At 70.9% G+C, this 57,671-nt stretch carries 51 protein-coding genes, 1 tRNA gene, 1 other RNA gene and 2 pseudogenes; 43 read left to right on the forward strand and 12 right to left on the reverse strand.

Translation table 11 applies throughout. The features are described from left to right. Positions 1–370 precede the first annotated feature (370 nt). The 6 genes from ACFYPM_RS04445 to ACFYPM_RS04470 all read left to right on the forward strand — a co-directional run bounded on the left by ACFYPM_RS04445 (position 371) and on the right by ACFYPM_RS04470 (position 5,714). Positions 371–1,036 (forward strand): response regulator transcription factor, encoded by a 666-nt coding sequence (locus ACFYPM_RS04445; protein WP_387191145.1) that lies wholly within the window; start codon positions 371–373, stop codon positions 1,034–1,036. Further along, positions 1,033–2,097: a sensor histidine kinase gene (locus ACFYPM_RS04450; RefSeq protein ID WP_387191147.1), complete on the forward strand. Its 1,065-nt coding sequence runs from the start codon at positions 1,033–1,035 to the stop codon at positions 2,095–2,097. The genes ACFYPM_RS04445 and ACFYPM_RS04450 overlap by 4 nt, the downstream gene beginning before the upstream one ends. A 70-nt stretch (positions 2,098–2,167) precedes the next feature. Next, positions 2,168–3,181 (forward strand): threonine/serine dehydratase, encoded by a 1,014-nt coding sequence (locus ACFYPM_RS04455; RefSeq protein ID WP_387191149.1) that lies wholly within the window; start codon positions 2,168–2,170, stop codon positions 3,179–3,181. Further along, positions 3,178–4,308 (forward strand): D-alanine--D-alanine ligase family protein, encoded by a 1,131-nt coding sequence (locus ACFYPM_RS04460; protein WP_387191151.1) that lies wholly within the window; start codon positions 3,178–3,180, stop codon positions 4,306–4,308. The genes ACFYPM_RS04455 and ACFYPM_RS04460 overlap by 4 nt, the downstream gene beginning before the upstream one ends. Next, a complete protein-coding gene (locus tag ACFYPM_RS04465) occupies positions 4,305–4,982 on the forward strand; it encodes a M15 family metallopeptidase (protein ID WP_387191153.1) in 678 nt (225 codons plus the stop codon). The genes ACFYPM_RS04460 and ACFYPM_RS04465 overlap by 4 nt, the downstream gene beginning before the upstream one ends. A gap of 57 nt (positions 4,983–5,039) precedes the next feature. Next, positions 5,040–5,714 (forward strand): hypothetical protein, encoded by a 675-nt coding sequence (locus ACFYPM_RS04470; RefSeq protein ID WP_387191155.1) that lies wholly within the window; start codon positions 5,040–5,042, stop codon positions 5,712–5,714. Between the two features lie 71 nt (positions 5,715–5,785). Here ACFYPM_RS04470 and ACFYPM_RS04475 read toward each other — a convergent pair whose 3' ends face one another. After that, positions 5,786–6,493, reverse strand: a complete 708-nt coding sequence (locus ACFYPM_RS04475; RefSeq protein ID WP_387191157.1) for a DUF899 family protein — start codon at positions 6,491–6,493, stop codon at positions 5,786–5,788. A gap of 137 nt (positions 6,494–6,630) precedes the next feature. Here ACFYPM_RS04475 and ACFYPM_RS04480 point away from each other — a divergent pair, with 137 nt between their 5' ends. Beyond that, positions 6,631–7,551 (forward strand): RNA polymerase subunit sigma-70, encoded by a 921-nt coding sequence (locus ACFYPM_RS04480; protein ID WP_387191159.1) that lies wholly within the window; start codon positions 6,631–6,633, stop codon positions 7,549–7,551. Between the two features lie 11 nt (positions 7,552–7,562). On the opposite strand, the gene ACFYPM_RS04485 is transcribed toward ACFYPM_RS04480, so the two are convergent. Continuing rightward, positions 7,563–8,804, reverse strand: coding sequence for an SUKH-3 domain-containing protein (locus tag ACFYPM_RS04485; RefSeq protein ID WP_387191160.1), 1,242 nt, complete (start codon positions 8,802–8,804; stop codon positions 7,563–7,565). 79 nt (positions 8,805–8,883) lie between these two features. On the opposite strand from ACFYPM_RS04485, the gene ACFYPM_RS04490 reads away from it, so the two are divergent. The 13 genes and pseudogenes from ACFYPM_RS04490 (at position 8,884) to ahcY (ending at position 23,979) form a co-directional block, all read left to right on the forward strand. Next, entirely contained in the window at positions 8,884–9,306 is a 423-nt protein-coding gene (locus tag ACFYPM_RS04490; protein WP_387191162.1) for a YbaB/EbfC family nucleoid-associated protein, read from the forward strand. Further along, entirely contained in the window at positions 9,303–9,635 is a 333-nt protein-coding gene (locus ACFYPM_RS04495) for a hypothetical protein (protein WP_387191164.1), read from the forward strand. Before ACFYPM_RS04490 ends, ACFYPM_RS04495 begins: the two co-directional genes overlap by 4 nt. A 15-nt stretch (positions 9,636–9,650) precedes the next feature. After that, entirely contained in the window at positions 9,651–14,060 is a 4,410-nt protein-coding gene (locus ACFYPM_RS04500; RefSeq protein WP_387191166.1) for a toxin glutamine deamidase domain-containing protein, read from the forward strand. Further along, complete coding sequence (locus tag ACFYPM_RS04505; protein WP_387191168.1) at positions 14,057–14,521, forward strand: hypothetical protein; 465 nt, start codon at positions 14,057–14,059, stop codon at positions 14,519–14,521. Before ACFYPM_RS04500 ends, ACFYPM_RS04505 begins: the two co-directional genes overlap by 4 nt. 70 nt (positions 14,522–14,591) lie before the next feature. Then, on the forward strand, positions 14,592–14,840 hold the full coding sequence (locus ACFYPM_RS04510) for a hypothetical protein (protein ID WP_387191170.1): 249 nt from the start codon (positions 14,592–14,594) through the stop codon (positions 14,838–14,840). Positions 14,841–15,109: 269 nt separating this feature from the next. Continuing rightward, a pseudogene (locus ACFYPM_RS04515) lies at positions 15,110–15,735 on the forward strand (endonuclease V). A 162-nt stretch (positions 15,736–15,897) separates the two neighbouring features. Then, positions 15,898–17,010 carry a hypothetical protein gene (locus ACFYPM_RS04520; protein ID WP_387191480.1) on the forward strand — a complete coding sequence of 371 codons (1,113 nt, stop codon included), beginning with the start codon at positions 15,898–15,900 and terminating at the stop codon, positions 17,008–17,010. A gap of 69 nt (positions 17,011–17,079) precedes the next feature. Continuing rightward, positions 17,080–18,465, forward strand: a complete 1,386-nt coding sequence (locus tag ACFYPM_RS04525) for a phosphomannomutase/phosphoglucomutase (protein WP_387191172.1) — start codon at positions 17,080–17,082, stop codon at positions 18,463–18,465. A gap of 94 nt (positions 18,466–18,559) precedes the next feature. Then, positions 18,560–18,745, forward strand: a complete 186-nt coding sequence (locus tag ACFYPM_RS04530; protein WP_091394023.1) for a Trm112 family protein — start codon at positions 18,560–18,562, stop codon at positions 18,743–18,745. Then, complete coding sequence (locus tag ACFYPM_RS04535) at positions 18,742–19,938, forward strand: SIS domain-containing protein (protein ID WP_387191174.1); 1,197 nt, start codon at positions 18,742–18,744, stop codon at positions 19,936–19,938. The genes ACFYPM_RS04530 and ACFYPM_RS04535 overlap by 4 nt, the downstream gene beginning before the upstream one ends. Before the next feature lie 67 nt (positions 19,939–20,005). Continuing rightward, on the forward strand, positions 20,006–21,007 hold the full coding sequence (locus tag ACFYPM_RS04540) for a cation diffusion facilitator family transporter (protein ID WP_387191176.1): 1,002 nt from the start codon (positions 20,006–20,008) through the stop codon (positions 21,005–21,007). 3 nt (positions 21,008–21,010) lie between these two features. Continuing rightward, a complete protein-coding gene (gene manA / locus ACFYPM_RS04545; protein ID WP_387191178.1) occupies positions 21,011–22,174 on the forward strand; it encodes a mannose-6-phosphate isomerase, class I in 1,164 nt (387 codons plus the stop codon). A gap of 278 nt (positions 22,175–22,452) precedes the next feature. Next, the gene (gene ahcY / locus ACFYPM_RS04550) at positions 22,453–23,979 is read left to right on the forward strand and encodes an adenosylhomocysteinase (RefSeq protein ID WP_387191180.1); all 1,527 of its coding nucleotides are present in this window, start codon (positions 22,453–22,455) and stop codon (positions 23,977–23,979) included. Between the two features lie 73 nt (positions 23,980–24,052). Here ahcY and ACFYPM_RS04555 read toward each other — a convergent pair whose 3' ends face one another. Further along, positions 24,053–24,211: a hypothetical protein gene (locus ACFYPM_RS04555; RefSeq protein ID WP_357376384.1), complete on the reverse strand. Its 159-nt coding sequence runs from the start codon at positions 24,209–24,211 to the stop codon at positions 24,053–24,055. Positions 24,212–24,381: 170 nt separating this feature from the next. Here ACFYPM_RS04555 and efeU point away from each other — a divergent pair, with 170 nt between their 5' ends. From efeU to hpf, 8 genes are all read left to right on the forward strand, one after another. After that, positions 24,382–25,284 (forward strand): iron uptake transporter permease EfeU, encoded by a 903-nt coding sequence (gene efeU / locus ACFYPM_RS04560; protein ID WP_387191182.1) that lies wholly within the window; start codon positions 24,382–24,384, stop codon positions 25,282–25,284. 23 nt (positions 25,285–25,307) lie between these two features. Further along, on the forward strand, positions 25,308–26,441 hold the full coding sequence (efeO, locus tag ACFYPM_RS04565) for an iron uptake system protein EfeO (RefSeq protein WP_387191184.1): 1,134 nt from the start codon (positions 25,308–25,310) through the stop codon (positions 26,439–26,441). A 25-nt stretch (positions 26,442–26,466) separates the two neighbouring features. Then, on the forward strand, positions 26,467–27,744 hold the full coding sequence (efeB, locus tag ACFYPM_RS04570; RefSeq protein ID WP_387191185.1) for an iron uptake transporter deferrochelatase/peroxidase subunit: 1,278 nt from the start codon (positions 26,467–26,469) through the stop codon (positions 27,742–27,744). A gap of 228 nt (positions 27,745–27,972) precedes the next feature. Continuing rightward, positions 27,973–28,662: an MtrAB system response regulator MtrA gene (mtrA, locus tag ACFYPM_RS04575; protein WP_387191187.1), complete on the forward strand. Its 690-nt coding sequence runs from the start codon at positions 27,973–27,975 to the stop codon at positions 28,660–28,662. Between the two features lie 12 nt (positions 28,663–28,674). Beyond that, entirely contained in the window at positions 28,675–30,432 is a 1,758-nt protein-coding gene (mtrB, locus tag ACFYPM_RS04580; protein WP_387191189.1) for an MtrAB system histidine kinase MtrB, read from the forward strand. Continuing rightward, positions 30,429–32,243, forward strand: coding sequence for an LpqB family beta-propeller domain-containing protein (locus ACFYPM_RS04585; RefSeq protein ID WP_387191191.1), 1,815 nt, complete (start codon positions 30,429–30,431; stop codon positions 32,241–32,243). The genes mtrB and ACFYPM_RS04585 overlap by 4 nt, the downstream gene beginning before the upstream one ends. Before the next feature lie 9 nt (positions 32,244–32,252). Next, entirely contained in the window at positions 32,253–32,957 is a 705-nt protein-coding gene (locus tag ACFYPM_RS04590) for a ComF family protein (protein ID WP_387191193.1), read from the forward strand. 242 nt (positions 32,958–33,199) lie between these two features. Beyond that, on the forward strand, positions 33,200–33,835 hold the full coding sequence (gene hpf / locus ACFYPM_RS04595) for a ribosome hibernation-promoting factor, HPF/YfiA family (RefSeq protein WP_387191195.1): 636 nt from the start codon (positions 33,200–33,202) through the stop codon (positions 33,833–33,835). 70 nt (positions 33,836–33,905) lie between these two features. Here hpf and ACFYPM_RS04600 read toward each other — a convergent pair whose 3' ends face one another. Both ACFYPM_RS04600 and ACFYPM_RS04605 read right to left on the reverse strand, forming a co-directional pair. Beyond that, positions 33,906–35,018: a GNAT family N-acetyltransferase gene (locus ACFYPM_RS04600; RefSeq protein WP_387191197.1), complete on the reverse strand. Its 1,113-nt coding sequence runs from the start codon at positions 35,016–35,018 to the stop codon at positions 33,906–33,908. Further along, positions 35,018–36,169, reverse strand: a complete 1,152-nt coding sequence (locus ACFYPM_RS04605; protein WP_387191199.1) for a GNAT family N-acetyltransferase — start codon at positions 36,167–36,169, stop codon at positions 35,018–35,020. The genes ACFYPM_RS04600 and ACFYPM_RS04605 overlap by 1 nt, the downstream gene beginning before the upstream one ends. A gap of 168 nt (positions 36,170–36,337) precedes the next feature. Here ACFYPM_RS04605 and secA point away from each other — a divergent pair, with 168 nt between their 5' ends. Further along, complete coding sequence (secA, locus tag ACFYPM_RS04610; RefSeq protein ID WP_387191201.1) at positions 36,338–39,265, forward strand: preprotein translocase subunit SecA; 2,928 nt, start codon at positions 36,338–36,340, stop codon at positions 39,263–39,265. 251 nt (positions 39,266–39,516) lie between these two features. Here secA and ACFYPM_RS04615 read toward each other — a convergent pair whose 3' ends face one another. Together ACFYPM_RS04615 and ACFYPM_RS04620 are read right to left on the reverse strand one after the other, a co-directional pair. Next, positions 39,517–40,140 carry an Rv3235 family protein gene (locus ACFYPM_RS04615; protein ID WP_387191202.1) on the reverse strand — a complete coding sequence of 208 codons (624 nt, stop codon included), beginning with the start codon at positions 40,138–40,140 and terminating at the stop codon, positions 39,517–39,519. Between the two features lie 230 nt (positions 40,141–40,370). Next, entirely contained in the window at positions 40,371–40,598 is a 228-nt protein-coding gene (locus ACFYPM_RS04620) for a helix-turn-helix domain-containing protein (RefSeq protein WP_387191203.1), read from the reverse strand. 378 nt (positions 40,599–40,976) lie between these two features. Here ACFYPM_RS04620 and ACFYPM_RS04625 point away from each other — a divergent pair, with 378 nt between their 5' ends. Beyond that, a complete protein-coding gene (locus tag ACFYPM_RS04625) occupies positions 40,977–41,486 on the forward strand; it encodes a DUF6912 family protein (RefSeq protein WP_387191205.1) in 510 nt (169 codons plus the stop codon). 128 nt (positions 41,487–41,614) lie between these two features. Here ACFYPM_RS04625 and ACFYPM_RS04630 read toward each other — a convergent pair whose 3' ends face one another. Further along, positions 41,615–42,712: a hypothetical protein gene (locus ACFYPM_RS04630; RefSeq protein WP_387191207.1), complete on the reverse strand. Its 1,098-nt coding sequence runs from the start codon at positions 42,710–42,712 to the stop codon at positions 41,615–41,617. A gap of 386 nt (positions 42,713–43,098) precedes the next feature. Between ACFYPM_RS04630 and pruA the strand changes: the two genes are divergently transcribed. The 10 genes from pruA to ACFYPM_RS04680 all read left to right on the forward strand — a co-directional run bounded on the left by pruA (position 43,099) and on the right by ACFYPM_RS04680 (position 51,439). Further along, positions 43,099–44,727 carry an L-glutamate gamma-semialdehyde dehydrogenase gene (gene pruA / locus ACFYPM_RS04635; protein WP_387191209.1) on the forward strand — a complete coding sequence of 543 codons (1,629 nt, stop codon included), beginning with the start codon at positions 43,099–43,101 and terminating at the stop codon, positions 44,725–44,727. A gap of 177 nt (positions 44,728–44,904) precedes the next feature. Beyond that, a complete protein-coding gene (locus ACFYPM_RS04640; protein WP_091393967.1) occupies positions 44,905–45,420 on the forward strand; it encodes a PadR family transcriptional regulator in 516 nt (171 codons plus the stop codon). Between the two features lie 121 nt (positions 45,421–45,541). Continuing rightward, positions 45,542–46,663, forward strand: a complete 1,122-nt coding sequence (gene prfB / locus ACFYPM_RS04645) for a peptide chain release factor 2 (protein WP_387191211.1) — start codon at positions 45,542–45,544, stop codon at positions 46,661–46,663. A gap of 118 nt (positions 46,664–46,781) precedes the next feature. Continuing rightward, on the forward strand, positions 46,782–47,462 hold the full coding sequence (ftsE, locus tag ACFYPM_RS04650) for a cell division ATP-binding protein FtsE (RefSeq protein ID WP_030331491.1): 681 nt from the start codon (positions 46,782–46,784) through the stop codon (positions 47,460–47,462). 67 nt (positions 47,463–47,529) lie between these two features. Then, on the forward strand, positions 47,530–48,405 hold the full coding sequence (gene ftsX, locus ACFYPM_RS04655) for a permease-like cell division protein FtsX (RefSeq protein WP_357242054.1): 876 nt from the start codon (positions 47,530–47,532) through the stop codon (positions 48,403–48,405). 140 nt (positions 48,406–48,545) lie between these two features. Beyond that, the gene (gene smpB / locus ACFYPM_RS04660; RefSeq protein ID WP_357242057.1) at positions 48,546–49,025 is read left to right on the forward strand and encodes an SsrA-binding protein SmpB; all 480 of its coding nucleotides are present in this window, start codon (positions 48,546–48,548) and stop codon (positions 49,023–49,025) included. 104 nt (positions 49,026–49,129) lie between these two features. After that, positions 49,130–49,505, forward strand: a transfer-messenger RNA (tmRNA) gene (gene ssrA, locus ACFYPM_RS04665). Positions 49,506–49,577: 72 nt separating this feature from the next. Then, complete coding sequence (locus ACFYPM_RS04670; RefSeq protein WP_387191213.1) at positions 49,578–50,258, forward strand: hypothetical protein; 681 nt, start codon at positions 49,578–49,580, stop codon at positions 50,256–50,258. Between the two features lie 31 nt (positions 50,259–50,289). Continuing rightward, complete coding sequence (locus ACFYPM_RS04675) at positions 50,290–50,439, forward strand: hypothetical protein (protein WP_387191215.1); 150 nt, start codon at positions 50,290–50,292, stop codon at positions 50,437–50,439. 46 nt (positions 50,440–50,485) lie between these two features. Further along, entirely contained in the window at positions 50,486–51,439 is a 954-nt protein-coding gene (locus tag ACFYPM_RS04680; RefSeq protein ID WP_387191217.1) for a hypothetical protein, read from the forward strand. 27 nt (positions 51,440–51,466) lie between these two features. On the opposite strand, the gene mdlC is transcribed toward ACFYPM_RS04680, so the two are convergent. Beyond that, entirely contained in the window at positions 51,467–53,062 is a 1,596-nt protein-coding gene (mdlC, locus tag ACFYPM_RS04685) for a benzoylformate decarboxylase (RefSeq protein ID WP_387191219.1), read from the reverse strand. Positions 53,063–53,383: 321 nt separating this feature from the next. Between mdlC and ACFYPM_RS04690 the strand changes: the two genes are divergently transcribed. The 3 genes from ACFYPM_RS04690 to ACFYPM_RS04700 all read left to right on the forward strand — a co-directional run bounded on the left by ACFYPM_RS04690 (position 53,384) and on the right by ACFYPM_RS04700 (position 54,653). Then, positions 53,384–53,974 (forward strand): YqgE/AlgH family protein, encoded by a 591-nt coding sequence (locus tag ACFYPM_RS04690; protein WP_357098712.1) that lies wholly within the window; start codon positions 53,384–53,386, stop codon positions 53,972–53,974. An 89-nt stretch (positions 53,975–54,063) separates the two neighbouring features. After that, positions 54,064–54,136: transfer RNA gene (locus ACFYPM_RS04695), tRNA-Ala, on the forward strand. Positions 54,137–54,254: 118 nt separating this feature from the next. Then, the gene (locus tag ACFYPM_RS04700) at positions 54,255–54,653 is read left to right on the forward strand and encodes a hypothetical protein (RefSeq protein ID WP_387191221.1); all 399 of its coding nucleotides are present in this window, start codon (positions 54,255–54,257) and stop codon (positions 54,651–54,653) included. Positions 54,654–54,710: 57 nt separating this feature from the next. On the opposite strand, the pseudogene ACFYPM_RS04705 reads toward ACFYPM_RS04700, so the two are convergent. From ACFYPM_RS04705 to ACFYPM_RS04715, 3 genes and pseudogenes are all read right to left on the reverse strand, one after another. Beyond that, positions 54,711–55,651, reverse strand: a pseudogene (locus ACFYPM_RS04705) (recombinase family protein); the annotation flags it as partial. Between the two features lie 183 nt (positions 55,652–55,834). Further along, positions 55,835–56,083 (reverse strand): hypothetical protein, encoded by a 249-nt coding sequence (locus ACFYPM_RS04710; RefSeq protein WP_387191223.1) that lies wholly within the window; start codon positions 56,081–56,083, stop codon positions 55,835–55,837. 406 nt (positions 56,084–56,489) lie between these two features. Beyond that, complete coding sequence (locus tag ACFYPM_RS04715; protein WP_387191225.1) at positions 56,490–57,365, reverse strand: replication-relaxation family protein; 876 nt, start codon at positions 57,363–57,365, stop codon at positions 56,490–56,492. Between the last annotated feature and the right edge of the window lie 306 nt (positions 57,366–57,671).

Consider the following 57,671-nt stretch of genomic DNA (forward strand, 5'->3'; position numbering starts at 1 on the left):
GCGCCGATCTTTCACTTTCTGCCCTCGCAAATCGCCACAAGTAGCACATTTAGGCGACAGAAAGTGCAAGATCGGCGGGTTCAAAGGGTCAGGGGTGAGGGTGAGGGGGTGAGGGGGTGAGGGGTGGGTCGGTGGGGGCTTGGGTGGTGGGAGTTGGGGTGACGGGGGTCACCGGTCTTGGTGGCGGCGTGGTTGTTGGGGACGGACGGTGTGAACGACGTGAGTGGGGACGAAACCGGCAAGGGCTGGCTTGCGACGGTTTGCCCGCTGGACGCTCGCGTGGAGGATGGCAGCGGCGGGTGCTTACAGAACCCTTAACCCGGGCCTGCGACGGTATGCCGGGGCAGGCCGAACTCGGGGGAGCGGAAACGTGCGGGTGCTGGTGGCGGACGACGAGCGGTTGTTGGCGGACACGGTGGCCGAAGGGCTGCGCCGCCTGTCGATGGCCGTCGACGTCTGCTACGACGGCGACGGCGCGCTGGAGCGGATCGGGGTCAACCGGTACGACGTCGCGGTGCTGGACCGGGACATGCCCGGGCACACCGGCGACGAGGTGTGCCGCAGCATCGCCGACTCACAGGTCGGCACCCGCGTGCTGCTGCTCACCGCGGCGGCCGGCATCCGGGACCGGGTGGAGGGGCTCGGGCTCGGTGCGGACGACTACCTGACCAAGCCGTTCGCCTTCGCCGAACTGGTGGCCCGGGTGCAGGCCCTCGGTCGACGGTCCACCCCGGCGCTGCCACCGGTGCTCAGCCAGGACGGCCTGACGCTGGATGTGGGCCGGCACGTGGCCACCCGCGACGGCCGGCCGCTCGCCCTGAGCCCGAAGGAGTTCGCCGTGCTGCACGTGCTGCTGCGGGCCGAAGGTCAGGTGGTCAGCGCCGAAGAGTTGCTGGAGCAGGCCTGGGACGAGTTCGCCGACCCGTTCACGAACGCGGTACGGGTCACCGTGATGACTCTCCGGAAGAAGCTCGGCGATCCGACGATCATTCACACGGTTCCGAAGGCCGGCTACCGGATCGGCGGCACGGCGTGAGCTGGACGCCGCGACGTCGGGTGCTGCTCGTGGGCCTGTTGGCACTGCTGACGGGGCCGGTGCTCCCGACGATGGGAAAATGGCTGGCCGGGGTGACGTGGGACTGGGGGCAGCAGTTCTGCGACGTTCCCCTGCCCGGGCTCAACACGGTGTGCGCCGAGGTGCGGCCGGGGGCGTTCGTGCTGCCCCTGGTGGCCGTACTGCTGGTGAGCGTTTCGGTCCTGGCGGCGCTCTGGTTCGGCGCCATGTGGTGCCTGCGTCCGGTCCGCGACCTGGCCGGGCCGATCGGGCACGTCGGCCCGCAGAATCTCGGTCACCGGATCCGGCCTCGGGGGCGCGACGAGCTGGCCCGGCTGTCCCGGGCGATCGACGAGATGATGGAACGCATCTCCGCGGGGTACGAGGGCCAGCGGCGGTTCGCCGCGAACGCCTCGCACGAGCTGCGTACCCCGCTGGCGGTGCAGCGGACGCTCATCGAGGTCGGCATGGCCCAGGCGCTCTCCGGTGAGCAGTTGGAGCTGCTGACCGCCCAACTGCTGGAGACCAACGAGCGAAACGAACGGCTGATCGAGGGTCTGCTGGCGCTCAGCGAGAGTGACCAGGGCCTGCGGTCGCGGATACCGCAGCGGCTCGACGCGATCGTCGAGGCGGTGCTCGCCGGCTACCAGGACCGTGCCCGGGAAGCTGCGGTCACCATCGACACCCATCTCGCGCCCCGGATCGTGGTGGGCGAACGGGTGCTGTTGGAACGCCTGGTCAGCAACCTGGTGGAGAACGGGATCAAGTACAACCGGCGGGGCGGCTCGCTGACCGTCGCGGTGAGCGGGGTGCCCGCGCTGTCCGTGGTCAACACCGGTCAGCCCGTGCCGGCCGAGGCGGTGGCCAGCCTCTTCGAGCCGTTCCGCCGGTTGACCCGGGACCGCACCGCGCAGGGCGGAGGCGCCGGTCTCGGCCTGGCCATCGCCCGCTCGATCACCCAGGCGCACGACGGGATCATCGCGGCCCGCCCCGCCGAGCACGGCGGCCTACGGGTCGACGTCCAACTACCCAATGTGACCTAGCGCTCCACACCCTCGCTCCGGGTCCGCGTACGGCGGATCCGACCCGTGGTGTGCCCGAGAGGAGAAACCGATGTCACGCACCGTTGCCCAGACCTGGGTCGATGTGGAGGAGGCCGCCCGTTGGCTCGCCGGCCGCGTGGTCCGGACACCCGTGCTGCGGTCCCCGGTGATCGACAGCTTGGCCGGGGCGCGCGTCCTGCTCAAGGCGGAAAACCTCCAGGACGGCGGCTCGTACAAGATGCGGGGCGCGTTGCGGGCGGTCGGCCGGCTCGCCGCAGCCGGCCACCGAGGGGTGATCGCGCAGAGCACCGGCAACCACGCGGTGGCGGTGGCGGTGGCGGCCCGGCAGCACGGGATCGCGGCGACCGTGGTGCTGCCGGTCGACGCGGCACCGACGAAGGTCGATCGGGCCCGCGCGGCGGGGGCGCGCGTGGTGTTCGCCGGCACCGGCGTCGAGGAGCGGGTGGCGGTGGCCAACGGGCTCAACGACGAGAGCGGTCACCCCGTCGTCGATGCGTACGACCACCCGGACGTCATCGCCGGGCAGGGTACCGCCAGCCTCGAACTGATCGAGGAGGCCGAGCGCGTCGGCACACCGCTGGACACGCTCGTCGTACCGGTGGGTGGTGGTGGCGGGGTCGCGGGCGCCTGCCTGGCCGCGGCCGGCCGGGGCATCGAGGTGTACGGCGTGGAACCGGTGGGCTGTGACTCGCTCGCCCGTAGCCTGGCGGCCGGTGAGCGTGTTCCAGTCGCGCCGGTGCCCACGATCGCGGACGGGCTGCGGCCGTCCTGTGTGGGTGAGTTGCCGTTCGCGATCGTGCGCAACGAGCTGCGCGGGGTCGTCCGGGTCGACGACGACGAGATCGGGGCGGCGTTCCGGCTGATCCTGACGGAGCTGAAGGTGCTCGCCGAGCCGTCCGGGGCGGCCGGTCTGGCCGGCGCGCTTCGGCTCACCTGCGAAGCTGGTCGGCAGCGGACCATCGGGGTGGTGCTGACCGGCGGGAACGTGGAGCCGGCGTTGGTGGCCCGGTTGCTGGTTCCGCCGCCCGCCGAGCTGCCGAGCAGGGAAGCGGTGGCGGCGTGAGCGCGCCGACGCGGATCGGAATCCTGTTCGGTGGACCGTCGGCGGAGCACGAGGTGTCGTGCGCGTCCGCGCTCGGGGTGGCTCGGGCGCTCGGCGGCGGCGGGTACCGTACGCTCGCCATCGGCATCACCCGCGGCGGCGGTTTCCGGCTGGTGCCCGACGCGCTGCTGGCGCAGTTGCGGGACCGGCCGGCCGGCGAGCGGGCCATCGACGACCGCCTACAGGTGACCGGTCCGGCCGTCGAGTTGCGGGCCGGTCCGCGTCCAGGCGTCGTGCAGGTGTCCGCGGGCAACGCCCCCGGCGCGGTCCACGCCGAGCTGGACGTGGTCTTTCCGGTGCTGCACGGCCCGTTCGGCGAGGACGGTGTGGTGCAGGGGCTGTTGGAGTCCCTCAACGTGCCGTACGTCGGGTGCGGCATCCTCGCCTCCGCAGTGGGGATGAACAAGGTGGCGATGAAGCGGGCGCTGCGCGCCGAGGACATCCCCGTCACCCCGTACGTCGCGTTCGACGGGCACACCTTCCGGGCGGCCGACGACCCGGAGAAGCTGGTCCTCGGGCTGCGCCGGCCGCTCTTCGTGAAGCCGGCGAACATGGGTTCCTCGATCGGCATCTCCCGGGTCGGCGAGGGCGACGACCTGGCCGCCGCCGTGGAGGAGGCGCTGCGCCACGACCAGCTCGTCCTGGTCGAGCAGGGGGTCACCGGCCGTGAGTTGGAGTGTGCGGTGCTCGGTGGCTGGCGTCCGGAGGCGTCGGCGGTGGGCGAGGTCCGGGTGGCCGGCGGGTGGTTCGACTACCAGCAGAAGTACTTCGGCGACGCCGACCCGATGATCGTCCCGGCCGTGTTGCCGGACGAGGTGACCGCGCGGGTCCGCGAGCTGTCGCTGCGCGCGTTCGCCGCGATCGGCGGCTGGGGTCTGGCCCGGGTCGACTTCTTCTACGACGAGAGGAGCGGTGAGCTGTACGTCAACGAACTGAACACCATGCCCGGGTTCACGGCGCACTCGATGTATCCGAAGGTGTGGGCGGCCGCCGGTGTCGGGTACCGGGAGCTGGTGGACCGACTCGTCGAGTTGGCCCGTACCCGGCACGCGGAACGGACCGTCAACACCGGGGGGAGCGTCCGATGATCCTGCTCTCCGACCCCCGCGTGGCCGCGGTGCCCAGCACCGACGACGGCGACCCCCTGCTGGACCTGCGTGAGCTGCCGGACCTACGGCTCGACGGCCGCGCGGCCGACCCGGTCGGGACGTACGCCCGGCTGCGCGCCGCGGTCGTGGACCGCCTGCTGGCCGCGCAGCGTGCCCTGCCCGCCGGGATGCGCCTGCTGGTGGTCGAGGGATACCGGCCGTACCAGGCACAGCTGGTCATCTTCACCGGCTACCGGGACGAGTTGCGCCGACGGCACCCGGACTGGTCACCGCAGCGGCTGTACCGGGAGACCACAAAGTTCGTCTCGCCGGTCGAGGTGGCACCACACAGCACCGGCGGGGCGGTGGACCTGACGCTCTGCACCGACGACGGTGTGGAACTCGACCTGGGTACGGCCATCGACGCAACCCCGGAGGCCAGCGACGACGCCTGCTTCACCGACGCGCCCACGATCTCCGCAACGGCCCGACGGCACCGCCAGATCATGGTGGACGCTCTCGGCGGCGCGGGGATGGTGAACTACCCGACCGAGTGGTGGCACTGGTCGTACGGCGACCGCTACTGGGCGCTGATCACCGGGGCGCCACACACCCGGTACGGGCCGGTGGACCTGGCCGCCGCCCGATCGGTGCCCGTTCCGGCTGAACGGTAGGGCACTCCCGTCCGTACCAGGGGAGGAAGGACACCACCGAGGACGGGAGTGACGTCGATGAGGGTGCAGCGCAGGCACGTGCTGGCAGCGACCGTGGCGGTGCTCGCCGCGGCGGGCGTGGCGGTGGGGACCAACTTCGGCTTCGCCGACACCGCCCCGGCACGGTCGACCGTCTGCTCCGGCTCGGTCACCTTCTCGGCGGAGGGCGGTGCGCCGGCGGCGACCAGTGACCGCTTCCCGGTGGGTACCCGACTGCGGGTCACCAACCTGGACAACAACCGGGCGGCCACCGTGACGGTGACCGGCCCGTCGGGCAGTTGTGTGCTGCTCAACGCGGCCGCCATGGAGCTGGTCCGGGAGCCGGGCAAGAACGTGATCCGCCGCAACGTGGTGCAACGCGTCGACGGTGCCGCGCCACCCGCCGCCGCGCCGGCTCCCGGCTCGATCCGCCCCGGTGCCGCGTCGCCCGGCGCGTCCGGTGCGGCGCCCCGTTCGGCGTGCTCGGGTGCGATCACCTTCTTCGAGGAGGCCGCCGGACCGAGGGCTACCAGCGGCCAGTTCCCGGTGGGCACCCGGTTGCGGGTGACGAACCTGGACAACAACCGGGCGACCACGGTGACGGTGACCGGCCCGTCGGGCAGTTGCGTGCTGCTCAACTCGGCCGCGATGGAGCAGATCCGTGAGCCCGGCAAGAACCTGGTCCGCCGCAACACGGTCGAGGTGCTCCGCTGATCCCGGAGTGCTGGGGCCCGTGCACCAGGCCCCAGCACTCTGACGTCATTCGAGCTGCCGACATCAGGGCGTCATTGCGGTGCGACGCCGGGGCGCGACCACTGCGCGGTGGGGCGGCCGTCGAGACGCCACGGGTGCCCGGTGATCCGCGGCCAGCCTTCGGGCGAGTTTTCCCAGTTCTCCTGCCGGCCGTACACCGTGAGGTCCAGGGCGTGGTAGGTGGTCATCAACGCCTCCACGCCCCGCCCGGTGGTCCAGTAGGTCTCGTAGACCTCGTCGCCGTCGCGCAGGTAGCACGCGATGAACCCGAAGCCGCGACCGTCAACCAGAGCCGGGTCGGAGTCTCTCGCCGAGTACCAGGGGAACCGGTAGCCCATGAATTCCGCGAATGGGGCACTTTCCTCGTAGGCACCCTGGCAGAACACGGCATAGGTGACGTCCCGAGCGTGCAGGTAGTCCAGCGTCTGCACGTGGCAGGTCGAGAAGGTGCACCCCTCACACTGATGCTCGTACGGCTTACCGTCGTGCCACATGTGGAAGTAGGCGATGAGCATCCGGCGGCCCTGGAACACCTCCACCAGCGGGGTGTTCCCGCCAGGGCCCCGCACCGTCACCTTCGGCATCAACGTCATCGGCAGCCGACGACGAGCGGCTGCGATCGCGTCTCCTTCGCGGGTATGGGCCTTCTCCCGGACCTGCAGTTCGTCGCGCTCGCGCAGCCAGGTCTCCCGGTCGACGACCCTGGGCGCTGTGGCGCTGGACGCGGGGGTTGCCGTCATGGCTGTCTCCTTCGTGCAGTGGGGATCGGTCACAGGTACAGACGACCGAGTCGGCGATCGTCATCGGTGACCGATGACGGATGGGGTCCGCGGTCGTCAGTACGGTGGTGAGAACCATTCAGCCCAGGGGAGATCAGATGCCCGACTCGCCTGATGAGCAGGCGGTCTGGCTACAGCGCGCCTTCGACGAGCACCGGCGTGAGCTACACGTGCACTGCTACCGCCTCGCCGGGAACGTCACCGACGCGGACGACCTGGTGCAGGAGACCTTCCTGCGTGCCTGGCGGGCGCGAGACCGCTTCGAGGGTCGCGCGTCGGCGCGCACCTGGCTCTACCGGATCGCCACCAACGTCTTCCTCGACAGCCGCAAAGCGGCCGGTCACCGGACCGTGCCGTACGGCGATCCGCTGGAGTGGTCCACCGAGCTCGGTCCCTATCCCGACGCCCTGCTGGCCGACGATCCGCAGTCCGGTCTCGCCGCCCGGGAGACCGTCGAACTGGCCGTGATCGCAGCGCTCATGTACCTGCCGCCGCGGCAGCGGGCGGCCTTCGTGCTGCGCGACGTCCACGGCTGGACGCCGCAGGAGATCGCCACCGCGCTCGACACCGCCGTAGCGGCGGTCAACAGCCTCCTCCAGCGGGCCCGCCACACCCTTCGACGGCACGCGCCGCCGGACCCGAGGGACTGGCGCCGCCCGCAGCTCACCAGTGAGGACGAAAAGTTTCTGCGCCGCTACGCCACCGCGAAGGACCCGGAGACGATCCGGGCACTGCTCGCCGAGGACGTACGGATCACGATGCCGCCCGAGCCGCCGGTCGTCGGGATCGACGCGGTCGCGGAGTTCCTCGGCCGACCGCTCGACTGGCGTACGTTCCCCACCTCGGCCAACGGGCGCCCGGCACTGATCAACTATCTCCGCCGGCCGGGCAGCCCGCACTACGAGGCGTTGGTCGTCGACGTGCTCCGCATCGAGAACGGGAAGATCGTGGAGAGCAACGCCTTTATCGGTGCCCGTCACGTGGTCGCCTTCAGCATGCCCGCCACGCTCGACCCGTAGACGAGTAAGTGCTAGCCCGCCGGCCAGGTGCCGTCGTCGCGGACCCGGGCGGGGGCGCGGCCGAGCAGCAGCGTGGTGAGCGCCGCGTCGATGGTGTCGCCGAGGAACCACTCGCCGGCCTGGTCGAGGGCGAAGACCCGGCCGCGCTCGTCGACCGCCAGGATGCTGTCCTGTTGCTCGGTCCCGATCGGGAAGAGTCGTACGCCGAGCACCGCCCCGAAGTCCGCGAGGGTGTCGGCGGTGTGCGCGATGGTGTGCGGGCGGATGTCGAACCGGGAGATCCACACCTGCTCGCCACGACCGCGTCGGGCACCGACCAGGCTGGGGAACGCGGTCAGCGCCTCGACGGCGGCGGGGAAGACCGCGTGCTGGTGGGCCACCCCCGGCACCGCGGTGACGTCCCGCACGGCTGCGGCAGCCATGAGCTGATCACCGATGTGCGGGCGCCAGCCGGCCGCGACCAGCGCGTGGGCGACCTCTGCCGGGAAGCGGCCAGGATCGGGGTCGGGTTCCGCCGGGGCACGCCAGGTCTCGGTGTATGCCCGAGCCGACTCCGGCAGGACGTTTGCGCGCACCAGGAACGTGATGCACGAATCGCAGGGCAGCTCGGCGGGGCCGCCAGCCGGGTCACCCGGCTCCCGGACCCGGAAGATCTCGAACCGAGCGTCCGCCAGCAGTGCCGCCGCCTCGGCCCGACCCATCGGCGCGATGCCCTCGGCGGCCCGGCGGTGGTCGTACTCGTGCAGGACGTCGGAGACCACGATCAGCTCGGCGTGGGCTTCGCCCCCGCGGACCAGGTCGCCCGCAGGCAACTGGTCGAGGTAGGTGCGGACCAGCGGGTGATGGTTGAGCGGGACGTCCGCCCTGGTGCCCTGGGCCGTCCAGATCCGGCCTTCGAAGGTCAGGTGCGCGGTGGTGTTCGGGGTGGCGATCCGATGGATCTCCCGGACCAGCAGACTCGACGGGTCGACGGTGCGGGGAGCGCTCGGCCCGGCCGGCTGGCTGCGTCGGTACAGATCCGCCACCACGTCGCTCGGCACCCGCGGCCAGGTGGTGACCTTGCCGGTCTGCTTGTCGATGACCGTCGTCGGCAGGTCGCCGGGGATCGTGCGCACCTCGGTGGGGACGACGGAGGTGATGACGAAGCCGAGGTCGAACTCGTCGACCATCGCCGTGCACTCGTGGCCGAGGCGCTGCGAGTCGCGGCGGGCCCAGGTGGCCGCGAGCTGCTCGGCCTGCTGACGGTCGATCACACTCTGAAACTACCGGATTACAGGAATCGATGGTGGCCGGTATTGTGCTGCTCTACCGACGGTGACGGGAGGGGCAGCGGTGAGCGAACACGCGGACCGGCACGCCAACCGCGAGCTACGGGCCAGATTCGACGACGTGTACGGGCAGTACCAGCAGCTCAGGTCCGGTTTGGACGACCTGCGGACGCGCCTCGCCGAGTTGCGGGTGACCCGGCGGTCGGCCGACGGCCAGGTGACCGCCACCGTGGGCGCCCAGGGTCAGTTGATCGAGGTCGAGGTAACGTCGGCCGTCTACGGCGACCGGGACGCCGCTGCACTCGGCCGGAAAATCACCGAAACGATCCGGACCGCCGCGACCGCCGCCGCCGACGCCACCCGTGACCTCGTCGCCGAGGTCGTGCCGGCCGGCTCCGGGTCGGCGGACTTCCTGCGCACCGGGGACTACGCCGCGCTGCTCGGCCGGGCCGACACCGTTCTCGGCCGGGGCGCGGGGCAGCCATGACCGACGAACAGCTCTGGCTCGATCCGTCCCGCGCCCGCCGCGGCGGTGCCGACCTGGCGCTCGCTGGTGAGGCGGTGACGGCCCGACGAGCGGCGGAAGGCGGCGCGATCGAGGCCGCCAGCGGCGCCAGGCCGTGGGGTCGCGACGACATCGGCGCGGCGTTCGAGCGCAACTACCGCGGGTTCGAGCAGACCGTGCTGCGGGCCTGGGCGGGCGTCGGGCACCGGCTCACCGAGTTGGGCGGCGACGTGGTCCGCGCCGTCGACGCGAGCGTGCAGACCGACGGAGGCAGCGCTGCCCGGTTCGGTCGGGCCGCCGACAGGCGCTGACGGCCGGCGACTGCGATGAGTGTGCTGCCGAGCCCGATTCCGCACCCGCTGGACCACGCACCCTGGGACGTGCCGGGCTGGATCTACGAGGCCCTCGACTGGGTGGTCGGTGTGCAGTGGCCGGAGGGCAATGAGCGGGCGGTCTGGGACGTCGCCGACCAGTGGTACGCGATCGGCGGCGTCCTCTCCGGCCCGTACACCGATGCCGCCACGGCCGCCGCCGACGTGCACGACGGGTACGGCCGTGTCGGGGCTGTCGACGCGACGTTCGAGGCGGCCTGGCGGGCGATCGCCGAGGGTGCCGACGCCCCGCTGCCCGTGCTCCTCGCGGTCACCGCCGATCTGGGTCGGCTGGTCGAGGAGTGCGGCTGCGACATCGAGGGCGCCAAGCTGGAGGTCTGGATCGAGCTGGGCATCCTGGTCGTCGAGCTGCTCTCGGTGGCGGTCGCGGCGGTGCTCACCGCGGGTGCGGCAAGCCCGGCGGCCGGCGCGGCCATCACCGCGACCCGGCTGCTGGTCCAACAGATCTTCAAGCGGCTGGCGGGCCAACTCGCCAGCAAATCCCTCAAACACGGGCTCAAGGAGGCCGGCGAGCGGGCGGCCAAGGAGGTCACCCGGGGTGGTGTGCGAGGTTTCGCCAGGCGGGCCACCCGGGAGGGGCTGGAGGAAGCCGCCGAGGAGGCCGGGGTCACCCTGGCCACCCAGGCGTACCAGAACTCCACCGGGCGGGCACACGGCCTGGACCTGACCGACCTCGGCGCGTCGGCGGTCGGTGGCCTCGCCGGCGGGGCGGTGGCGCCGCTGGCCGGGCTGGGCCGACACGCGACCGGGCGGGTGGCGCGGGTCGGGGAGCACCTGGGCCGGGAGATGACCGGCGAGGTGCTTGCCGACAGCGCTGCCAGCCTGGCCACCGGTCAGGGCCTGACCTCTTTGGAGGACGTGGCGCGCGCCGCCGCGTCCGGGGCCACCGGTTCGGCCACCGGGCAGACCGACCATGCGTTGCGCGCCCGGCTCGACGCGCAGGCCGACGCCCTCGCCGGGGCGTCGTTCACCGGCCCCTTCCTCCCTTCCGCGGCGACGGTCGCCGGCGATCCGTCCGTCTCGGGGACGTCCCGGCCGGCCGATGCTTGGGCGGGTACGGCCACGTCGGCAGCGGGTGTGGGCTCGTCCGCGGTGGCGACGAGCGCGGCGGGTTCGAATGGCATGGTCTCGGCTCCGAGCGTTCCGGCGCAGGCGACGCCTCTCGCCGCCACGTCGCCACCGGACCACGGGTTGCCGCCGCGCGCCGATCCGCCGATCGTCTCGACGGCTCACATCACGGCACCGCCGCCCGCCACCGCCGCGGACCTGCACGTGTCGACACCACCGTCGGTCAACGCGCTGTCCGACGTGGACACCGTCGACGTTCCGCCACGCCCGTCCGAGCCGATGCCGTCGACAGACGGGCCTCTCCTGAAGGAGGCCAGCGCCACACCCCCGGTCGCGGCCGATCCGACGACGCCTCTGGCAGCCGCCGACCCAAGGCCGACGCCGGTGGCGGCTCCCGGGCAACCGATGGCCGTTGCTCCCGGCGTCTCGTCGGTGGCGGCTCCCGGGCTCTCGTCGGTGGCCGCTCCCGGCATCTCGCCGGTGGCGGCTCCCGGGCTGTCGTCGGTGGCCGCTCCCGGCGTCTCGCCGGTGGCGGCTCCCGTGGCCGGGTCCTTCGCGCCGACCAGCGGGCCGGCCACCGGGGTCGCGCCGGGCCACGTCGGCAACTCGCCGCACGCCACCACCTACGGCCCGGTCGCCTGGTCACCGTCGACCGCCACGCCGGCGCCGACGACCGCCGCCGGCCCGACAGCGCCGGTCACCGTCGCCAACCCGGAGGTGGGACGACTGCTCGCGCCGGCGCGGGAGCGGCGCGCGCCCGATCATCCGGCCCGAGGCAGGGCGTCCGTCCCGGTCGAGGTCGTGGCGTTCGGCGATCCGGTGACGACCGACACCATTGACTGGTACGCCGCCCAGTGGGCCGCCGAGGCGGAAGCCGCCGAGCGGCGGCGCTACCACGGCCACCACCAAACGCAGCGGACCGGGTTCGAGCGCAGTCGCCGGCAGGCCGAGGCCACCCGACTGCGCGCCCGGGCCGCCGAGCACGATCGCCGGGCCACCGAGTACGCCGCCTACGCCCGACAACTGCACCAGGCTGGTCGCTGGCAGTGGGCCGACGGCTGGCAGCGGGCCGCGAACGACGAGACACAGGCGTACGCCCAGTGGCGTGAGCTGGCGGACGCGGTGCTGGCCGGCACCACGGCGCCGCCGGTCGTGGACGTCGGCGCCACCGCCTTCGAGCACGCCAACCGGGACGTCGGCGCGCTCGCGCTCGGCGCGGTGGAGACCTCCGGTCCGTCCCGGCTCACCGGCGACGACACACCCCCGCCGATCGACGACTCCCGGCCGTACGGGCAGCCGGGAGGACTGCGGCCACCGCTCGCCCTGCACCAGGTCGACGTCGAACGGCAGGTGCCCCGCGAGTCGGACGGCACCGTCACCCGCACCGCCGATCCCCGCCGGGGCGGCTGGTTGCGGCTGTTGAACGACGGAGGTCCCAGGGCCGACGCCACCCGGGGCATCAACTGCCTGGACTGCACGCTGTCGATGTTCGAAACCTGGGTGCACGGGCGGCCTCGGGTGTCGGCGCCGCGTACCTTCGACGGCTACCTGGACGGGGACATCCGACGTCCGATCCGTGGTGAGGCGGGCGGCCCGGGCCGGGTCGAGGACGTGACCGGCGGGCGCTTCCAGCGGCTCCTCGCCCCGCCGTCCGGGCAGCGCCCGTACGACGAGCAGGCACGGCAGGCCGCCGACCGGAGCTACCGCAACCTGCACGACCAACTGTTGCTGGGCGGCCACGGCAGCTACGCGTTCCTGGTCACCGAGTGGCCGCACGGCGGTTCGCACGCGTGGGTGGCGCTCAACCAGAACGGCACGGTGCTCTACGTGGACCCGCAGAACGGCGTGGTCCGGGACCGGCCGTTGTACCCCGACGTGGTCGGCATCGACTCGCTGGTGCTGGGCGGCGACGGCCGGCCGATGCCGCTCAGTGGGCTGCCCCGCGGCCGGTTCAGTGAGCGGCCCGACCTGCCGGACCACCCCTCGGCGGACGGCGACGGCGGTCACGGTGACCCGTACATCAATCGGATGTATCTGCTGCTGGACGGTCCGGGCTCGGTGAGTGCGGGCGATGGCGAACCCACCGTGGACCCCTCCGGCGCTGACCCGCGGCAGCTATCGGCGGGTGACAGCCCGGCCCGGGTCGTCTCGATGGCCGCCAGTCTGGACGAGATCTTCACGGCTGGAGTGAGTCCGGCCGAGTTCGCGACGGTGGTCGACCCGCCCAGCCTTCGTCGGCTGGTTCCGGAGTTGGACGACGCGTCGGCGCGGGATGTGGTGCGGCTGTTCGCCGACGGTCGGGTCCGCGACATGCTCGACAGCGTTGGACGGGAGCCGCCCGCGAACGAGCCAGGACTGGCCGAGAGTCTGGCCCGGCAGTTGGTGCGGCATCCGGATTTGGCTCGTCTGATCCTGTCCACGCCCGAACTCGCGAACTCGCTGACCGCGCGCCCGTTGACCCTCTATCACCTGGCGGGACATCAGCAGGCCATCGACGTCCTCGCCGAGGTGCTCGACGACGTCGCCCGCCAAGAGGTTGCCGGCCTGGAGGCATCGAGGTCCCAGGGTGTACCTCGACCAGAGCCGACTCCCCTCACCGACGAGCAGGTAAGGATCAGTGCCAGCATTCAGGTGCGTCGGGGGCCGGTCGCGCAGGCGGGATTCGATGACCTCCGGCGCGGTGACGCTACCTACCGTAGGCGCTACCTCGACGATCTCTACGCATCTGCGGCCGTGGCGCAGGCCGATCTGAATGAGCTGGCGGTGTCCCTGGCGCAGGTGGATGGTCATCGTGTTGGAGCGCCCGGCTGGCGTCCTCAGCCCAAGGAGCGTGGCCGAGCCGAGGACAAGGTGAACAACAATCAGGGCGACGTGTCGAAATTGCTCGACCTCGCGGCCGCGAAGGTTGAGTTCCGCAACCTCGACGATCTCTACGCCGCGCTCGCCCGGATCAGGGGCCATCGAGACGTCGTCGTTGTGAGCTGTGAAGATCGGTTCGTGAAGCCAATGAGTAGTGGCTACCGGGACGTGCAAATGGTGCTGCGGATGCGGAACGGCCACCTGGCCGAATTCCGCCTACACTTGGCCGCGCTTGACGCTGTTGCGAAGTGGGAGCATGTCCTTTATGAGGTGCGACGTGACGTGGAAGCTCTTGCCGAGGCGAAGGGCCGACCTCTCACGCTGCGGGAGCGAGCAATCACCGACGGCGTTCGTCTTCGCGAGCAACGGCTATTTTGGCAGGCGTTGCAGTCAACTTTCGAGGAGAAGTCTGGATGACCGAGATGCCTGGCCTGACGCTCCCCGCTTATTACCTCTACTACCAGTCGCCAGTGAAGATCGTCGAAACTCCTGATGGTGGCGCTCGGGTCTGGCGAGTTTCTATCGACTCTGGTGGATGGCATGAAAAAAATGACATCTTCGTAGAAATAACGCTAGGTGTCGGTGGTGATATCTTCCGCCGTACCGCAGAGGATTTCGTGCAGGAGGTCGAGGCTTACCGGGCTCATTACCTCAAGGGTGACGGGCCGATCTTCGCGCTCTACGATGCGGTGCGGTCAATTGAGGACCTTGCAGACGCCGAGGCCCGTCATGAAACTGCACGTGAACAGGCCATCATTCGTGGCATTCGGCAGCGGACGTTTGTCATGTTCGAGGAGCAGCTTCGCGCGGCGGGCGATCCTGGCGCGGACCCCGAGATAGCGAGGGCGCAGTCCCGCGACGGATGGGACCGTGCCTGACGGCCGTTGCCGTTGCCGTGCGGAGCGGGCGGCGCGGGTGGCAGCCGACCGGGTCGAATAGCATCGACGGATGGCGAGTTCGGACCCGCAGAGCAAGTGGTCCAATTTTTGGGCGTGGCCGGTGGGCATCCTGATCGGCCTGGCGATCGGCATCCCCTCGTTCGGCTCGACCGGCGGCGTGGCCTTCGGTGTGGCCCTCGGCGTTGCCTTCGCGGTGGCCTTCGGGGCGGCGAAGGGGCGAACCGATGGCGATCCCACGAGGAGTGGCCCGGATGGTGGTGCCGGCAGGGACGGTGCGGAAGGTCCGCGGCAAGGGTGATCGACTCGGGTTCGGCGATGTCGGGGCATTCGCCGCCGTGGGACAGCCCGATGTCAATGACGTCGAGTGGATCATGGCGAGCGGTGGCCTCGACGCCGGGTGACGCGGCGACGGCGGGAGCGCCGAGGGACGCCACGACGCCGAGGGACGCCACGACGCCGAGGGGCGCCACGACGCCGAGGGGCGCCACGACGCCGAGGGGCGCCACGACGCCGAGGGGCGCGGCGACGCCGGGCAGTGTTGCCGAGGCGGTGGCCGTACAGGAGGAGTTGCGGTCGCTTGTTGACCTGGTCGGGCCGGGGCCCAGCGCACCGGAGACGGTGGCCGGCCTGGATGTCGCGTACTCCCAGGGTGGTGACCTGCTGGCGGCGGCCGTGACGGTGCTGGATGCCCGGACGTTGGTCGTGGTGGACTCGGCGGTGTGTGTGTGGGGCAGCCGGCGTTCGATTACGTGCCGGGGCTGTTCGCCTTCCGTGAGTTGCCCGCGTTGCTCAGCGCATTGGACCGCCTGGCCACGATCCCGGATCTGCTGGTGTGCGACGGGCACGGGCTGGCGCATCCGCGTCGGTTCGGGCTCGCCTGCCACCTCGGCGTGGTCACCGGGTTGCCCGCGATCGGGGTGGGCAAGACGCCGCTGGTCGGGACGTGGGATCCGCCGGCCGCCGAGCGGGGTGCCTGGTCGTCGCTGCTAGACGGCGGTGACGTCGTCGGCCGGGTGCTCCGCACCCAGGACGGCGTGAAGCCGGTCTTCGTCAGCGTCGGACATCGCATGAGCCTGGAGAACGCGACCGCGCAGGTGCTCGCGTTGACCCCGCGGTTCCGGCTGCCGGAGACCACCCGCGCCTCCGACCGACTCTGCCGCGACGCCCTCTCCCGGGAGGAGCACCCGCACTGACCCCGACGTCGCCCCCGGAGTAGATCCACGTTTGAGCAGGTCGTCGGGCCGGGTCCTAAACCGTAACGCGGCACACGTCCGGGCCGCTCTGTGACCGGCGGGGTGGATGGGGCGGTAGTAGCCTGGCCCGCGGACCCCACCCGGGGAGACGGCGAGGTGATCATGACGGTGCGTCGACGCGCGGCACGGCTCGCGGCAGTCTGCGGTCTGGTGGGCGGCCTGGTGATGCTCGGCGCGTCGCCCGCGCTGGCCGACGACGACTCGGTCCGGGTGGGTGCGGCCAGCAGCTTCACCGCCGGCGGTTCCGCCCAGGGGGTGAACGTGGCGGTGCGCAAGCGCACCGACGGCTGCGTCCTGCTGCGCACCGGAGTGGTTCTCAACCTGGGGGGTCTCCAGCCGGACCAGGTGAAGGTCGAGGTCAACGCGGGCAGGCAGTGGCTCCCGGTGGCGGTGAGCGGCGGTGGCGGCAACGTGGGGACCGCGCAGACGACGCCGTTGAAGCCCACCCTGTGCAAGGGCAAGGGCATCACCGTGCGGTACCGGGTGACCTTCGATGCGGCTGTCCCGGGTGGCCGGCTCATCGTGATCGGCGTGGGCTTCAACGCGGCCGGTCTGGAGCTCGGCCGGGGCAGCGACACGGCGAAGGTGAACGGCGCGCGGGTCACCCCCTCGCCGACGCCGTCGAAGAAGGCGACGCCCACCCCGAGTCCGACCGACGTCGCGATCGTCGACGACGCGGTGACGCCGGCTGCGCTGGGCGCCACCTCTGGTGCGCCGGAGACCCCGGCGGCCGCCGCGGCCTCGTCCGGCACCTCGCCGGTGATGATCTTCGGCATCGTCATGGTGGCGATCGGGTTGCTGCTCATCGTGCTGCTGTTCCGTCGCTCGCGCCAGGATCGCCGGCCGTCCGACGAGCCGACCGGCACGCTGCCGGGCAACCCCGGCGGCACCACCTACCGGGCCGGCGGTGGGTCGCCGGCCGCGCCCGGTCGCCCTGGCCAGGTGTACGGCCAGCAGCCGCCGCCCGCCGGTCCGGGCGCCGCGCCACTCCCACGCCCGGGCGCCATGCCATTCCCGCGCCCAGCCGCGGGTCCGGGTGCTGTGCCGTCCCCGCACCCGGCCGCCGGTGGCGTCTACGGTGCTCGGCCCGCAGCCGGTGCGCCCCCGGAGGCGACGCAGCCGATGCCGGGAGCGCCGGAAAACCGCCAAGCGCCCGGGGATCCGCCCCCCGACGATGGTGGTCGCACGGTGATCATGCCCCGCCTCCCCGGCTGAGCGGGGCTCGACCCCGACCCTCCGTTACGCTCAGGCTCGGTGTCTACCTGCGGCCAAGGAGTGGAACACGTGTCTGATCTGTCCCAGATTGTGAAGGCGTACGACGTCCGAGGGACGGTGCCGGACCAGTGGGACGAACGGGTCGCCGAGGCGCTGGGAGCCGCGTTCACGCAGCTGCTCAACTCCACCGAGGAACCGGGTGACGCGGTGGTCGTCGGGTACGACATGCGCGCCACCTCGCCCGGTCTGGCCGCCGCGTTCGCCGCCGGCGTACGGGCCGAGGGCCGCTCGGTGATCGAGATCGGGCTGGCTTCCACCGATCTGCTCTACTTCGCCTCCGGCTCGCTCGACCTGCCCGGCGCGATGTTCACCGCCAGCCACAACCCCGCCCAGTACAACGGCATCAAGATGTGCCGCTCCGGCGCGCGCCCGATCGGCCAAGAGAGTGGTCTGGCGGAGATCCGGGAGCGGGCCCAGGCGCTGCTGGACTCGGGCGAGGCCCGCCCCGCCGGTACGCCGACGCGGCCGGCCGAGCGGCGCGACCTGCTGCCCGACTATGCCGGCTACCTGCGCAAGCTGGTCGACCTCTCGGGCATCCGGCCGTTGAAGGTCGTCGTCGACGCCGGCAACGGGATGGGTGGCTTCACCGTCCCCACCGTGCTGGGCGACGCCGCTCTGTCGCCGCTGCCGCTGGAGATCGTTCCGCTCTACTTCGAGTTGGACGGCACCTTCCCCAACCACGAGGCCAACCCACTGGATCCGGCGAACCTGGTCGACCTCCAGCGCGCGGTGGTGGAGCACGGGGCCGACATCGGGTTGGCCTTCGACGGCGACGCCGACAGGTGCTTCGTGGTGGACGAGCGTGGCGAGCCGGTCTCGCCGTCGGCGATCACCGCCCTCGTCGCCGCACGGGAGTTGGCCAAGCACCCCGGCTCCACCGTGATCCATGGCCTGATCACCTCCAGCGCGGTCGCGGAGATCATCCGTGAGCACGGTGGGAAGCCCGTCGTCGCCCGGGTCGGGCACTCCTTCATCAAGGCGGAGATGGCCCGGACCAACGCCGTCTTCGGCGGCGAGCACTCTGCGCACTACTACTTCCGGGACTTCTGGTTCGCCGACACCGGGATGCTCGCGGCGATGCACACCCTGGCCGCGCTGGGTGAGCAGTCGCTGCCGCTGTCCGTGCTGGCCGGCGAGTACGAGCGCTACATCGCCTCCGGCGAGATCAACTCGACGGTGGCCGACCAGGCGGCGGCGGTGGCCGAGGTGCGGGCCGCGTACCCCGACGCGGTGACCGACGAGATGGACGGCCTCACCCTGCGGTTCCCCGACGGCGCGTGGTTCAACCTGCGCGCCTCCAACACCGAGCCGCTGCTGCGGCTCAACGTCGAGGCGCCTACCCGCGAGCGGATGGTCTCGCTCCGGGACGACGTGCTCGGCCGCGTTCGCCGATAAGATCGCCTGCGCCGGTCGGCACCGCCGCCGGTCAAGCCGCACACCCGGTCGGTACCGCCGCCGGTCAAGCCGCACACGTGGAAGGAGCCGTGCCATGGCCCTGGATCCGCAGTTGCTCGAGATTCTCGCCTGTCCGGACACGCACCACGCCCCGCTCACCTACGACGCCGAGGCGCAGACGCTCACCTGCACGGAGTGTGGCCGGATCTTCGAGGTCCGCGACGACGTGCCGGTGCTGCTGCTCGACGAGGCGCGCGGCGGCCCAGGGCAGTCCTCGTGATCGACGGTACGGCCGGGGTCAGCGGTCGTCGCGACGCCGACGAGGCCCTGCTCGACAACCCGGAGGCGCTGGCCGAGCACGACCCGGGCGGCATGCTCCGGCACACGGCGTCGGCCGGTGCGCAGGTTCGCGAGAGCGCGGCTCTGGCCGCCGAGGCGAACCTGGCGGTCCTCGCCGACGACGGGCGTCCCCGAGCCGTCGTCATCGCCGGTATCGGCACCGCGGGGCGTACCGGGGATGTGTTGGCCACTGTCGCCGGTCCGCGCTGCCCGGTCCCGATCATCGGGCACCGCAGCGCGGGCGTACCCGGCTGGGTGGGCGCGGCGGACGTGGTGATCGCGGTGAGCGCGTCCGGTCGTAGCCCGGAGGCGCTCGGCGCCGCCGAGGCGGCCCACCGGCGGGGTGCCCGGCTGGTCGCCGTGGGTGCCCCCGACTCGCAGTTGCAGTCGATCGCCGAGCAGGCCCGGGCGCCGTTCATTCCGGTGCCCCGGCGTGCCCCGGCCCGAGCCAGCCTCTGGGCGCTCACCATTCCGGTCCTGCTCGCGGCTCGTTCGCTCGGGCTCGTGAAGGTCAACGAGGCGGACCTGGCGGAGACCGCGGCCCGGCTCGACGCGGACGCCGACCGCTGCCGTTCCGCCGCGGAGTCCTTCGTCAACCCGGCGAAGTCGCTGGCCCTGGGCCTGGCCGGCTCGATCCCGATCGTCTGGGGTTCGTCCCCGCTGGCCACCGTGGCCGCCCGCCGGTTCGGCGACACCCTGTCGGCCAACTCCCGCTACCCGGTGGTCACCGGGGCGCTCGGGGAGGCCGGCCGGGGTCGGGTCGGGCTGCTCGACGGCGTCTTCGGCGGCCTGGCCGAGGGCGAGCGGGACATCTTCGCCGACCGGGCGGAGGACGACGGCGAGGGCACCCGGCTGCGGCTCGTGCTGCTGCGCGACGGTGGGCTCAACGCCGAGGACGACACCGACGAGCCGCTGGCCGTCGAGGAGCGCCGCGCGGACGCGGTGCAGACTCTCGCCGAGCGCCGTGGCGTGCGGTGCGACGTGGTGACCGCCGAGGGTGGCTCCGCCCTGGAGCGGCTGGCCTCGCTGATCGCCGTCCCGGATTTCGCCTCGATCTACCTTGCTCTGGCACACGGGTTGGACCCGATGGCCGTACCGGCCATCACCGAGATGAAGGAGCTGTCGAACCAGTGAACGAACGTAGGGGGCGGCGCGTCATGCGCGGACCGGGCGGCTTCGTGCGGCGAAGCGGAGCGGTGGCATGAGCGCCAACGGTGGGACGAAGGCGATTGTCGCCGCCCTGCTGGCCAACATCGGCATCGCCGTCACCAAGTTCATCGCGTTCCTGCTCTCCGGCTCGTCGTCGATGCTGGCCGAGGCGGTCCACTCGGTCGCCGACTCCGGTAACCAGGGCCTCCTGCTGCTCGGTGGCAAGCGGGCGAAGCGCGCGGCCACCCCGGAACACCCGTTCGGGTACGGCCGGGAGCGCTACATCTACGCGTTCATCGTGTCCATCGTGCTGTTCAGCATCGGTGGCCTGTTCGCGCTCTACGAGGCGTACCACAAGTGGGGCCACAAGGGCGGCATCGAGTCCTGGCACTGGCTGCCGGTGGTCGTGCTGGTGTCGGCGATCATCATGGAGTCGTTCTCCTTCCGGACCGCCATCAAGGAGTCCAACCACGTCCGGGGCAACCAGTCCTGGGTGCGTTTCATCCGCCGGGCCAAGGCGCCGGAGCTGCCGGTGGTGCTCCTGGAGGACTTCGGCGCGCTTGTCGGTCTGGTGTTCGCCCTGTTCGGTGTCGGCATGACGCTGATCACCGGCAACGGCCGGTGGGACGCCGCGGGCACCGCGATGATCGGCATCCTGCTGGTGGTCATCGCCGTCGTGCTGGCCATCGAGACGAAGAGCCTGCTGCTCGGTGAGGGCGCCGAGGCGTCCGAGCTGGCCACCATCGAGCGGGCCGTCACCGACGGCCCCGAGGTGGAGCGGATCATCCACATGAAGACGCTCTACCTGGGCCCGGAAGAGCTGATGGTGGCCGCCAAGATCGCCGTTCCGGAGTGGGAGAGCGCCCACGATCTGGCGCGGGGCATCAACGCCGTGGAGGCGCGGATTCGCGCCGCGGTGCCGATCGCCCGGGTGATCTACCTGGAGCCGGACGTCTACAGTGCCGCTGCCGCCGAGGCCGGCACCGGCGCGGCGGCCGACACGGCCGCGCCGCAGGACGCCTCGGGCGAGGCGGCCGGGCGGCCCGGGGGCTGAGCTGTGGAGCCACTCTACGGACCGATTCGCGACTACGCCTGGGGATCCCGCTCGGCCCTCGCACTCCTGCAGGGTCGGGTGGTGCCCAGCACGGGGCCGGAGGCGGAGCTGTGGCTGGGCGCCCACCCGGGCGCTCCGGCCAGAGTGGACCGCGCCGGCCTACGGGTGAGCCTCTGCGACCTGGTGCGGGACGAGCCGGGGCAGTGGCTCGGTCAGCGGGTCTCCGAGCGGTTCGGCGGCCGGCTGCCGTTCCTGCTCAAGGTGCTCGCCGCCGATGCTCCGCTGAGTCTGCAGGCCCACCCGGACGCCGAACAGGCGCGGGCGGGCTACGCGGGGCAGGCCGGGCTTCCCGAGGGCCAGCGCAACTATTCCGACCCGCATCACAAGCCGGAGTTGCTGGTCGCGCTCACGCCGTTCGAGGCGCTGTGCGGTTTTCGGGATCCGGCGGAGTCGGCCGAGGCGCTCGCCGCGTTCGGCGTACCGGAGTTGGCGCCGGTGGTCGCCGCGTTGCGGGCCGGGCCGGCGGGGTTGCGGACGGCGGTGCGGACGCTGCTCGGCTGGCCGGTCGCCGGGCGTCCCGAGCTGCTGGCCTCGGTGGTGGCGGCGCCGGTCGACGGCCCGGACGCGGAGTTGGCCCGCCGGCTGGCCACGGCGTACCCGGCGGATCCGGGCGTGCTGGTGGCGTTGCTGCTGCACCACCTGCGGCTGGTGCCGGGGGAGGCGATCTGGATGCCCGCCGGCAACCTGCACGCCTACCTGAGTGGCTGTGGCGTGGAGATCATGGCGGCCAGCGACAACGTGCTGCGGGGTGGGCTGACCCCGAAGCGGGTGGACGTCGACGAGTTGCTGCGGGTGCTTCGCTTCGAGGTGCTCGACGAGCCGGTGCGAGCTGCGCTGCCGGTGGGTCCAGGTGTCGAGTGTTGGCCGGTGCCGGTGGATGATTTCGCGTTGCACCGGGTGCGGGTGGGCGCGGCGGTGCCCTTGGTCACGCTGCCGTTGCCCGGCCCCCGGGTGGTGCTCTGCGCCGCTGGCGCGGTCACCGTGGACGACGGCGCCGGTGCGGTGACGCTGGCGTCCGGCGAGGCGGCGATCGGCACCGCGGCCGGCGAGCCGCTGCGGATCAGCGGCGACGGCGAGGCGTACGTGGCGACCTCCGGATTGCGCTGACCCGTCCGCGCCAGCGACGACACAAGTCCGACTTTTCCGGAATAGCTTGACGGCGAGTTGCCTGAGTGTGACTCTATGAGTACGCAGCGTTATCGCGACGACGGTCCGAGAACGTGCGGGGAACCAAACCGGGGGGATGCACGGGGCGGGCGGGACGTGGGCGGGAAAGTCCGTTCATCACCGACCGCCCCGTGCGCTGTCCGTGGCCGTGCCGGACAGGTGCCGACGGCGCGCGTAAGGTGGAGGGTCGGCGTAGACATCGTTCGACAGGAGCTTTCATGACCAGCACCCTCCCGGCGTCCCCCAGCGGTACGCCGTCCGAGGCCCGGCCAAGCACCCTCGCCGAAGGCGACTTCAAGGTGGCGGATCTGTCGCTCGCCGAGTTCGGGCGTAAGGAGATCCAGCTCGCCGAGCACGAGATGCCCGGCCTGATGGCGATTCGACGTGAGTTCGCCGAGGCGCAGCCGCTCGCCGGCGCGCGGATCACCGGCTCGCTGCACATGACCATCCAGACCGCCGTCCTGATCGAGACGCTGGTCGCCCTTGGCGCGCAGGTGCGCTGGGCTTCCTGCAACATCTTCTCCACCCAGGACCACGCCGCCGCGGCGGTCGTCGTCGGCCCGAACGGCACCGCCGACGCCCCCGCCGGCGTCCCGGTGTACGCGTGGAAGGGCGAGACCCTCCCGGAATACTGGTGGTGCACCGAAAAGGCGCTTACCTGGCCTGCGGGCTCGGCTGGCGATACCGGCGAAGCCGGCAGTGGCCCCAACATGATCCTCGACGACGGTGGCGACGCCACCCTGCTCGTGCACAAGGGCACCGAGTTCGAGAAGGCCGGGGCGGTCCCGCCGGTCGAGTCCGCCGACTCCGAGGAGTACGCGGTCATCCTGGAGTTGCTGCACCGCTCGCTCGGCGAGGACGGCCAGCGCTGGACCCGGATCTCCGCCGGCATCAAGGGCGTGACCGAGGAGACCACCACCGGCGTGCACCGGCTCTACGAGATGCACCGCGCGGGCACCCTGCTCTTCCCGGCCATCAACGTCAACGACTCGGTGACCAAGAGCAAGTTCGACAACAAGTACGGTTGCCGGCACTCGCTGATCGACGGCATCAACCGGGCCACCGACGTGCTGATCGGCGGCAAGATGGCCGTCGTCATGGGCTACGGCGACGTGGGCAAGGGGTGCGCCGAGTCGCTGCGCGGCCAGGGCGCCCGGGTCGTGGTGACCGAGGTCGACCCGATCTGCGCGTTGCAGGCCGCGATGGACGGCTACCAGGTCGCCACCCTGGACGACGTGGTCGAGCAGGCGGACATCTTCATCACCGCCACCGGTTGCTTCGACGTCATCACCAACGAGCACATGGCCCGGATGAAGCACCAGGCCATCGTCGGCAACATCGGCCACTTCGACAACGAGATCGACATGGCCGGTCTGGCCAAGCGTTCCGACGTGGAGCGGATCAACATCAAGCCGCAGGTCGACCTGTGGCGGTTCGCCGACGGGCACGCCATCATCGTGCTCTCCGAGGGTCGCCTGCTGAACCTGGGCAACGCGACCGGGCACCCGAGCTTCGTGATGTCGAACTCGTTCGCCAACCAGACGATCGCCCAGATCGAGATGTTCACCAAGACCGAGGAATACCCGATCGGCGTCTACGTGCTGCCCAAGCACCTGGACGAGAAGGTGGCCCGGCTGCACCTGGGCGCGCTCGGCGCCAAGCTGAGCACGCTGACCAAGGAGCAGGCCGCGTACCTGGGTGTCTCGACCGAGGGTCCGTTCAAGCCGGACCACTACCGCTACTGATCAACGCACGTCCGGACCGGGTCGGCTGTGCGCAGCCGGCCCGGTTCGTCGTCTTCACCCGGAGTCGGCGGGGTCAGCCCGAACGGGAGTCGCGGCGGGTGGGGCGGAACCACGTCCAGACGCACCAGGCCAGCCAGGCGAGCGACACGACTGTGGCCAGCGCCCGCAGGCGCAGCGCGCTGAGCAGCAGGACCACGGCCAGCACCGCCAGCCACGGCAGGAATCCCTTCACGGCGGCATCCTGCCACAGCCGAAGGGGCGGTGTTCGTCGCCGACCGGCCTGGCCTGCGGCGCAGGGGTCGAGTGAGCTTTTCGTGTACGACTTGACGAGGCTCCTGAGCAGGGAGCAAGGTATGCCTGCCCTAAGTTGGTTGAGGCGTACCTGATGAACTCGGAGCCCGGATGTTCGCCACCTACCTGATCGGCCTGCGGGAGGGTCTGGAAGCCACCCTGGTGGTCAGCATCCTGGTCGCCTTCCTGGTGAAGTCGCAGCGCCGGGACCGGCTGCCGCAGGTCTGGGCGGGCGTCGGCCTGGCCGTGGCGCTGTCGGTGCTCTTCGGCTGGCTGATCGAGTACACGTCGACCTCGCTGTTCTCGCGCTACGAGGACCGGGAGCTGTTCGAGGCGATCACCTCGGTCGCCGCCGTGGTCTTCGTCACCTGGATGATCTTCTGGATGCGCCGGGCGGCCCGGACCATCGCCGGCGAGTTGCGGGGAAAGTTGACCGAGGCGCTTGCCGTCGGCTCGTTCGCGGTGGCCGGCATGGCCTTCCTCGCGGTGATCCGGGAGGGTATGGAAACCGCGCTGATCTTCTACTCGGCCGCCCAGGGCGCGGCCGGTGACAGCGGGCCGCTGCTCGCGTTGATCGGCGGCATCGTCACCGCCGTGGTGCTCGGCGCGCTGCTCTCCGCCAGCGCCCTGCGGATCAACCTCACCAAGTTCTTCACCTGGACCGGCGCGCTGCTGATCCTGGTGGCCGCTGGCATCCTCAAGTACGGCGTCCACGACTTCCAGGAGGCCGGTGTCCTGCCCGGCCTGAACGACCTGGCCTTCGACATCACCGGGGCGCTCGACCCGAGCACCTGGTACGCGGCCCTGCTCGCCGGCATGTTCAACGTGACGCCCGCGCCCACCGTGCTGGAGACGATCGCCTGGATCGGGTACGCCGTGCCGGTCCTTCTGCTCTTCCTGCGACCGGCCCGCCGCAAACCGGCACCCGCCGCGAAAACCACAGTCACCGAGCGCGGAGCCGACACCGGCACCGAGGCCGAGGCCGAGGCGGCAGCCACGCCGCAGCGTGCCTGACCCCACGAGGAGAGACAGCTCAGATGCGCACCACCCGATTTTTCGCGCTGGCCGCCGTCGGCGTGCTGGCGACGGCCGGTCTGGCCGCCTGCTCCGACTCCGACAAGGGTGACCCGGCCGCGTCCGGCGGACCGATCGTGGTCAAGGCCAACGACACCGCCTGTGAGGTCGGCACCACCGACCTGGGCGCCGGCACCGCCACCTTCAAGATCACCAACTCCGGCGCGAAGGTGACCGAGTTCTACGTGTACGCCGACGGCGACCGCGTCATGGGCGAGGTGGAGAACATCGCCCCGGGGCTGAGCCGTGAGTTGCACGTGGAGCTGCCCGCCGGCACCTACCAGACGGCCTGCAAGCCCGGGATGAGCGGCAAGGGCATCCGGGGCGCGCTCAAGGTCAGCGGGTCGGCGCAGCCGCTCACCGCCGACGCCGCGTTGGCTGGCGCGGCCGAGAACTACCAGCGCTACGTCAAGAGCCAGACCGACGCGCTGCTGGACAAGACCGAAGAGTTCGTCACCGCGGTCAAGGCCGGCGACGTGGCGAAGTCCAAGACGCTCTACCCGGTCGCCCGCACCTACTGGGAGCGGATCGAGCCGGTGGCCGAGATCTTTGGCGACCTCGACCCCAAGATCGATGGCCGCGAGGAGGTCATCGAGGAGGGGATGGAGTTCACCGGCTTCCACCGGATCGAGAAGGACCTCTGGCAGTCGGGTGACATCAGCAAGGACGGCCCGATCGCCGACCGCCTGCTGGTGGACGTCAAGGAGATCGTGACCAGGGCCAACGCCGAGAAGCTCTCCCCGCTCCAGCTCGCCAACGGCGCCAAGGAACTGCTCGACGAGGTGGCCAGCGGCAAGATCACCGGCGAGGAGGACCGCTACTCGCACACCGACCTGTGGGACTTCGCCGCCAACCTCGAAGGTTCCAAGGCCGCCGTCTCCGCCCTCCGCCCGGCCCTTCAGCAGCGCTCGCCGGAGCTGGTCACGCAGTTGGACACCGAGTTCGCGAACGTCGAGGCGCTGCTCGGCAAGCACCGCGACGGCGACGGGTGGAAGCTGCACACCGCACTGAGCAAGGCCGAGCTCAAGGATCTTTCCGACGGGATCAACGCGCTCGCCGAGCCGATCAGCAAGGTCGCCGCAGCCGTCGCGAAGTGACCTTCCGGCAGAAGGAGTCGAGTTGATGAGTGGGAGCAGGTTGACCCGGCGTCGGGCCATCACCCTGGCCGGCGCCGGGGTGGCCGGGGTCGCCGGAGTGGCGGCTGGCGCGGGGGCGCTGCTGAACGGCTCCCACGGACCGGCCGCGGCGAGCGATCACCCGGCCGGGGCGGTGCCGTTCCACGGTGAGCACCAGGCCGGCATCGTCACCCCGGCCCAGGACCGGCTGCACTTCGTCGCCTTCGACGTGATCACGAAGGATCGGACCCGGCTGGTCGAGCTGCTCGAGGAGTGGTCCGCCGCCGCCGCCCGGATGACCGCGGGGCGGGACGCCGGCATTCTCGGCGCGGTCGGCGGAATGCCGGAGGCCCCACCGGACGACACCGGCGAGGCGCTCGGCCTGCCCCCGTCGCAGCTCACCCTCACGATCGGCTTCGGGCCGACGTTGTTCCGCGACGCCGACGGGCGGGACCGCTTCGGCATCGCCGACCGGCGGCCCGCCGCCCTGGCCGAGCTGCCGAAGTTTCCCGGCGACGCCCTGCAGGCGCAGCTCTCCGGCGGTGACCTCTGTGTGCAGGCGTGCGCCAACGATCCGCAGGTCGCGGTGCACGCGATCCGTAACCTGGCCCGGCTCGGCATGGGTGTGGTGAGCGTTCGCTGGTCGCAGCTCGGCTTCGGGCGTACCTCCTCGACCTCCCGTGACCAGGCCACCGCGCGAAACCTGTTCGGGTTCAAGGACGGTACGGCCAACCTCAAGGCCGAGGACACCGAGCTGCTGCGCGACCAGTTGTGGGTGCAGCCGGGTGACGGGCCGGACTGGATGACGGGCGGCTCGTACCTGGTCACTCGTAAGATCCGGATGCTGGTGGAGACCTGGGACCGGACCTCTCTGGCCGAGCAGGAGGAGATCGTCGGCCGGACCAAGGGCAGTGGCGCCCCCCTCGGCCGGACCGACGAGTTCGACGAGCCGGACTTCACCGCGCGCGGCGCGGACGGCAAGCCGGTGATCGCCGAGCACGCGCACGTGACGCTGGCCCACCCGAGCCGCAACAACGGCGCCCAACTGCTGCGCCGAGGCTACAACTTCGTCGACGGCTCGGACGGCCTCGGCCGGCTCGACGCGGGCCTCTTTTTCATCGCCTACCAGCGCGACCCGCGCCGCCAGTTCGTGCCGATCCAGACCCAGTTGGCGCGGCACGACGTGCTGAACGAATACCTGCGGCACGTCTCCAGCGGCGTGTTCGCCTGCCCGCCCGGGGTACGCGACGGCGGCGACCACTGGGGGCGCGCGCTCTTCGGCTGACCCGGGGTCAGGTTGGCGACAGCCGGCCCCGGCCGCGGCTGCGGTGGCGCCGAGTGCCGTCGAAGGGGGATCATGGTGTCAGCCTGGGCCGGAGCCCCTCATCCGGGCCGGGCACCGCAGCCCGTGGCGCCGCCGCCTCGGGTCGCGAGGAGCGCTTCTGTGGCGGCACCCTGCGTTACCGGCGGACGCCGGTCCCACCGAACCGAATGAGGATGCAATATTAATCCCATGAGAGCCCGCGTACTGGTGGTCGACGACGACCCCGCGCTCGCCGAGATGCTCGGCATCGTGTTGCGCAGCGAGGGCTTCCAGCCCTCCTTCGTGGCGGACGGCGAGCGGGCGTTGGCCGCCTTTCGTGACAGCCGTCCTGATATCGTGCTGCTCGACCTGATGCTGCCTGGTATGAGCGGTATCGACGTCGCCCGGTCGATTCGGGCGGAGTCCGGCGTGCCCATCGTCATGCTGACCGCCAAGAGCGACACCGTGGACGTCGTGCTCGGTCTGGAGTCCGGCGCCGACGACTACGTGGTCAAGCCGTTCAAGCCCAAGGAACTGGTCGCCCGGATGCGGGCCCGCCTGCGCCGAGGCGAGGACGTGGCTCCCGAGATGCTGACCATCGGGCCGCCCGACAACGAGATCACCATCGACGTGCCCGCGCACACCGTCAGCCGCAACGACGAGGAGGTGAAGCTGACTCCGCTGGAGTTCGACCTGCTGGTCGCGCTCGCCCGCAAGCCGCGTCAGGTCTTCACCCGCGAGGTGCTGCTGGAGCAGGTCTGGGGCTACCGGCACGCGGCCGACACCCGCCTGGTCAACGTGCATGTCCAGCGACTGCGCGCCAAGATCGAGCCGGACCCGGAGCGACCGGAAATCATCCTCACCGTGCGGGGCGTGGGATACAAGGCGGGGACCGGATAGCCTGGTCGCACTGTGTCGACTTCGCCGCCCCCACACTCCCCGAGCACGGCTGCCCGCCGGCCCAGCGCCGGTGGGGAGATCTGGCGCGCGGTGAGCGGCCGGGTCGCCCGGGTGGTGGGCCGCGTGCACCAGACCTGGCGGCGCTCCCTGCAGGTCCGGGTCGTGACCATCACGCTTGTCGCGTCCAGCCTGCTGGTCGGCGGTTTCGCGTTCGTGATCGCTGACAAGATCACCACCATCCTCCTCGACAACGCCCGCAGCGACGTCCGACAGCGGGTGATCAGCGGTGCCAGCTACGCGGCCAAGCAGGTCTCCCTCTACGGCCAGTCGCAGGAGGCGCAGCTCCAGGAGACCATCGACGGCACGGTCAACTACCTGGCCGGCGGCGACCCCCAGCAGACCAGCGGGGTGGTGGTGGCGATCACGGCCGACGGCTACCAGAACGACATCCAGACCCGCACCTCGCCATCGGTGAACGTCCAGTCGTTGATCAGCCCGGAGCTGCGGGCCACGATCGCCGACGGCAAGGTCGCCAGCCAGATCCGCACCGGGCGGCTCACCGGCCAGTCCACCAAATACCTGGTCTACGGCTCGCCGGTGCCCACCCGCTTCGGCCAGATCGAGCTCTACTACCTGGTGCCGTTGACCCGGCAGGACGTCACCGCCGCCGACGCCCGAGCCACCGTCGTCGCCACCGGGGTCGCCCTGGTGATCCTGCTCGGGCTGCTCGCGGCGCTCGTCACTCGGTTGGTCGTCAACCCGGTCCGGGTCGCCGCACGGACCGCCCAGCGACTCTCCGCCGGCCTGCTCGACCAACGCATGGTGGTCAACGGGGAGGACGACCTGGCCCTGCTCGCCGCCTCCTTCAACCAGATGGCCACCAACCTGCAACGGCAGATCCTGCGCCTGGAGGAGATGTCCCGACTACAGCGTCGGTTCACCTCCGACGTCTCGCACGAGCTGCGTACCCCGCTGACCACCGTACGGATGGCCGCTGACCTGATCTTCGCCGAGCGCGACGAGTTCGACCCGGCGGTGGCGCGCAGCGCCGAGCTGCTTCAGGCCGAGTTGGACCGCTTCGAGGAACTGCTCACCGATCTGCTGGAGATCAGCCGCTTCGACGCGGGTTTCGCCATGCTGGACTCCGAGCCGACCGACCTGGTGCCGGTGGTGCACCGGGTGGTCGACCGGCTGGGCGGCCTGGCCGAGCGGGTGGGCGTACCCATCGAACTCGACCTGCCGGGCACTCCGGTGATCGCCGAGGTCGACCCGCGCCGGGTCGAGCGGGTGCTGCGCAACCTGGTCGGCAACGCCGTCGAGCACGGCGAGGCCCGACCGGTGCTGATCACCCTCGGCGCGGACGAGACCGCCGTGGCGATCACCGTCCGCGACCGTGGCGTGGGGCTCAAGGCGGGCGAGGAGAAGTTGGTGTTCAACCGGTTCTGGCGAGCCGACCCGTCCCGGGCACGGCAGACCGGAGGCACCGGGCTGGGCCTGTCGATCAGCCTGGAGGACGCCCGGCTGCACGGCGGCTGGCTGGAGGCGTGGGGTGCACCCGGGCAGGGCGCGCAGTTCCGGCTCACGCTGCCGGCCCGCGCGGGAGACCGGCTGACCACCTCGCCGCTGCGCCTGGTGCCGGCGGACGCCGCGCTGCCGTTCGGCGGTCCCCGCGACGGTGGCCCGCTGGCCATCGGGCCCGGCACCGGCGGGGCACTGGCGATCGACCCGGCGCCGGCCGGGGACGGACAGCGGGCGGAGGTGCGCTCATGAGACGGCCGACCCTGGTCGCGGCGCTCGGCGTGGTGGTACTGCTGGGCGGTGGCTGCGGCATCCCGGCGGCGTCCGACGTGCGGGTGGACGGCAAGGGCGGGACCGCGACGGAGGCCGGCGCGGTCAACGGTCCCGGCAACGAGCCGCCGACGCGAACGGCCAGCGGCAGCGTCAACGAGGCGTTCGTCCGCAACTTCCTGTCCGCCGCCGCCGGAGAGCCGGATCGGGCGTACGAGCGGGTCAAGGCGTTCATCGCCCCGGAGCACAAGTCCCGCCTGCAGGAGAAGAAGGGCAGCGAGGTCGCGCTGAACGTGGTGCGGCTGCGTGAGGCGGTCTACACCCTCAACAGCGACTCGACCACCACGGTGAAGATCACCGTGCAGCAGATCGGCGTCCTGCGGGCCAACGGCACGCTTGCGCCGCCGGTGGCGACCGAGACGGAGTACGAGTTCGGGATCCGCAGCGCGGCGTTGAACGGCGCCGTGAACGACGAGCGGGCCGGGTTGTACATTTTCGACCCGCCGAACGTGTTGCTGCTCAGCGACGCCGCCCTTCGTCGCTACTACCAGGACGAGTCGATCTACTTCTGGAGTTCAGACCGCACCCGCCTCGTGCCCGACCAGCGCTACCGGCCGCTCGCGGTGCCGGACGAGCGCCGGGTCAACGAGGTGGTGAAGTGGTTGGTCGGTGGTCCCTCCGACTGGTTGCGCCCGGGTGTCGTCGGGCTGCCCGATCGCACCGAGCTGATCAACAATGCCACCGGCGGCAACGGCCGGTGGGAGGTCAACCTGGACATGTCCGGCGACGACCAGAACGGGATCGACCAGTTGATCACGCAGATCGCCTGGTCGTTGGGGGACCTGCCGGGTCAGCTGGAGCTGAAGATCCGCAACAACTCGCTGCCCGTACAGGACCTGAGCGAGCGACGGAACTCCGATCAGCTCTACCCGATCGCCGAGAGCCCGCAGCGGTTCGGCCTGTATGAGGGCGCCATCCACCCGCTCGACTTCGGCAGCGAACTCAGCGGCACCGTGCCGCTGGCGCCCGAGGCCAACCGCAACATCGTCTCCGCCGACCTGGCCATGGCCAAGGAGCAGCGGGTCCTCGCCGCGTTGGTGGTCACCGGCAGCAGCGACGGCCGGCGCCGCCTCGCGGTGGGTGCGGGTGCCGCGCCGGTCTCCGTCCCCTTCCGCAGCACGTCCGAATTCTTCTCGATGAGCCGTCCGGTCTGGTTGCGTTCGGTCGACGCGCGCCCCGGCCGCGGCCTGGTCGTCGCCGACGGGCAGCTCTACCGGTTCGACGAGTCGGCGCGGATGTATCGGGTGCCCCTCAACCTGCCCGCCGACGTCAGCGCGGTGGCTGCCGCGCTGGACGGCCAGCGGGTCGCGCTGATCGCCGGTGGCCGGCTCTACGTCGCCGCGGTGAACCTGGACGGCGGCGGCGTCTCCGTCGGCCCACCCCGCCAGCTGGCCACCTCGCTGACCGCCCTCACCGCTGTCGACTGGGGCAGCGAGGACCAACTGGTGGTGGCGGGGTCCGTCGGTCAGCCGGCGATCTACGAGATCAGCGTCGACGGCGCACTGGAGACGCCGCTGCGAACCGACCTCGGCGCCAAGGTCAACCACCTGACGGCGTACCCGACCAACCGCATCGTCCGGGTGCCCAGCGGGGCCTACATGTACGAGGCGAACGGGGTGGCCTACCGCAGCAGCCCCTTCGAACGGATCGAGCCCGGCCGCGTACGCGACATCGCCCCGGTCCCGACAGGTGTCCGCCCGAGCAACCCGTCGGCGCCGTTCTTCCTCTACTGACCGGGTGACGTGGTGACCGGGCTCTGGGCGGACCTCGCCGACCTGGTGTTGCCCACCACCTGCGCGGGTTGTCGGGAGCGTCGGCCCGGCCTGCGGCACGGTGTCTGTCCGGCCTGCGTGGCAAACCTGGGCGCGCTGCGCCCACGGTCGGTCCGTCCGACGCCCGCGCCGCCGGGCCTGCCGTCCTGCGTCGCCCTCGGCCCCTACGCCGGTCCGCTGCGCGAGGCTCTGCTGGCGTACAAGGACCACGGCCGGCACGCTCTGGCCCGGCCGCTCGGCGCACTGCTCGCCGAGGTTGTCGCGGCGGCGGTCGGCGTGGCTCGTCCCGTGGCGCTGGTCCCGGTCCCGGACACGGCGGCGGCAGCCCGGTCCCGGTACGGGGACCACCTGGACCGGTTGGCCCGGCACTGCGCGGCGCGGCTCAACCAGGGCGGCTGGACGGCGCGGGTGCACCGCCCGCTGCGGGCGCTGCCCCGGCCCGACTCGGTAGGCCTGGACAGCGCCGGGCGCGCGGCAGGGGCCGAGGCCGCCTTCCGGCCGCGCGCCACCGCGAGTAGGGGGCGTGCCGCGGGCGCACCGGTCGTGGTGCTGCTCGACGACATCGTCACCACAGGCGTGACCCTCGCTGCCGCGACCCGGGTGCTGAGCGCGACCGGATGGGTGCCGAGTGTCGCCGCGGTGCTCGCCGCGACCCAGAAAAGACACCTCTCGTAACCGACTGTGTTTCCGTTTCACCCGTTGGTGTGTCAGCTGCGAAAATCCTGGGAGTCTCGGCAACTTGGGGTGACTGCCGGGCAAACAGGAGTTAGCGTTTCGCTGTCGGGGGTAGGAGGCCGTTCCACCACCCTCGGCGGTGAGAGGAGGCGTAGCCGTACCAGCCGGTCGACGCCAGCGGGTCCCCCTACGGCGCGCGACCGGGTTGCCGGATCGAAGACCGTCCGAACAAGGGAGGTCACGTGGACATCGTGGTCAAGGGCCGAAACGTCGAAGTGCCGGACCATTACCGGGTACACGTAGCCGAGAAACTCGCAAAGATCGAACGCTACGACCACAAACTGATTCGCGTCGATGTCGAGTTGTTTCACGAGCGCAATCCGCGCCAGGCCGAACACTGCCAGCGGGTGGAGATCACCTGCGTTTCCAAGGGCCCGGTGATGCGGGCCGAGGCCTGCACTAACGACTTCTACAGCGCACTCGACGCGGCCATCGCGAAGCTCGACACCCGACTGCGTCGTGCGGCCGACCGCCGTCGCGTACACCGGGGGCGGCACGCGCCGATCTCCGTCGCCGAGGCCACCGCGGGCCTGCCGGTCGCCGACCTGGCAACCAGCACGCTGAGCGCGTCGCTCGACGGTGCCCGCGCCGGCACCGTCGTCGCGGAGCGGGTCGAGGAGGAGCAGGACGACCAGCCGTGGCACATCGCCCGGGAGAAGGTGCACCCGGCGGAGCCGATGACGATCGACGACGCGCTGTTCGAGATGGAACTTGTCGGCCACGACTTCTACCTGTTCCAGGACAAGGAGTCCGGCCGCCCGAGCGTCGTCTACCGCCGCCACGCCTACGACTACGGCATCATCTCCCTCGCCACCTGACCACCAGCCGATCCGTGGTCACGGGGTTGTGGTGGGGGAGCCCGGCACAACCCCGTGAACCACGGTGACGTCAGCGCCGCTCCGCTGGCAGCAGCGCGAAGGTCAGGTCGTCCAGCCGGGTGCCCGCCAACCCGGGCAGCCGGCCACGCTGTAGTGCCTCGCGCCGGAACCCGACCCGCTCCAACACGCGGTGCGACGCGGTGTTGTCCGGCACCGTGCCAGCGGTCAGCCGGGCGATACCAGCCGGCCCGAACGCCCAGTCCGCCAGCAGCCGGACCGTCCGGGTCGCGTACCCGCGGCCGCGCCAGGCGGGCAGCAACGCGTAGCCGACCGACGCCTCGCCGGCTGCCACGTCGGTGTACGACAGCCCGCAACTGCCCACCGGCTCCCCGCCGGCCACGTCCGTGATCAGCAGTCGGGCGATGTCTCCGGTCAGCCACCCGCTCTCCGCGAGACGACACCGTCGCTCGATCGCCTCCCGCGTCGGCGGCACGGGCGGCGCCTGGTTCGCCACCACCTCGGGTCGGCTGTGCAGCCGGTACATCAGCTCGGCGTCGTCCGGCGCGAGCCGGCGCAGGCTCACCACCTGGTCGGTGAGCACCCCGCCGGGCAGGTCGGGCAGCAGCCGGGCGACCGGTCCGGGCGGGTCGTCGGCGAGGCGTACCCAGGCCAGCAGGTCGTGCCGACCCCCCTCGCGGCCCGAACCGGCCGACCGGCGCGAACCCTCGTAACGGAAGCCGGCGGCCAGCGCCGCCCGCTGGCTCGGGCCGTTCTCCGGGTCGGTGAGCAGCTCCAGTCGAACCGTTCCGGTGGCGAACGCGTGCTCGCTGAGCGCGCGGGTGGCCGCGACGGCCAGTCCGCGCCCACGCGCCGCCGGCCGCAGCCAGTAGCCGATCTCGGCCTGGCCCCGCTGGGACACCGGGTTGCTCAGCCCCACCGCGCCGAGCAGCCGGTCGGTGGCCGGGTCCGCGACGGCGTACGCCGCGCCGCCGCCGGTCCAGACCGCCGGGGCACCGACGTCGATCCACCACCGGGCATCGGTCCGGCTGTACGGCGTGGGCAGGTTGGAGACGAACCGTTGGGTCAGCGGGTCCGCGCAGCCGTCGACCACGTCGGCGGCGTCCTCGGCCCGAAAGGGACGCAGCCGCACGCCGTGCGCCTCGACGACCTGCCGCAGGGCCATCAGACCAGGTCCCCGGCGAGCAGCGCGCCCACCCACGCGTCGACCCGTTCGCCCCGGTGCTGCACCCCGCCCCGGGCGGTCCCCTCGATCGTGAAGCCCGCCTTCTCCGCCACCCGGCGGGAGGCGGTGTTGCCCACGTTCGCCTTCCACTCGATGCGGGCCAGGCCCAGCGCGGCGAAGCCCCAGGCGCTGAGCGCGACGAGCGCGGCCGGCATGTACCCCCGGCCACGCGACGCCGGCGCGGTCATGAAGCCGACGTCGGCCAGCAGGGCGTCGGTGGGGGAGAGCCGCAGGGCGATCGTGCCGGCGTACGTGTCGTCCGGGTCGGCGACCACGAAGCAGGCGGCCCGGCCCCGAGCCCAGGTGTCCTGGCCGTAGACCTGGAACCCCTGCGCGTCGGCCAGCTCGTACGGGTCCGGCACGGTCGTCCAGCGGATGGACTCCGGGTCCCGGCAGGTCTCCACCACGGCATCCAGGTCCTGTTCCTCCATCGGCCGCAGACGCAGCTCACCGGCCTCGACGGTGGCGAAGAGGGTGGGCTGCGGGCGGCCGAAGACCGCGGCGCGCCGGGCGGCGAGGGTGCCGGGACCGGCCGGCCCGGTCGCCCCGGGCTCGGGGACCTCACCGGGCAGCAGCGAGCCGATCCAGCCGTCCGCGTCGGACCGCGTCGGCGGGTTGGCCAGCCGCAGCCGGCCGTCGATCCGGAAACCGGCCCGGAGGGCGACCAGCCGGGAGGCGTGGTTGCCCACCTCGGCGTGCCAGATCAGTCGGCGCAGCCCGAGGGTGTCGAAGGACCAGCGGGCCACGGCCCGGGTGGCCCGGACCATCACGCCCCGGCCGCGTGCCCAGGGGGCGGTCCAGAAACCCACCTCGCCGGTGCCGTCCCGCTCGATGGAGACCAACCCGCACGAGCCGAGCAGTTCACCTGTCGCTGGGTCGCAGACCGCGAACGGCGCCTTGGTGCCCCCCGCCCAGGCTGTCTCGCTCATCTCGGTCACGAAGTCGAGGGCGTGTTCGGGCCGATATGGGCATGGCACAGTGGTCCAGTACTGAATGTCCGGATCCTGGCACGCCCGGTATACCGCCTCGGCGTCGGTGCCGCGCCAGGGCCGCAGCAGCACGCCGTCCTCGATGATCTCCACGGGCTCCACCCGTGCATCGTGCCGCACCGTTCGCCGACGGCGTAACCGGATAACGTTCGAGGGGTGCGCAGGACGCGAATTATGTCGGGTTCGGCGGAGTCGGCCACCGCCACCAGTGACCATCGCGCCGATGGAGCGCCTACGATGGTTCGAGACTGTCTAGGGGAGCGTTGATCCGTGTCGATTCTGGAAAAGGTCCTTAACGCGGGCGAGGGCCGCATGGTGCGCCGGCTCAAGGCCATCGCCGCCGCCGTCACCTCGATCGAGGACGACTACGTCAACCTCACCGACGAGGAGCTGGCCGGCATGACCGACCAGTTCCGGGAGCGGCTGGCCGACGGGGAAACCCTCGACGACCTGCTGCCGGAGGCGTTCGCGGTGGCCCGCGAGGCGGCCGCTCGGGTGCTCGGCCAGCGTCCGTACGACGTCCAGGTGATGGGCGGCGCGGCGCTGCACTTCGGCAACATCGCCGAGATGAAGACCGGTGAGGGCAAGACGCTGACCTCGGTCATGGCCGTCTACCTCAACGCGCTGTCCGGCAAGGGCGTGCACGTGATCACGGTCAACGACTACCTCGCCCAGCGTGACGCGGCGTGGATGGGTCGGGTGCACGAGTTCCTCGGGCTGACCGTCGGCGTGGTGCTGCCCAACCGGCCGGCCACCGAGCACAAGGCCGCCTACGAGTGCGACATCACCTACGGCACCAACAACGAGTTCGGGTTCGACTACCTGCGCGACAACATGGCCTGGTCGAAGGACGAGCTCGTCCAGCGCGGCCACAACTTCGCGGTGGTCGACGAGGTCGACTCCATCCTGATCGACGAGGCCCGCACCCCGCTGATCATCTCCGGCCCGGCCGAGCACTCGGCCCGCTGGTACGGCGAGTTCGCCGGGGTCGTGGCCCGGCTCCAGCCCGGCACCGACGGCGAGGGCGACTACGAGGTCGACCACTCCAAGCGCACCATCGCGGTGACCGAGCGGGGTGTCGCCAAGGTCGAGGACCGACTCGGCATCGACAACCTCTACGAGTCGGTGAACACGCCGCTGGTCGGCTATCTCAACAACGCCATCAAGGCCAAGGAGCTCTACAAGCGCGACAAGGACTACATCGTCAGCGACGGTGAGGTCCTGATCGTCGACGAGTTCACCGGTCGCATCCTGCACGGCCGTCGCTACAACGAGGGCATGCACCAGGCGATCGAGGCCAAGGAGGGGGTGGAGATCAAGCAGGAGAACCAAACTCTTGCCACCATCACCCTGCAGAACTACTTCCGCCTCTACGAGAAGCTGTCCGGGATGACCGGTACGGCGCAGACCGAGGCGAGCGAGTTCAACAAGGTCTACAAGGTCGGTGTCGTGACGATCCCGACCCACCGCCCCATGGTTCGCGCGGACCGGCCGGACGTCATCTACAAGACGGAGAAGGCCAAGTTCAACGCGGTCATCGAGGACATCGCCGAACGGCACCAGCTCGGCCAGCCGGTGCTTGTCGGCACCGTCTCGGTGGAAAACTCCGAGATCCTCTCCCAGTTGCTGCGCCGACGGGGCATCCCGCACAACGTGCTGAACGCCAAGTTCCACGCCCGGGAGGCCGAGATCGTCGCCCAGGCCGGGCGTAAGGGCGCGGTCACCGTGGCCACCAACATGGCCGGCCGCGGCACCGACATCCTGCTCGGCGGCAACCCCGAGTTCCTCGCCGCGAACGAGCTGCGCCAGCGCGGCCTCGACCCGCTGGAAAACGAGGAAGAGTACGCCAAGGCGATGGAGGAGGTCCTTCCCACGTGGAAGCAGGCCTGCGACGTCGAGGCGGACGAGGTCTCCGCCGCCGGTGGCCTCTACGTGCTGGGCACCGAGCGGCACGAGTCCCGGCGGATCGACAACCAGCTGCGCGGTCGCGCCGGCCGGCAGGGTGACCCGGGCGAGTCCCGTTTCTACCTGTCCCTGCAGGACGAGCTGATGCGGCGGTTCCGGGCCGGGGCGGTCGAGGCGGTGATGGAGCGCTTCAACATCCCGGAGGACGTGCCCATCGAGTCGAAGATGGTCACCCGGCAGATCAAGAGCGCCCAGGCTCAGATCGAGGGCCAGAACGCCGAGATCCGCAAGAACGTGCTGAAGTACGACGAGGTGCTCAACAAGCAGCGCCAGGTCGTCTACGCCGAGCGTCTTCGGGTGCTCAACGGTGAGGATCTCTCCGACCAGGTCCGCAACATGATCGACGACACCGTCGAGGCGTATGTGCGGGGGGCCACCTCCGATGGCTACGGCGAGGACTGGGACCTCGAACAGCTCTGGTCCAGCCTGAAGCAGCTCTACCCGGTCGGCGTGACGATCGAGGAGTTGGAGGAGGACGCCGGCGGCTCGCGGGCCGGTATGGACGCCGACTTCCTGGTCGCCCGCCTCAAGGAGGACGCCAACGCCGCGTACGACAGGCGCGAGGAGGAGGTCGGCACCGAGGGTGTGCGTCAGCTCGAGCGGATGGTGCTGCTCCAGGTCATCGACCGGAAGTGGCGCGAGCACCTCTACGAGATGGACTACCTCCAGGAGGGCATCAACCTCCGGGCGTACGCCCAGCGCGACCCGGTGGTGGAATACCAGCGCGAGGGCTTCGACATGTTCGCCACGATGATGGACGGCATCAAGGAAGAGACGGTCGGCTTCCTCTACAACATCGACGTCCAGGTGACCGAGCCGGAGCCGGACGCGGGCTCGGAAGAGGTCGCGCTGCTCGACAAGCCGGTGGAGATCCGGGCCAAGGGCCTCAACCAGGCACCGCGGCGGCAGGGCCTGCAATACTCGGCTCCCACCATCGACGGTGAGGCCAGCCCCGGCGCTCCCGTCATCGAGCAGGCCGAGCAGCAGGCTCCGGCGCTCGGTGTGGGCCGCCCCGCCCCGGGCGCTCCGGCGGCACCGGGACGGACCGCCCCGTCCGCCCCGCAACGGCCGGCCGCCGGTCTGCGCGGCCCGGCGGTTCCGTCGGCCGCTTCCCGTCGGCCGTCAGCCAACCAGGCGGAGGCGAGCAACGGCCCGTCCCGCAACGCGCCCTGCCCGTGTGGCTCGGGCCGCAAGTACAAGCGCTGCCACGGCGCTCCCAACGGCGGCAACTGACCAACAGCACCTGACGAGCGGGTCCCGGCCAGACAGGCCGGGACCCGTTCGTCGTCTCCGGTCCGCACGCGCCCGGTCACACCGCGCGCCGCGGCACCGCAGGCCCCGGGCCGTCCGTGGGTCTGCCCCGCGCGCCGATGATCGACTCGACATCACGCAAGTCGGGGGTGTCAGCGACCGGCTGATGGCCCGACTACCTGAAACGCGAGTCGATCAGGCCCGCCCCGCCCGGGGCGGCGGGCAGGTGGCGGTCAGAGGACGTGCAGGGCGGTGCAGAGCCAGCGGCCCCGACGGTGCTCCAGGCGGAGTGCCATGGCCCAGCTCCGACCGCCCGCGCCGGTGAGAACGGCCGCCGCCTCGACCGCGGCGTCCCGGGGCTCGCAGACCCGCATGCGCAGCAACCGGACCAGGGGTCGACCGGCACGGCGGCGAGGTGCCCCGGCCCGCCCGGACGCGCAGGTCGAGCCGGTCAGCAGCTGACCTGCTCGGGCCAGCTCGGTCAGCAGGTCGGTCGCTTGGGCCGGGTCGAGCAGTGCCCGCACCTGGGCCGGGGACCGGTAGCCGTTGATCACCTCCAGGCAGGTGCCGACGAAGCGATGCGCGGCTCGGGTGGCTTCCGGGGCGGTCGCCGGTGGTAGCGGCGTCACCGGGTGGGTGGTGGACCGGCTCGGCACCGGGCGGAGGGCACTCCGGCGCTCCGCTGGTCGGACCGGGTCTGGCCGGGTCGAGGCGAACAGGTCCAGGGCGAGCTGGCCGTGGACGGCCGCTGGCCAGTACGACCCGTCGGCCTCGTCGGCGTACGGCGGATCGATGGGCGGGACGGGGCGCAGCCGCACGGGCGGTCGGGAAGGGCCGGGTCGCGCCTCGCTCATCATGGACCCCTTCGATCTTGCGTTTGCCTTCGTTTGCCTCCGACAGCCCAATTCTCGGTGAGAAAGCGGCCGCCGTCAATGGCCCGACGACCATCGCGTCCCTCACCGGCGTGATCCACTCGGTTGTGCCAAAGGCGCGGTATCAGCCCGGGCTGGACACCCCGCTTTCCAGAAAACGGAGTAGATCAAGCGCGCTGCGGTAGGTGTCGGGCTGGGTCGTGGAGGAGGGGCGACTACTCCGGATCGCGGTCAACCAGCGGGTTGCTCTGCACCCACTCGGCGGTCTCGGAATACTTGCGCGCTATGTACTCCTCCAGCCGTGCGCGCTCGACGCGCCACTGGCCCCGTCCACCGATCTTGATCGCCGGCAGTTCACCGCTGCGCACCATGTGGTAGACCTGCGAGTCCGACACGTTCAGCTCGGTGGCGACGTCGGAGAGCAACAGGAACCTTGGCTGCACACGAACTCCCGGGGTCGATGTCGTTTGGCTCAGTTTGCCATCGACAGCCCAGCCCGCCCAGCACCTGGCCGGTCCACCGGAGGTCGACCGCACGGGACACACCGCACGGGACACCGCACGGGACACACCGCACGGGACACCGCACGGGACACACCGCACGGGACACACCGCGCGGGACACACCGCACGGGACACACCGCACGGGACACCGCACGGGACACACCGCACGGGACACACCGCGCGGGACACACCGCACGGGACACACCGCGCGGAAACTTCCGCCGGCCGGAGTCGGGGTGTATGACGGTCACGGCGTGCGGGATGATCTGCGCCCGTGCCGGCGGAACGCCGGCGCAGGACGAAGCGGGGGAGACGACCGGTGAGCGATGACCGAGTCCGGGTGTACGTGCCGGCGACCGTACCGATGGTGACCCGACTGCGCGCGGAAGGGCTGGCCGCCGACCAGGCGCACGCGGTGACCCCGGCGCTGCGCGAGTGGTACGCCGAAGGCGACGAGGAGGAGTTGGAGTACGTCGCGTTCACCCGGGCCGCCCAGGAGGCGCTGCACCTGCTGCGGGCCGATCCGACCGCTCCCCGCCGCCGCGTCGTCGTGTCGGTCGACCTGCCGGCGAGCGCGCTCGGACGGGGCGACGGTGAGTTGGGGTCCAGCACGGTGACGTTGGCCGAGGCCGTGCCGGTGGCTGCCGTCGCGGCCCTCCACGTGGACGGCACGGACGCGGTCGAGGATGTCGCCGCGGCGGCCGAGGTGGTGGCCGAGGCGGCCGCCGGCGATCCCGACGCCCAGTTCACCGTCGACGGCGCGGAGGACCACGAACTGGAGTGGTACGACGTGACGGAGCTGGACCTGCTGCTGAACGGGGCCAGCTGAGCCGGCCAACGGGAGGTCGCGCAACATCCTTGTTGTCGTGGCATCCCCCTGGACCGACACCACTGCAACAAGGATCGAGCACGATCTCGGGGCGAGACCGCGACAGGTGACGCCCTACCGGGCGACTGTCAGCGGGCCGGGTTCGTCTTGGCCGGGTCCGCCTTGGCCGGGTCCGCGTCGAACGCCTCGGCCGGGTCCGGCTCGTCGTCCTCCGGGTCGACCTGGTTCGCCACGGCGTCCGGGCTGCCGGCCGAGTCGTCGTCGGTCTGAGCCGGGCCGAGCGTGCGGCCGAACGCGATAAGCGCGGTCAGCGCCCCCACGAAGAGCACCCAGATCCCGTTGTCCACCCGCGAGGTGCCCAGCGAGGTCTGCGCCACCGCGTCCGCCTCGCTGAGCGCGCTGGCCAGGTCGAGCAGCGACCGGCCACCGACTCGGATGATCACCTCGGCGAGCAGCAGGAGCAACCCCGGCCCGGCACCGGCGAGCAGGTACGCCGGCCAGCGCAGCGCCCGAGCGGCAGGGTCGCGGCGGACCGCCCGGCGTCGCGCCCAGCTCAGGTAACCGAAGGCGAGCAGACCGGCGAGCAACCCCGCGACGAGCGACTCGGTGCGGGACACCCACTTGGCCGCGTCGACCACCGACCGCTGGCTGTCGCCGGCCCCGAAGAGGTCGAACAGCGGGTCCCGGGCCTGGCTGAACGCGACCACGAAGACAAGCGTGCCCAGCGCGGCGGTCACGATCGCACCGATCGCCGGGGCGGTCCGCGCGGCGGCCACCGCGCCACCGATGATCGCCGCGGCGGCGGTGGTGCCGGCGATCACGTTCGTCGTCGAGGTATCGAAGTAGGTGAGGTTGATGGCGACCGCGGCCGCCAGCCCGACAAGCATTCCGCCGCCGATCGCCCCGGCGAAGCGCAGGGTGGCCCAGTCGCCGTACCGGCGGGCCAGCAGGTTGCCGCCGGCCAGCGCGACGGCCGCCCCGCCGACCAGCGCGGCCGAGATCACGCCGGGCAGGGCGAACGCGGAGAGACTGATCGCGGTCACCCCGGCCGCCGCCGAGGTGATGGCCTCCCGGGTGGACCAGAGCATGGCGGCCAGCCAACCGAGCGCCAGCAGTGCGAGCACCGCCGCGCCGGGCGCGGGCAGCGGCAGGCTGCTCGGGCTTGCCGCGTCGGCCGCCGGCTCGTGCGACTCCGCGGCCGGGACGCGGCCGGGCTGCTTGGTCATCGTCTCCCCTTCGAGGCGGCAGGTCACCGACCATTCAGGGTACGCGGTTCGGCTGGGCGCTCCGCCGCCGCGGACGACCGCGACACCTGCGGCCCACCGGTCCCGCCGAGGCGCAGCACCGCCCAGCAGGGCCCGGCGCGGAGGACGCGGTGGCGCACGGAACGCGGGCCGGGTTGCCGGATCGAACCCGGTCGGTAAGGAGAGCAGGGGTGGGTCGGTCCTTGGCCGAGGGCGATGGCGGAGGCAGGGTGCGCAGCCCTTCATGGGAGAATTACGGGAGGTCCCGCCGCTGCTCGGCCCTCCCGTGCGGCGACCGGTGTCCGACCGTCCGGTCGGTGCCCGCGGGTCCGGTTTCGCCACTGCTGTCGAGATCGCCAGGAGCCTTGATGGATGCCGTGTTCTCCGTTCCCGAGCCGCGCAACGAGCCGGTTCGCAACTACGAGCCGGGCAGCCCCGACCGGGACCGGCTCCAGCGGCGGCTGACCGAGCTCGCCGCCGAGCGCATCGAGCTGCCAATGACCATCGGCGGTGAGCAGCGGATGGCCGGCGGTGAATCGATCGACGTGGTGCAGCCGCACCGGCACGCGCACGTGCTGGGCGTGACCGCGCACGCCACCCACGAGGACGCGCGCTCCGCGATCAGGGCGGCCAAGGATGCCGCTCCGATGTGGCGGGCGCTGCCCTTCGAGGAGCGGGCGGCGATCTTCCTGCGCGCCGCCGAGCTGCTCGCCGGCCCGTGGCGCGACACCCTCAACGCCGCCACCATGCTCGGCCAGTCGAAGACCGCGATTCAGGCGGAGATCGACTCGGCGTGTGAGTTCATCGACTTCCTCCGGTTCAACGTGCACTTCGCCCGGCGTCTGCTGGAGGAGCAGCCGGCGTCCTCCCCCGGCGTCTGGAACCGCTTCGACCACCGCCCGTTGGAGGGTTTCGTCTACGCGGTCACCCCGTTCAACTTCACTGCCATCGCCGGCAACCTGCCGTCGGCGCCGGCCCTGCTGGGCAACACGGTGATCTGGAAGCCGGGTCCGACCCAGCAGTTCGCCGCGCACTTCACCATGCGGCTGTTCGAGGCCGCCGGCCTCCCGCCCGGTGTGATCAACATGGTCACCGGCCGGGGCGAGGAGGTCTCCGACGTGGTGCTCGCCGACCCGGACCTGGCCGGCATCCACTTCACCGGCTCGACGAAGGTCTTCCAGCAGTTGTGGCGGACCGTCGGCGACAACATCGCCCGTTACCGGGGCTACCCGCGCCTCGTCGGCGAGACCGGCGGCAAGGACTTCGTGGTCGCGCACACCAGCGCCGACGTGGACGCCCTGCACACCGCGCTGATCCGCGGCGCGTACGAGTACCAGGGCCAGAAATGCTCGGCGGCCTCGCGGGCGTACGTGCCGCGCTCGATCTGGGAGGGTGGGCTGCGTGACCGGCTGGCCGCCACCACCGACTCGCTGACCTACGGTGACGTGGCCGACTTCGGCAACTTCGGTGGCGCGGTGATCGACGACAAGGCGTTCGCCCGGCACACCGCCGCGCTGGAGCTGATCGGTGGCGACGACTCCTGCCGGGTGCTGGCCGGTGGCACCGCCGACGACTCGGTCGGCTACTTCGTCCGGCCGACGCTCTTCGAGTGCGGCGACGCCGCCCACGAGACCTTCACCACCGAGTACTTCGGGCCGATCCTGGGCGTGCACGTGTTCGACGACGCCCACTTCGACGACGTGGTGGCGCAGGCCGAGTCGATCGCCCCGTACGCGCTGACCGGCTCGGTGTTCGCCACCGACCGCCGGGTGGTCGACGCGGTCGCCGAGCGCATGCGGTACGCGGCCGGCAACTTCTACATCAACGACAAGCCGACCGGCGCGGTGGTCGGGCAGCAGCCCTTCGGCGGTGCGCGGGCCAGCGGCACCAACGACAAGGCGGGCTCCTGGCTCAATCTGGTCCGCTGGGTGTCGCCGCGGACGATCAAGGAGACCTTCGTGCCCCCGACCGACCACACGTACCCCCACATGGGCTGACCTGCGGCGACGACCCGCCGGGGGCACGCGGTGCCGCCGGCGGGTCGGCCGAGGGTCGTGATCCATCGACGGTCCGCAACGGACAGTCTGCCGCCGACAGTGCACTTAGGAAGTCCTGTTGGGTGGCAAACCGGCAAATCCTGGACGCCGGGTGCGCAAAGTGGCAGCGTAGGGGGCATGGCGGATTCCGGAGTCAACCCTACGGCGGCGGCCCTGCTCGGCCTCCTCCACGAGGGCCCGATGACAGGCGGTCAGTTGATGGCCGCCGCTGAGCGCCGTCTGGCGCCGTACTGGTCGATGACGCGCAGTCAGGTCTACCGCGAGTTGCCGGTGCTGGCCGAGCGCGGTTTCGTGCGGCTCGGGAAGCCGGGACCGCGGATGAGCCAGCCGTACGCGCTCACCGCCAGCGGAAAACGGACATTTTCTCGCTGGCTGGCCGAGAACCCGGGGCGGGACACCATCCGCAACCCGATCGCGCTGCGGATGGCCTTCGGCAACCTGCACTCCGCCAGCCAGCTCAAGGGCCTGTACGCCTCGGCCAACGAATACCACACCGAGGCCCTCGCCCAGGTCCGGGAGCAGGTGAAGAACGCCAAACGGGATGGCGAGACGTACGACGCCAGCGCGCTGGAGTTCGCCGTCGCCTATCACCGTGCTGCCCTGTCCTGGTTGAAGTCCGCGCCGGTCGGGTGATCTGCGGCGGGTTCGCCCGAAGAAGAGGAGCTGCTCAGCGCGGGGTGGCAGAGTGCCGCTTTCGCGCCGGACCGCGGGGCTCGCAAGCTCAATCGTCGTCCGCGCAGTACGCTTACCTGTCGTGACCGCTGCCGATTACGCCGAACAGCTCAAGGAACTCGACGCGACCCTGCGAAACATCGAGGCCGTCCTCAACCTCGACCGACTCCACGAGGACAAGGCCCGCCTCGAGCAGGAGGCTTCCGCCCCCGACCTGTGGGACGACCAGGCCAAGGCTCAGCAGGTGACCTCGCAGCTGTCGTACGTCAACGGCGAGATCAGCAAGCTGGGCAGCCTCCGGTCCAGCCTCGACGATGCCCAGGTTCTGCTGGAGCTGGCCGAGGCCGAGTCCGACCCGGGTGTGCTGACCGAGGTCGAGTCGGAGATCACCGGGCTGACCAAGGCCATCCAGGAGATGGAGGTCCGCACCCTGCTCTCCGGCGAGTACGACTCCCGGGAGGCGCTGGTCGCCATCCGCGCGGGCGCCGGTGGCGTGGACGCCGCCGACTTCGCCGAGATGCTGCTGCGGATGTACCTGCGCTGGGCGGAGCGGCACGGCTACCCGACCGAGGTCTACGAGACCTCCTACGCCGAGGAGGCGGGTCTGAAGTCGGCCACCTTCGCGGTCAAGGTGCCCTACGCGTACGGCACGCTCAGCGTCGAGTCGGGCACCCACCGGTTGGTCCGGATCAGCCCGTTCGACAACCAGGGCCGCCGCCAGACCAGCTTCGCGGGCGTCGAGGTTCTGCCGGTCACCGAGCAGACGGACAGCATCGACATCCCCGAGAACGAGTTGCGGGTGGACGTCTACCGCTCCTCCGGCCCCGGTGGGCAGAGCGTCAACACCACCGACTCGGCCGTGCGGTTGACCCACATCCCGACCGGCATCGTGGTGACCTGCCAGAACGAGAAGTCCCAGCTACAGAACAAGGCCTCCGCGCTGCGGGTGCTCCAGGCTCGGCTGCTGGAGCGTAAGCGGCAGGAGGAGGAAGAGAAGATGGCCGGCCTCAAGAGCGGCAGCACCAGCTCGTGGGGCGACCAGATGCGCTCCTACGTCCTGCACCCGTATCAGATGGTGAAGGATCTCCGAACCGAGCAGGAGACCGGCAATCCGAGCGCGGTGTTCGACGGCGATTTGGACGGTTTCATCGAGGCGGGCATCCGTTGGCGCAAGCAGCGGCAACTCGCCGGCGACGGAGCGTGACGACACGCGGGCGGAACGCGTCGTCGATCTCCAGGTAGAGGCCTGATTCGACGACTCGTGCCGGATCGGCGGGGCGTGGGGCTTGGCTCAGTTGTTACACCGCGTAGACTCACCACCCGTGATTCAGCTTGAGCAAGTGACGAAGACGTACCCGAAGGCGTCCCGGCCTTCGCTCGACAACGTGTCCGTCTCGATCGAGAAGGGCGAGTTCGTCTTCTTCATCGGTCCATCCGGCTCCGGCAAGTCCACAATCATCAAGATGCTGCTGCACGAGGTCGCCCCCAACAAGGGTCGCGTCGTCGTCAACGGCAAGGACGTCACGTCGATGCGCTCCTGGAAGCGACCCCACTTCCGGCGCTCGATCGGCTGCGTCTTCCAGGACTTCCGGCTGCTGCCGAACCGCACCGCGTACGAGAACGTGGCGTTCGCCCTCGAGGTGATCGGCAAGACCAAGGCGGTTGCCCGCCGGGTCGTGCCGGAGGTGCTGGAGTTGGTCGGGCTCGGTGGCAAGGAGCACCGTTACCCGCACGAGCTCTCCGGTGGTGAGCAGCAGCGCGTCGCCGTCGCCCGGGCGTTCGTGAACCGTCCGCTGATCCTGCTGGCGGACGAGCCCACCGGAAACCTGGACCCGGACACCTCGATCGAGATCATGCGCCTGCTGGACCGGATCAACCGCACCGGCACGACCGTCGTGATGGTCACCCACGACTCCAACATCGTCAACCAGATGCGCCGCCGCGTCGTCGAGATCGAGAGCGGTCGTATCGTGCGTGACCAGGCCCGCGGCGTCTACGGGTGAGCCGGCTCTCCACCCCTGCGCAGCCTGACGACGAATACTTCATGCCGGAGACCCGGAGGAAATCCCGATGCGCGTGAAATACGTCCTGTCCGAGGTACTGGTCGGACTGTGGCGCAACGTGACCATGTCCATCGCGATGATCATCACGATGGCGGTCTCGCTGACCATGCTCGGCGCCAGCGGTCTCATGTACCGCCAGGTCGACGACATGAAGGTCACCTACTACAAGAACATCGAAGTCTCGATCTTCTTGAAGCAGGAGGTGAGCGAGCAGGAGCGCACCGACCTGAACGCCAAGCTCGACAGCGACCCCCTGGTCAAGGAGGTCTTCTACGTCAACAAGGACGAGGCGTACAAGAAGTTCAAGGTCATGTACCAGGACGCGCCCGACCTGGTGAACGTGGTCAAGCCCGACCAGTTGCCCGAGTCGTTCCGGCTCAAGCTGAACAACCCGGAGCAGTACAAGGACATCTACGAGCAGTACAAGAACAGCGCCGGTGTCGACGAGATCATCGACCAGAGTCGTCTGCTCGACAAGATCTTCAACATCCTCACCTCGATCCAGAACATCGCCCTGGCCGCAGCCACCGTGATGGCGATCGCCGCCCTGCTGCTGGTCGCGAACACCATCCAGGTCGCCGCGTACAGCAAGCGGCGTGAGGTGGCGGTCATGAAGCTGGTCGGCGCGTCCAACTGGTTCATCCAGGCGCCGTTCGTGCTGGAGGCCGTGGTGGCCGGCCTGATCGGTTCACTGCTGGGTCTGGTGGCCCTGGTCGCGGCCAAGTACCTGCTCTTCGACGGGTCGTTGAGCGCGTTGCAGGGTCTGCTCTCGCCGATCGGCTGGGGTGACATCCTGGTCGTCTTCCCGCTGATGGCCGGCGTCGGTGGTCTGATCAGCGCGGGCACCGCCTGGATCACCCTGCGCTTCTACCTGCGGGTCTAGGTCGTCCCGTCGTCTCCCGTGGACCCTTCCGCAGCCGGAAATAAACGGCGCGGGAGGGTCCTTGTGGTTCCGGTAACATGATCGGTTGTCCGGCCGAGGTGCGCTCGGCCCACGGGCAGCGGAGAGAGGGGGTGGCACCGATGCCACGGGAAAAGGGGCGCAAGGTGGTCGCCTCCAACAAGAAGGCGCGCCACGACTACGCCATTCTCGACACGTACGAAGCAGGCATGGCGCTGACCGGCACCGAGGTCAAGTCGCTGCGGGCCGGGCGGGCGTCGCTCGTCGACGCGTTCGCCCAGGAGCGGGACGGCGAGCTGTTTCTGCACGCCATGCACATCCCGGAGTACACGCAGGGCACCTGGACCAACCACGAGCCCCGGCGTACCCGCAAGCTGCTGCTCAACCGGGTCGAGATCGACAAGCTCGTCGGCAAGACCCGCGAGGGCGGTCTGACGATCGTTCCGTTGCAGGTCTACTTCTCCGACGGCTGGGCCAAGGTCGAGATCGCCCTGGCCAAGGGCAAGAAGTCGTACGACAAGCGTCAGGACCTCGCCAAGCGGGACGCGGACCGGGAGATCGCCCGGGTGTCCGGTCGGCGCGGCAAGGGAATGGACGAGTAGAACGTCCCATTTGTCCGGGCCGGCACGCCGGCCCGGGGCTCGGGATGAAAGCCGTTGCGCCAGGCGTTAGTCTTGTCAGTGCCACCACGTCGGTGGCCTGTCGAGGGGGTGACTGGTTTCGACTTCGTACGCAGCGACAGGGGAAGCGAGCCGAGGAAGCCGACGTCGTCTCGAGAATCGGTCGTCGGAAACTTATAAGCGCCAAGCAAAATCGCGCTGACTTCGCTCTCGCCGCCTGAGGCGAGTAGCTAAGTCTGTCGGCCTGGGAACGCCTTCGTCCCAGTAGCCGGCATCAGCTAGGAGGCTGGCCAACCGGACCCGGTCGCGGGGTCCGTGCGGCGAGATTAATCAGCGACTGGGCCCGTCACACCAACTTGCTCGCGTGAGCGGTGGGGCCGAGTAGAGGCACAGCGAGCTGCGCTCGGAGAAGCCCTGACAAACCGGCGAAGGACCCGGGTTCGATTCCCGGCACCTCCACCACCTCGAGCGAAGCGCCCCGGCCCACCAGCCGGGGCGCTTCGTCGTTTACGCGGCTCGCCTACGCTGCCCCCTGTGACGAACCAGGAGCTGCGCCTGTCGGTCGGTGCTTCACCCGCACAGCGCACGTGGGCGGTGGTGGTCGGCGTGTTCATCGCCGCTGTCGCCGCGGCATTCGTGGTGCTGCCGGTTGTCGCCGGCGGGATGTTGGGGCGACTGTCCGGCCCGGGTGACCCGTTCTCCCCCTACGAGGAGGCTCGCGATGTGCCGCCGGGGATGCTGCCACCCGCGCTGCGCGACGCCGACGGTGGCGCCGAACACGCCGGGTTGAGCCCGTTCATCGGACTCTGCGGTCTGCCGTTCGTCCTGCTCAGCATCTACCTGGTGCTGCGGGTGCTCCGCATGGCCGCCTGGCTGGAGGGCAGCCACGTCCGGGTCCGGGGCGCGTTCCGGACGCGCGACGTCGACCTCGCCACCGCCCGGATCGACGCCGCCTCGCTGTCGTCCGGCAAGCCGGCGGACGACTTTCCGGCGGGTCGACGGCGAACACCCGCCATCATCGCGACTGACCACGCGGATGGACGGCGAGTCACCGTCGCGTTGCAGGGCATGGGGCTGACCAGCCTGCCCCCGTCCGAGTTGCGCGCGCTTGCCGACGCGATCACGACGGGCCGACCCGTCGACGGTCGGGACGGCGACGCTCACGCCGTCGCCCGCCAACTGCGCCGCCTGGCGGAACACCCCCAGCTCGGCTGAGCGACGGTGGATCATCGCGGCGACAGTCGCGGTGCAGCGGATCGCCGAGCGGCCCGAGGTCGATCCCGCCGAACTGCGACACCGGGCAGGGCACCTGCTGCGGAGGTTGGCTCGGCATCGGCGGCGCGGCGCCGACCCGCTCTGGGAGGCGTACCAGACGGACCTGGGTGGCGAGACCTGAGCGGTCGGCCCGGAACCGCGGGGTCGGCGGCAGCGTCGAACCGTACATGCGTCGACCGGCCCTGCTGCTCGTACTCCCGTTGCTGCTCACCGCGGGCTGCGCCACGCCCGTCGCCAATGCGCCCGTCGGGCCTCGCCACCCGGCGCCCCGCGCCGAGGCGTTCGACAAGCGGGCCGCCGAGGTGGCCGAGGCGTGGCGACCCGGCCCCGCCTGGAGCACGGGGTACGTCCCGCTGGAGGGACCCACGGTGCTCACCGGTGACCCGCGCTTCACCTCCGACACGAAGGTCGCGTTCGAGGCCGGGTGGTACCGGGCGGAGGTCGCGATAGCGCCCACCCGGGTCGGCGGGGAGATCCGCTTCCCGGACGGCCGGCTGACGCTGCCGCTGGTCAGTGCCGCCGAGGCGTACCGGCAGCTCGACCAGGGTGATCCGCTGCCCTGCCCGGGGAGGCCGAAGCGGCCCGGCCGGCCGAGCCCGGGCGGCCCCAGCGTCGAACCAGGGCCGGACGGATGGGCCACCAGCGCGACGCAGACGGCCTGTCTCTCGCTCACCGTCACCGCTGTCACGTTCGGTGCCGTGCCGGTCCGCACGAGCCGGGGCACGGCGCAGGTCCCGGCCTGGCTGTTCACCATCAAGGAACTGGCCATTCCGGTGGCCCGGCTCGCCGTCGCGCCGACCGCGGTCACGCCCGTCCCCCAACCCTCCGCGCCTGCCCGTCCGCTGGCCGACGGGCTGGTGGGCGCCCAGAACCTGACGGCGGTCGACGATGTCCGGATGACCGTGGGGCTCGGCGTCGGCGCCTGCGACACCGCCATCACGCCGCTGGTGTGGGAACGGCCGGACGTCGTCGTGGTCGGCGGCAGCGTCACCCGGGCCACCGGCGAGTGCCCGGCCGTACTGAAGCTGGAACCGGTCGCCGTCACCCTGGCGGCGCCGCTGGGCGCCCGGCCGGTCCTGGACGTCGCCACCGGCGCACCCCTGTCGATCACCCCACGCTGACCGGGCACCGGAGCCGACCGGCAGCCCTCAGAGGATGCTGGGCACGTCGGTGCTGATCGGCACCGGCAACACGGTCGGCCGGTCGGCACGCAGCCCGGTGGCGAGCGCCGCGCCGAGTTGGTCGGGCGTCTCGACGACCTCGGTGGCGCAACCGTAGCCGGCCGCGATGGCGACGATGTCCAACCCCGGCAGGTCCAGGCCGGGCACCCCGGGGGTGTCCTTCAGCTCGGCGAACGCCTTGAGGATCGCGTACTGCTGATTGACCGGGACGACGACCACCAGCGGCAGTGCGAGACGCGCGGCGGTCCACAGCGCCTGCACCGAGTAGTGGAACGAGCCGTCGCCGATGACCGCCACCACCGGACGGCCGCGCCCGGTGTCCCGTTCGGCGAGCGCCACCCCGATCGCGGCCGGCAGACCGTAGCCGAGGCCGCCGCTGGCCATCGTGAAGTACGACGCCGGGCGCGTGACCCGCAACTGCCGGCGTAGAGCGGACAGGTTGGACGGTGACTCCTGCACCAGCACGCCATCGGCCGGCCAGTGCGCGGCCAGCCCGGCGAACAGGGCGTCGGCGCTCAGCGGGGCGGTGATCTCCGGCCGGGCCGGTGTGGCGCGGGGTGCGGGCGGCACCCGGTCGGCCGGCGGCACCCGGTCCACGAGCGCGGTCAGCGTCAGCCCCGGGTCGCCGAGCAGGCTGTCCCCGACCGGGGCGCGCGCGGCCTCGTCGGGGTCGTCCGTGACGTGCAGCAGCCGGGCGCCGTCGGGTAGGTGCCCGCCCGGCACGTAGGGGTAGTAGCGGAACACCGGAGCGCCGACGACAAGCACCGTGTCGTGGCCGCGCAGCGCCTCGGCGAGGGGACCGATCGCGTACGGGAGCACCCCGCGGAAGTGCGGGTGGTCCTCCGGGAAGACGGCTCGTTCGGGTGCGGGGGCCGACCAGACCGGTGCGGCCAGCCGTTCGGCGAGCGCGACAGCTGTCGGCCAGCTATCGGAGCGGTCCACCCCCGGGCCGTACACCAGCACGGGGTTGTCGCTGCCGGCCAGGACCCGGGCGAACTCGTCCAGCCGTTGTGGGTCCGGCGCGAACCGGGTGGCCACCGTTCGCGGTGCGGGCGGCGGGTCGGCCGGCTGGGCCCAGTCGTCCATCGGCAGGGAGAGGAAGACCGGCCCGGCTGGTGGCTGCACCGCCGTCGCGTACGCCCGCAGCACCGCTGCGGGGATGTCCTGTGCCCGGGCCGGCTCGTAGGCCCACTTGACGTACGGCTGGGGGAGCTCGGTGGGCCGCCGGCTGGCCAGCCGGGGTTCGAGCAGCAGCATCTCCCGGGTCTGCTGGCCGGCCGTGACGATCAGCGGGGTCTTGTTGTGCCAGGCGGTGACGAGGTTGCCCATGCCGTTGCCGGTACCCGGGGCGGTGTGCAGGTTGACGTGGGCGGCTGCGCCGCTGGCCTGGGCGTAGCCGTCGGCCATCGCGACCGCCGTTGCCTCCTGGAGGGCGTGGACGTAGTGGAAGTCGGCGGGGAAGTCCCGCAGGAACGGCTCCTCCGTCGAGCCGGGGTTACCGAAGACGGTGGTCACGCCGAGGGTGCGGAGCACGTCGTATGTCGCGTCCCGGACCGTTGCCATCGCCACCCGCCTTCGTGTCGCGGGAGGGACGACAGCAGTCGCCCCTCCCGATCAGCCGAATCTATCGGGATGTGGCGGACCTTTCGGGTGTTTCCCACCGGCTCATCCAGCCGGCCGCGCCCGTCCCTGGTCAGGGGCATCGGGGTGAACAGGGAGCTGTATTAACTGTCTGATCACCTGCCGGTCAGCCCTTAGCCAGCAACCGGGACGCAGGCTATGGTGCCAGGCATGGCGTTGACAGCACGGCTGATCTCGATGCACCGGGCGGATCCGGCAGATGACCGATCCACAGCGCGGGCTCACGGTTGACGGGTGTGTGGGATGCAGGGAGAGGGTCAGGCGATCGGCGGACGAGCGATGGAGTCGATGACCGGGCGGCTACTGGTCGCGACTCCGGCGCTCAAGGACCCGAACTTCGACCGTACGGTGGTGCTGCTGGTCGCCCACGAGCCGGGCGGTGCGCTCGGCGTGGTGTTGAACCGGGCCACCGAGGTGCCGGTGGCCGAGGTGCTCGGCGACTGGAGCGATCTGGCCCGTTACCCGGCGGTGCTCTTCGAGGGTGGGCCGGTGCAGCCTGACTCGGCCATCTGTCTGGCCCGGATGCGGCACCCGATGCGCCGGCTCAAGGGCTTCCACCAGGTCTCTGGAGCGGTCGGCACGATCGACCTCTCGGTCGACCCGGAGCGGCTGCGGGAGAGCATCGGTGGCATCCGGGTCTTCGCCGGTTACTCCGGCTGGGGCAGCGGCCAGTTGGAGCAGGAGATCGCCGACGGCTCCTGGTTCGTGCTGGACGGGCTGCCCGGTGACGCCTTCGTAGACCGGCCCGACGATCTGTGGCCGATGGTGCTGCGCCGCCAGGGCGGGATGATGGCCGCGGTCGCCCACTTCCCGCCGGACGTCGCGCTCAACTGACCCGCCCCGGGCGGGGGACCCCGCGAGATGACCATGCGGGCCGGTCTGTGTATAGTTTCCCAGTGCCCGGGCGACCGGGACGACAGCAAGGGGCCGTGGCGCAGCTGGTAGCGCACCACACTGGCAGTGTGGGGGTCAGGGGTTCGAGTCCCCTCGGCTCCACCGACCGCACCATTGTGCGAACCGGTGGTACTCCTGAGATGCCCCCGTCCGTTTCGGGCGGGGGCATTGTCGTGTCGGTGGGGATCTTGAACACGGGTACGACTCCCTGGTCGGTGAGTTGGACTTCGGCGATGAGGGCTTCGATGGCGGCTTTGCGTTCGGTGGTGGTGCCGCTGGTCATGATGGCGCTGAGGTGGTCGCGGATGCGGGCGATGGTGCCGGGCGGCGGGGGCGCGGGCTGCGATGTCAGGCCGGCGTCGAGTTCGGTGTGCCGGGTTTGGAGTTGAGCCAGTCGTTGGCGGAGGTCGCGGATGCGGGGTCCGGCGGTGGCGTCGTCCATGGTGCCGTTCTCGAACGCCGTGTGGTAGCGGTCGATCGCGTTCTCGGTGCTGCTGATTTGGTGGGCGATGGCGGTGAGTTCGGCGCGTCGGTCGTCGGTGGTGGTGTCGTGCTGGGCGTGGGCGCGTTGGATCATGGCGGCGAGGACGGGTTCGGCGGTGGTGTAGAAGTCGAGTAGGGCTTTGAGGATCATGTGGTCGAGGTCGTCGGCGGGGAGCCGGGGTGCGGTGCAGGTGGCGTGTTTGCCGTAGCGGGTGCGGGTGAAGCAGGTGTAGTACCGGTAGCGGCGGGTCCGGCCGTTGGCGGACGTGCCGATGTAGCGCTGCCCGCACTGCGGACATGTCAGTAGGCCGGTGAGGTAGTAGTCCGAGTCGGACATCGCCCGCTGGGTTTGGACGTCGCCGCGGGCGGTGGCGATGTCCTGGGCGCGGCGGAAGGCGTCTCGGTCGATGAGCGGCTCGTGGGCGTCGGGGACGTAGACGTCGCGGTAGGCGATGTCCCCGAGGTAGGCGGGGTTGTCCAGGATCCGGTTGATGGTGTGTCCGGACCACTTCTTGCCGGTGCGGTTGGGGACACCGCGCTCGTTGAGTTCGCTGGCGATCGCGCGGGTGCCGAATCGGTCACGGGTGTATAGGCGGAAGATGTCTCGCAGGATCGGGGCCTCGTCGGGGTGGAGCACCAAGCGTTGGGTGTTTTTGTCGACGAGGTAGCCGTAGGGGCGGGTGCCGCCGGCCCACTGGCCTTTGCTGGCCTTTGCGGTCATGCCACTTTTCACCCGGTCGATGATCATGTTGCGTTCGAATTCGGCGAACACGGCGAGGAATTGCAGCATCATGCGGCCGATGGCGCCGCCTGTGTCGACGGGTTCGGTGGCGGAGGTAAATCGGACGTTGGCGGCGTCGAGGGTGGCGGCGAGGTCGACGAATTGGGCGAGGCTGCGGCTGAATCGGTCGACTCGGTAGACGAGTAGGACGTCGTACATGCCGGCTTTCGCCGCGTCGAGTACTTTTTTAAGCCGGGGCGGTCGGTGGTGGCGCCGGAGGCGTCGTCCTCGAATTCGCAGACGATGACCCAGTCGGGGTGGCTTTCGACGTACTTGTGTAGGGCGGTGCGTTGGGCGAGCAGGCTGAAGGGCTGGTGCTCGTCGTCGGTGGAACGCCGGATGTAGACGCACACCCGGCACGGTCCGGTCGGCGTGTCGGGCTGGGCGGAGGTGGGGGCGCGTCGGCCGCGTCGCTTCGGTGGGCCGGTGGGGGTGGGCTTGCCTGTCAAGGTGGTCCCTCCGTGCGGGTTGGGGTGGGTCGGCCGGTGGGCGGCCCACGCGCAGGTGGGCCGCCCACCGACGTTGGGCGAGTGAGTTCAGGCGGCGAGGTCGGGGTGTTCGCGCCGAAAGTGGTTGAGTAGGACGGCGAGGGCTTCGGCGGCGTTGTCGAGGTCTTCGGCGGTCATGGGAATGGTGTCGACGCGTGCGATACGCATCGGAATCGTCGTTTCTCTTTTCTTGGTGGGGATGTGTTTCGCACCGCCGTTCTTGGTGGCGGTACCGGGATGCGGTTCGTCAGGATAGCTCCGGACGGCGTTTTCGTCGTCATACGGCGCGGTGGCCACGGTCCTCCGAAAAGCGTGTGAAGCTGCGGGGGTCGGAGTCCTTCGTTCATGCGGTTTCCTTTCCTGCGCGGGATCGCGCAATCGATCCGATTGATGCGGAAGAGCCGACTCATGGCAGGTCGCTCTACCTCCCGTGAGGGGCGGGGACGATACCTCGGAGTGCTGTCACCGGGAGCGATTCGGACTGTCAGCGACTCACGGAAACTCACGTAGGCCGCCGGAGAGCGGCTGACAGTTTCAAAGGCTTGCTGTTACGGCGAGCCCAGAGGTACTGTCCGCCCTCCCTCGCTGGGGATGGTGTGTCACGCCTACCGCTGCGGGTGCCGTCGGGCCAACGGCGGGATGGCCCTTGTCACCGCCCGTGTGGGCGCGTGTCCGGTCACCGGGGATGGTTCGGCACTGTCGGTCAGGTGGCCCGGTCGGTGCGGCTGTCGGCGGCGGGGAGGTCGGCCAGGCGCAGCGGTGCCCCGTGGTGGCGGTGTAGCCACCACACCGCTTCGGCCGGCTTGATGCCGGTGGCCTCGGCGTGCACGGCGGTAGCCACCGGATACATGGCCCCAGCCGCGGTGAGTTCCTGATGCAGGTGCCGCTCGCGTGCTGGGGAGTGCAGCCAGAACAGCACCGGCCAGATCCGGCCGGTGACGTGCGCGAGGTCCCGGTAGCCGTCGATCTTGTCGACCAGTCGGGACAGCGGCCGTTCGGTGCCGAGGTCGTACTCCAGGAAGAACGGCACCCTGCGGTTGCCGTCGACCCAGATGCCGTGCCCATCCGGCCGTGAACGGGGCGTATAGGCGCGGGCCGAGATGTCGTCGCCGGGTTCGGCGAAGGCACCCGTCTGCTGGCAACGGGCCGCCGACCACCACCGCGCCAACTCGCTGCCAGGGTGGGTGCGGGCATGACCGGCCAGGGCGGTGAAGAAGCCGTTGACCCCGAGTAGGTGCGGCAGGTTCGCCCGCCTGGTCAGGTGCCAACGTCTCCGCCTGGCTTGGTCCCTGCGGGGCAGGTCGTCGCCGCGCTGCGCGGCAACGACCTCGACGCCGAGTTGCGCCAGCACGTAGTGAAAGGGGTAGGAGCCACCGTCGGGCTTCTGCGGCCGAAACCGGTCCACCACCCCCAACTTCCGCATCAGCGCCCGCAGGCGTTCCTGGGCGTAGTCGACTGAGGGGTACAGGGCATCGGCGATTTGAAAGGAGGTGAGCACTCCGTGGTCAGCCAGCCAGCCGAGCAGGACGAGGTCGCGGTCGGTGAGTTGGGACTGCACCCGAAGCAGCGGATCAGGCATGCGCCACCACCATCCCCAGGGGGAGAGACCCAGTCGGAGGGTCTGTCGCAGCACGACAGACGGTGCTGACAGCGGCCCTGAACTGCGCTGTGAGCCGGACCAGAGGGTCCGTTCGGGGGTCCTGTTGAAGCGGGACGCCAAGTGGGATACCCAGCAGGACCCGCAACGGGAGGTCAAGCCGGTTGCTGTCGATCTGGAAATGATTTGATGCGGATAGATCAGCGAGGTTTGCTGACCCGGTCGAGTAGATGACTGGAGACATCGCGGATAAAGCCTTTCGATAGGAGTTCGGGTCGCTCGGCAAAA

The organism is Micromonospora sp. NPDC005203 (assembly GCF_042872705.1).
GTDB lineage: Bacteria > Actinomycetota > Actinomycetes > Mycobacteriales > Micromonosporaceae > Micromonospora.

Bases quoted from the DNA above. Each gene is read 5' to 3' on its own strand.
- ACFYPM_RS04455 (WP_387191149.1), top strand. From the start codon at position 2,168: ATGTCACGCACCGTTGCCCAGACCTGGGTCGATGTGGAGGAGGCCGCC.
- ACFYPM_RS04465 (WP_387191153.1), top strand. From the start codon at position 4,305: ATGATCCTGCTCTCCGACCCCCGCGTGGCCGCGGTGCCCAGCACCGAC.
- ACFYPM_RS04470 (WP_387191155.1), top strand. From the start codon at position 5,040: ATGAGGGTGCAGCGCAGGCACGTGCTGGCAGCGACCGTGGCGGTGCTC.
- ACFYPM_RS04475 (WP_387191157.1), bottom strand. From the start codon at position 6,493: ATGACGGCAACCCCCGCGTCCAGCGCCACAGCGCCCAGGGTCGTCGAC.
- ACFYPM_RS04480 (WP_387191159.1), top strand. From the start codon at position 6,631: ATGCCCGACTCGCCTGATGAGCAGGCGGTCTGGCTACAGCGCGCCTTC.
- ACFYPM_RS04495 (WP_387191164.1), top strand. From the start codon at position 9,303: ATGACCGACGAACAGCTCTGGCTCGATCCGTCCCGCGCCCGCCGCGGC.
- ACFYPM_RS04500 (WP_387191166.1), top strand. From the start codon at position 9,651: ATGAGTGTGCTGCCGAGCCCGATTCCGCACCCGCTGGACCACGCACCC.
- ACFYPM_RS04505 (WP_387191168.1), top strand. From the start codon at position 14,057: ATGACCGAGATGCCTGGCCTGACGCTCCCCGCTTATTACCTCTACTAC.
- ACFYPM_RS04510 (WP_387191170.1), top strand. From the start codon at position 14,592: ATGGCGAGTTCGGACCCGCAGAGCAAGTGGTCCAATTTTTGGGCGTGG.
- ACFYPM_RS04520 (WP_387191480.1), top strand. From the start codon at position 15,898: ATGACGGTGCGTCGACGCGCGGCACGGCTCGCGGCAGTCTGCGGTCTG.
- ACFYPM_RS04530 (WP_091394023.1), top strand. From the start codon at position 18,560: ATGGCCCTGGATCCGCAGTTGCTCGAGATTCTCGCCTGTCCGGACACG.
- ACFYPM_RS04540 (WP_387191176.1), top strand. From the start codon at position 20,006: ATGAGCGCCAACGGTGGGACGAAGGCGATTGTCGCCGCCCTGCTGGCC.
- ahcY (WP_387191180.1), top strand. From the start codon at position 22,453: ATGACCAGCACCCTCCCGGCGTCCCCCAGCGGTACGCCGTCCGAGGCC.
- efeU (WP_387191182.1), top strand. From the start codon at position 24,382: ATGTTCGCCACCTACCTGATCGGCCTGCGGGAGGGTCTGGAAGCCACC.
- efeO (WP_387191184.1), top strand. From the start codon at position 25,308: ATGCGCACCACCCGATTTTTCGCGCTGGCCGCCGTCGGCGTGCTGGCG.
- efeB (WP_387191185.1), top strand. From the start codon at position 26,467: ATGAGTGGGAGCAGGTTGACCCGGCGTCGGGCCATCACCCTGGCCGGC.
- mtrA (WP_387191187.1), top strand. From the start codon at position 27,973: ATGAGAGCCCGCGTACTGGTGGTCGACGACGACCCCGCGCTCGCCGAG.
- ACFYPM_RS04585 (WP_387191191.1), top strand. From the start codon at position 30,429: ATGAGACGGCCGACCCTGGTCGCGGCGCTCGGCGTGGTGGTACTGCTG.
- ACFYPM_RS04600 (WP_387191197.1), bottom strand. From the start codon at position 35,018: ATGGCCCTGCGGCAGGTCGTCGAGGCGCACGGCGTGCGGCTGCGTCCC.
- ACFYPM_RS04615 (WP_387191202.1), bottom strand. From the start codon at position 40,140: ATGATGAGCGAGGCGCGACCCGGCCCTTCCCGACCGCCCGTGCGGCTG.
- ACFYPM_RS04630 (WP_387191207.1), bottom strand. From the start codon at position 42,712: ATGACCAAGCAGCCCGGCCGCGTCCCGGCCGCGGAGTCGCACGAGCCG.
- pruA (WP_387191209.1), top strand. From the start codon at position 43,099: ATGGATGCCGTGTTCTCCGTTCCCGAGCCGCGCAACGAGCCGGTTCGC.
- ACFYPM_RS04640 (WP_091393967.1), top strand. From the start codon at position 44,905: ATGGCGGATTCCGGAGTCAACCCTACGGCGGCGGCCCTGCTCGGCCTC.
- ftsX (WP_357242054.1), top strand. From the start codon at position 47,530: ATGCGCGTGAAATACGTCCTGTCCGAGGTACTGGTCGGACTGTGGCGC.
- smpB (WP_357242057.1), top strand. From the start codon at position 48,546: ATGCCACGGGAAAAGGGGCGCAAGGTGGTCGCCTCCAACAAGAAGGCG.
- ACFYPM_RS04680 (WP_387191217.1), top strand. From the start codon at position 50,486: ATGCGTCGACCGGCCCTGCTGCTCGTACTCCCGTTGCTGCTCACCGCG.
- mdlC (WP_387191219.1), bottom strand. From the start codon at position 53,062: ATGGCAACGGTCCGGGACGCGACATACGACGTGCTCCGCACCCTCGGC.
- ACFYPM_RS04690 (WP_357098712.1), top strand. From the start codon at position 53,384: ATGCAGGGAGAGGGTCAGGCGATCGGCGGACGAGCGATGGAGTCGATG.
- ACFYPM_RS04715 (WP_387191225.1), bottom strand. From the start codon at position 57,365: ATGCCTGATCCGCTGCTTCGGGTGCAGTCCCAACTCACCGACCGCGAC.